Origin of the sequence: Salinicola rhizosphaerae (assembly GCF_014652715.1) — a bacterium.
GTDB classification, from domain to species: domain Bacteria; phylum Pseudomonadota; class Gammaproteobacteria; order Pseudomonadales; family Halomonadaceae; genus Salinicola; species Salinicola rhizosphaerae.
On the sequence record NZ_BMZI01000007.1, the window covers coordinates 192,386 to 242,830 of the forward strand.

The window sequence follows — 50,445 nt, forward strand, 5'->3', positions numbered from 1 at the left end:
CGCATTGATCGCCCACTCACCGCGCTGGCGAATGCCGGTGTAGGTCTGCCACTGGATGAACGCCTCGGCGTTGCGCAGCACGGCGGCGACGAGGTCCGCCAGGGTTTCGGTACCATCGACACCATTGCGGCCCTTGAGAATCGCGGAGAGCGCCGGTGTGTCGGGTGCATCGCCCTGTTCTCCAGCGTCCACCCACGCCTGGTACGCTGTCGCCTCGTTCTGCTGCTGACTCCAGCTCAAGCGCTCGGTATTCGGGTACTCGCGCAAGAGCGGCTTGGCGGCGGCTTCGTAATCGGCGTTGAGCGTAGCGAGCGCCTGGGCTTGAGCCGAGGCGAATCGATCGGCGTTAGTTGGCGCCGGGGTATGCTGCATCGTGCCCATCAGATATCAACCTCCCGAACTTGTTTCGAAGCCGTCCACTCGTCGATCCTTACCTTAAAATCCTGGTCTGTCTCATCATCGGCTTTTTCAGGGGGGGTGGGGGTGTAGAAACCGATCACCGCTGCTGTGACTACTCCATCTGCCATTGCAGCGCGCTGCACTGGGCAAACTGGTAGTTCGGGTGACTCGAATTCTGTAAAGACGCCGTCCTCGGTTCCAAAGTCAAATGTGTCGCTCACGCCTCCCATTGATACAGTCAAAATATTACCCGAGGCGCTGTATGACGCAGTGAGAGAGGACTCTTGAGGTTCTATAATCAGCTTCATACATACCTCCCAAACGCGAAATAATTGGCCGACACAACTTGCGATGAGCGAGAACTAGCAGCCGTCCATGATAGACTTGTTCCGGTAGCATTTGTGTTCAATGGCACTACTGACAAATCCATCAAATAACCCGAACCACTGTAAACGTTAGTCGGGATTACCTGTGGCGATGAGGCGAATGTCATCGGAAATGTGATAGATTCTGAAAGCGAGCGATATCCTCCAGACACAGCATCACCACGGTTGATATCAATAGTCTTGCTGATCGCCCCCACCGCAATGGCATCACCAGATGGCAGCTTCAGGAAAGAACCACTTCCATTTGAACCCCACTCTGGATCAGATAGCCAAGGGCCATGCCCGCTATCGTAGTTGAGCGTCCTGACTTTCGAATAGCTACCACCAGTTGATCGCACCCGTTGATAACCGGTCGTCGATCCTCGGTAATGCTCAAGATAGACAACTCCACTAGAGTTCGGTGGATTGCTAAAATCAGCGGCGTTAACAGCGTAGAATCCATTCCCCAAGTTCGGGTCATCTGGATCATTGATGTAGTTGGCGCTGGTAAGGCCAGTGCCAAAACCACCGATGCCACTTCGGGTGGCACCATCGAAGCCTATGCCAGCGCGAACGTTGTCGGCACTACCCAACCGCCCTCCATTGATGGCGGCCTCTATCGTCTCGTAAATCGCCAGCTCACCGAGCTGCCCATCTTTCGTGACCTCGGACAGCGCGAGGATTCGACCGATCCACTGGCCCGCGAGCTGATAGGCCTCGTTGAGCGTTTCCTGCAACTGCTGCTGATCGACCGTGCCGTCGTTTGCCATTGTTCCTCCGGGCAATAAAAAGCCGCCTCGGTGGGCGGCGTGGTGAATCGGGTTCAGACGCGAGAAGACGACAGCCTCAGATAGCGTTCTCTGATCCTTGCCTCGTTTTCATCTTCGAAATAATCGCTGTTGAAGCCCGATGACGCTTGGATAGCGACAGTTTTTGTTCCGCTCCACCCATCGATCCTCATTGGCATGACGATGTAATCCTCCTCTTCGATCGTTATGCCAGTGCCACGAAAGTCAAAGATACGGCCGTAGGCCCTATCCCAGCGGTATTTTTCAACCCCGCCCACCGTTATCCGAAGACTAAGGCTGGCCCTGACATAATCTCCATCAGGACTCTGCGCGTGCAGAAAGTATTTGAATGCCGTGGTCACATCGACAGCATTCCCCCTCGGATTGATATCAGCCGAGACAATCGACACCCACTCGTTGTCGCCGTTATCTGACGGGAGGCTGATCTCATCCGGAGAGACATTCGACGCATTGATCGTCACCGCCCCCTCTTTGATGTTGAGGGTATCGATTGCCCCGCTTTTGATCATTGCATTCACAATGAACGCATCATCGGCGAAAATCTTACCGCCATCGATCAGCGTGGTGCCGGTGCGCGTCCAGTTGCTCATCTGGTCGTAAGCATCGTCACCAGCGTTGGCCCGCGAGCGGATCGTATCGAGCGACGTGCCGTTGACCGAGACACTGCCCGCCAGGCTGCCGCCGGAGAGCGTGCCGGATCCGCTCAGGTCGCTGAGGTTGACTCTGTCCTTACTGGCAAACACGCCGGCCCCGGTGACGTTGGCCAGCCTCACGGTCAGCGTGTCGGCATCGAGGAACTGGGTCTTGATCTTGCCGCCCGAGATGATCGTCTCGCCGGAGTCGCTGACCAGTTTGTTGAAATTCACGGTGCCGATGAGGGCCTCGGGAATCACGACGCGCCCGTCTTCGACAACGAACGCCAGCACCATCTCGCCCGAAACCTCGTTGTAGATGTAGAAGCGGTCGGCAACCGCACCGATCTCGGCGACCTCGCCGTTCGACATCATCCCGAGAACGGCTTTTTTCCCGTTGACGTCGACGGTTCGGATCGCAGCGGACGTGAAGCTGTTCGTGTCCGGGTCCCACAGCGCGTAGAGGTTGTCCTCGACAGTGGCCTGCCCGACCGCGAGCGTCGTGACCTGCTGTGCCAAGCCTGCTCGCACGATCTGCTCGACGCGCAGTGTCGATGCTGATGCCTCGCCGCCGGCTTTCAGGAGCAGCATTTTCAGCGTCAGCTCGTCATCGACGTGCTGCAACTCACCGATGCTCGTCGTGTTAGCGTCGAGCTCGGCGCGGAATGGCGCGACCGCCTCGTCCGCCGCCTCGATAGCCGCGGGCTTGAGGCCCTCGACAACGACGCCGTAGAGCTGGCCCTCAGCCTCGATGTCGTCCTGGATCGCGTCGAAGATCTCGGTAAAGTCGCTCGTCGTTTCGACTTCCTGGAAGAACAGATCGCTGTGCCCGTAGGCATTGATGCTGTCGATCCAGTAGTAATACGTCGTGCCGTACGCGCGCCCGGTATGGACGAGGCTGGCGCCGGTGCTGAGTAGCTGTGCAGTGCCGCGTACCTGGTTGGCGTCGAGCATCGTCGGCGAGTAGTAAAACCGGAACGATACCGGGGTGCCGGTCCAGTCCAGTTGCGGGATCAGCGTTACCTCGTTGTTCGTGACCTGAACGATGACGCGGTCAGGCATCGGCGGCGCGTTGACGCTGAACGTCACAGTGGCGGCGCCGGACTGTCCAAAGCTACCCCGCGTTCGCACCTCGGCGACGTACTGCCCTGCCGGCAAGCCGCCGATGGTGCACGTCGTCGAGTTGGGCGGCACTTCGATCGCTTGCATGGCCTGGCCGTCCGAACGCAGCACGACGCTGTAGCTCTGCGCGCCGCTGACGGCAGACCAGTCGAGCCGCCCCTGCACGGTCTCCCCGATCGACTCCAGGGTGTAGGTCAGACCGGAGGGCGCGGCGATGCCCCCCGTCGGCAGCAAGATAAAGCCCAGCGGGTTGTAGGGCTCTCCCACGGCGTCATCGTAGATTTCAGGGTCTTCAGCCTGCAACGTGACTTTGCAGCCGCTGTCGCCGTGAAAGTCCCAATCGACGACGCGGAATTCGCCGTCGATGTTGAGCGACGGCAGATAGACGCGCACGACCCGACCTGGGCGACAAGCGTAACCACGGAAGTTGAGCGGGATCGAAAGCGAGCCGCCCGCGCGCTTGCGGCGCAATGCGATGTTGGCGAGGCGCTGTGCCTGGTACGGCGAGAACACATATTGCAGGTCGAGGGTGTCCTCGATCGGGCCGCCGTCCTGCTCGATCCACTCGGCAACGCTGACCGCTGGGTAGTCGGTCTCGGTCCAGCGCTGATCGGGGTCGATGAATTTGCCAGTCATGGTGTTGACCGCGTCCGCCTGGGCGACCTCGGTCTGGCCGCTGATTGCGCCGATCACCATGTCTTCATCGATCACCAACTCATAGGGACCGTAGTAGGCGCCGGCCATCAAGCCGAACTTGCCGCCGATGCGCACGATCTGGCCGCCGCCGGCCGCCTCCATATCGGCAAGCACGCGATCCTTGCGTGTGTCGGCCTTGAAGCCGCCGCCGATGGTGTAGCGTGCCTCGCTGCTGCCGTCCGGATTGGTGACGGTCTCGTCGCTGACGTTGGCCGCGGAGATGAACATCTCCCAGATGATCTCGTCGTCAGGCACGCGCAGGCGCTCGCGCAGATACCACAGGATCACCAGCGCCCAGTTCTCGCTGTAGCCGGTGGTCTCGGTGCGCGGGTCGTAGATCTCGCGGTTGCCACGCAACACGAACAACGGCGTGGGAATACCGCTGGCGAAGTAGTCACGGTCGTAGCGCAGCGACACCCTGGCATAGCTGAGCCCCTTGCCAATCTGGTTGTCACGCCAGTCCGGTGAGTTGTCGAGCAGGCACTGGTTTGGGGTGTCCGGGTTGCGGATCAGCGCGAAGTTCGCGCGGTCGCCGGCGTCGTCGGCAGGCTCCTGGTTGAGATAGAGTTCGTCAATGGACTCGATCTCGCCCTCGCTGAGCACATAGACCATGTGCAGCCATTCGCGCTTGGTCTGGTCGCCCTCTTCCTCCTGCGCCCATGCCAGCAGCCCACCGACGGCGCAGCGGCCGAACTGGTAGTGCGCCGGCTCCTTGCTCGAGCGGATGACCTGCTTGAGCTCGGTCTGAGTGCTGGCCCCCATATCGACCTTGGGCGTCAGCGAGCTCGAGGCGTACATCGCCGCGCCGGCGGCGAACCCCGCCCACGGGTTACTGGTGGCGAAACCCACGGCGACCCCGACCGCTACTGCCGCGACTGCCTTGACCGCCTTGCCCATCCGTTACTCCTCATTCATCTCGTTGCGGGCCTCGACCCGCCAGGCGATCAGCGGCGCGGCGTTGGCTCGCGTCGCGCCCTCTTCGGTGACACACCAGATCCCTCCAGACCAAACGACGCCGACACAGCGGCCCAGCGGCGCCTCGAACAGGACGACATCACCGCGCATGGCCTGGGCGATCGGTACGCGCTGGAAGCAGGCATCCCACGCTGCCTCGAGGCTGCCGTGGGTATTGGCCAGCACGCGCTTGGCGCCGATGGCCGTCTGGTATCGCCCGCGGTATTCCGCTGCCGGATCGACACCGCAGACGGCAACGCAGCAATCAGCGGCGAACAGGCAGCAGTCGTTTTTGCCCCACGAAAAAGCCGCCTCGCGGGCGGCTTGTAGGGTTTGCTGTAGCTGGCGTGGCCAGTTAACGTGCCTCATATAAATTCCGTTGGAGATTGCTCATGACAGTTGAAGTTGATGAAAATCTGAAGCCAAGCGAAAACAGCCCTGGATGGGTTTCTGGCTGGGGTGTACTAACTCCCAGCCCCTGGAATCTGAAGGGCGTCTATGCGAATGAGGAAAAGGCCAGAGCTTCAGCGGAGTCGGGCATGAAAGTCGTCTGGGGAGACCACAAGCCCGGAACCGACGATTTCGTTTACTCCGACAGCGATCAACCGGGATAGCTGAAACTTGGGGCATCCTTTTTTGATCCCCAATAAATTGGCCAGTCTGCAAGCTGGGCCACCGCGAAGAAGAAGCGATCCCCGGGATGGCGTTGCCGGTGATTCTCATCCGTCCAGCGCTCGGTGCCCTGGCGCTGCCAGTCGGCCATCCGGTCGGTGATCGTGACGCTGATAGCGTTGCCGTCGTCGCTGCCGGCGTAGTTGAACTGCGCGGCATCCATCTTGCCGCTGAACAGGATGTCGGCGGCGTAGTCGCCGGCGTCATCGATCGCGACCAGCAGCAGGCGCCCGAACCGGCCCCGGCAGCGCTCGACCTGCGTGCCGGCGATCAGCTCGGTATCCAGCCCCGAGAGCGTCAACGTCACGTTGGCCGGCGAGCCGCTATCCAGCTGCTCTTTCGCCGACGAGACATCGCCGAACGTGCCGACGCCATCGAACGTCTCACCGTTGATGATCAGCAGCCCGGTACCGGTATGCGCTCGCACCATACCGCTCTGGAAATCCAGCTCGCAGGCGTAGGCGAGTTTCACGGTCTGGCGGCCCAGCAGCTCCACCATCGAATCGGAAAACGGGAACGCGGACATCAGAACGCCTCCCGGCAGTCGAGGGTGCCGCCGGCGATCAGCGGCTCGACGGACTGCGCCTGCTCGTCGCTGGCCAGCCGCATGACGGCATAGGGCCGCGTGTAGTTGATCTCAGTACCGTCCGACGGCGGCGTGCGCAACCAAGGCGAGACCTGAATCGTCGCGTTGCCCTGAGTGTTACTGGTGACATCCAGCAGCACCTCGAGGAGCTGATCGTTGACGGTGATGTAGTCCCCCGCCCGCAGCACCAGCGTGCTTTTCTTCCAGCCGCGAGTCGGCAGCGTGCCGGAGGCATTGCCGTTGCCATTGACTCGGGCGGTACCGGCATCCTGCGCCCGCGCGCGCCGCCACGGGTAGAGCTTGAACGTGCCGGCCATCCCCTGCAGCTGCCCGATGAAGGTCGTCAGCTTGCGCTCGTCCGCTTCGAACAGATTGCGAAACTGCAACGAGCACTGGAAGTAGGCGCCCGGGTAGGTCCGGATCTGCTGAGACTTGCTGAACGTCGACGTAAAGGCGCGGTTATTGAACACCCGGCCCCAGTCCATCTTGTACGGTACCAAGCCTTCGGGCCATTCGATCATGGGTGTCTCCTCAAACCTTCAGCATCCGGCGACCCGGCCCGTTACTTTTGAAGTCTTCCAACACGCGGCGATAGCCCATCTCGGCGCCCTGCTCGGCGGCTCGCCGGATGGCGGCGGGATCGGTGGCGCCGCGCGCATCGACGTTGACGATAGGAGCAGGTAGTGAGCCATTGCCTGCACCGCCCTGCTCCATGCCGGACTGCACGTTATCGAGGGTGCGATCCAGCTTGGCGCTGGTGTCGGACGTTGTGACGCGCTCACCCTTCTGCAGATACCAACTGCCGTCCGCCGGTACCGAGTCGATGCCGTCGTGGGCCATGCCGACGTTCTGAATCATGCTCGCCTGCGCCACCTGAGCTGCAGCGGCTGTAGCCCCGGCTATCGGCGCCAGTGCTGGACCCACATAAGGAATTCCGACGACGGCGTCGTAGGCTTTGGAGTACGATGACGGTGCGTTGATGAGCGCCTGGGCGACGGCGGCGGCTTTGGAGACAGCGAACAGCGCGCGGTAGGCGCCGGACTGTTCACCCACGAATGCCGCCGTGAGCCCGGCCAGATCCCCGAATACGCTTTCCGCCGCGGCGAGCTGGGCAACCTGCCGCGCCTGCTCGATGCGGGCGAGCTCGTCTTCGTGCTCCTGCTTGAGGTCTCGTTCCTGGGCATCCCACTGCTCGGTGAGGTCCGCCCGCTCGCTGCGGTAGTTGTCGAGCATCTCGAGTTGGGTGGCATACCAGTCCTCGAGCTCCGCCTGGGCCTCGTCGATCTTGCCCAGCTCACCGAAGGCGCCGCCGATGGAGGCGTCGAGCCCCTGGTACTCCGGGGCGTCGGTGAACCCGGCATCGGCGATCCTGGCCACGGCATCGGCGTACTCGTCCTGCGAGACCTTGGCCGCCTCGAGGATGTCGAGGCGTTTGAGTAGCGTGTCGTTGAGCTTCTCTTCCGGCGTGCGCAGTTCTTCGACCAGCGACCGATAGTCCTCCAGCGCCTGCTGCTGGTCGTCGTAGGCTGCGACGGTCTCCAGCGCTGCGCGTGCCTGGGCCAGCTGCGCCTCGGTGGCGCCCTCGGCTGCGAGCTTGAACAGCGTCTGCTGGTCGGTCGTCAGGCCAACCATCTCGGCTTGCTGTTTCAGCGACGCGATCTGATCGCGAATGGCTTTGGTGGGGTCGTCGGTGTTGCTGCCGGCACCCATGCCGCCAGTGACTTTCGACGGCGGCTTGAACAGCCACTGGTCCAGTGTCTTGATCGGGACACCATCCTGCTCGGCCCAGAACGCCGCGAGCTTGGCATCGACGTCGTCGAGGTAGTCGTCGATGGCCGTGCTCGGCAGCGGCTGGCTGGCGATGTCCTCGAGCTCGCCGCGATACTGCTCGAGCGTGTCGCGCATGTCGGCGGCGCGCTGGCGCACGCCCTCGACGAATTCCGAGTTCCCCATGCTGGAGTCGATGAGATCCAGATCCGTGAATCCGGGGATCGCGTTCATGCCGCGAATCAAATTGTTGATGCCGGCAATCGCGGTATCGATGAACCAGCTGAGGGATTCCCACGCATCCTGTGCGAAATCGGCCACGGCTAGGTTCGCCGAGGCCATGGCGACCTTGACCTCGGCATCGATCACGCGGAACTGCTGGAAGCCATCCAGCAGCGGCCCCAGCGCCTCGACGGAGGTTCGCAGGGCGCTGGTCATCGCGCCCTGGAAATCCCCCGCGCCACCCGCCGCATCGACGAGCCGATCGTTCAGCGTGCTGAGGTAGGGCGCCAACTCGGCGGCGAGCAGGTTGGAAAGCGATGTCAGAATCTGCTGGGTGCGGTCGAACTCGTTCGCAAAATCGGCCAGCTTGGCGATATCCAGCGCATCGAGAACGATGCCCATCTGGTCGGCCTGCTCGCCGAGCGACTGGATCGCGGCGCCGCCGTCGCGGAGAAGCGGAATCAGGGCCGTCGTCTCGTCGGCCATCGACTCCATGTAGAACGTCATATCCTGCTGAGACAGCCCAGCTCGCTCGAGCGAGTCGTAGTAGAGCTGGAGCGCCTGGGGGCCGGAGAGGTTGCGGAACTGCTCCGCCGTGACGCCGATCTGCGGGGCGATGTTCTCGAAGAAATCGGCCATCTCGCCGCTGCCGGTGCTGAGAAACTCGCCGACGCGGTCGTTGGTGTCTTTGAGAATATCGGCGAGCTTATCCTGCTCGACACCGACGGTCGATGTCGCATAGCTCCAGCGCTGGAACTCCTCGACCGAGGTATTCGCAAGATTCGACTGATTCTGCAGCTCACGGGCGTTATCTGCCGCATGTTTCGTGAATGCGACGACGGCAGTCGCTGCCCCAGCCGCAGCTGTACCGACGCCAACGATAGCCGTACTTGCGGTCTTGACCGACTTTGCGATGTCGCTCATGTCGCCCTTTGCAGCTCGCTTGGCCTTTTCCAGCGGGCCGGTGAACGAGCCGATGCGCGCGACAAGATCGAGCGTCAGTTGACCGAGTGAGCGCGTTGCCATCATTTCTCCAGGCGTAAAAAAACCGCCCGAAGGCGGTTGAAGGTTCTAGCTACGAAAAGTGCTCGCAGTGATAAATGCTGGTTATTTAAAGACTCCTGACTTCACATCGTTGTCCGATTCTGTCATTGCATATCGCCAGACAGTGTCATTTTCATTGAAAATAACGTTCAACTTTTTCAACGTGCCGGAGTTCGAGGTGCCAAATAGCCCCACGAATGGAATGAAATTCACAGCGTCAGCGGACATCTCGGAGTAGACATACGTCCATTCCTCTCTGCCGTCTTCCCGGAAGCTTTTGTCGGTCGGACTACCGAGCATACTGAGAAGGTCTGCTTGGGTTGTCTCGTTCTCATGAATTTTGGTTGCTACGGAGGCTTCTGTTTCATCTCCGAGCTTCTGATTCCCGTAGGAAGCGCAGCCTGCCAAAAGACTAGCCATAGCAATAGCGATTAGTGCCGTTCTCATTAATATTCCCTGCAGTGATCCCACAAGAAACATTACCATTTGTTACGTTCATGCAACTATGGCCGATCTCCTACACGATCAATGCCACGTCGCCATGGCCTGCTCGAGCGATTCCGCCGGGCGCTCGGCATGGGGCATAAGGTCCCACAGCGTCAGCGGCTCGTGGCCCTCTTTTCGGTAGCGGTTGGCGTAGATCGCGGTGAGCTGAGCAACGGCGCGCTCGATTCGCTCGCCGGCGTTGAGCGAGCCGTGTTTGTTGCGGTACGCGGCCCACTGGCGCACCTCGGCGAACGTCAGCCGCTGGCGCGCTTCTTCGACCGACGAGCCACCGATGCCGTTGAGGACGAGTTCGTGGAAGAGCTCGGACTCGCCGTCGAGCTCGTCCGGTTCTTTCCCAGGCCGGTGACCTCGCTGATCACCCGGACCAGCTCCATCGTTAGGGCGCCATTCAGCGCACCCCGCTCGGGGTCGGCCTCGCCGGTGATGTCCGCCACGCTGAATACCGGATTGCCCTCGGCATCACAGATGCAGGCGGCAATTCGGCTGGCGACGACATCCCCACCGCCGCGCACGGCGGCGATATCGCTGACCGCCGAGTGGTAGGACATCGGCCGCACGAACGTGGTCGCGGTGAATTCGTCATCGCCCTGCTTCCAGGTGATGGTTTTCTCGACCGGGGCGCCGGTGAAGGCGCCCGCGGTTTTCAGGTTATCGACCGTCAGTTTCATGGCTCGCGATTACTCCCCGGTGCCAGTGTCAGCGGCTGGTTTCTTCGGCGTCCACTTGCCGTCGCCGCTGCGTTGGATGGTGATCTGGGAGCTGACGAGCGCGTTGGTGGCGAAGTCCATCGGGAAGTCGCTGACGTAGCCGTCGAACTGGAACCACGTGCGCGACGTGGGCAGCGTCACATCACTGCCGGAGACAGTTGGCGCTTCCTCGCCGTCGGACCAGCCGACGAAGAACGTGACGTTTTCGTCGGTGCTGGAGTTGGCCATGTCGAATAGCTGGACGTGCGCCGCCTCCTGCGGGTCGGCGTTGACGGTGATCGATGCCGATCCGGGCGTGCCGAGACCCTTCTTGTACTTGCGCGACACGGTCTCTTCGAGATCGGTGTCGTCGATCTGGTCGCGCGGGTTGCCGGCGGGGTTGAACGCCGTGGCGCCGGGAATGCGCACGATAGCGCTACCGGCGAGCATGAAAACCTGTGTGCCCTGGGTCAGAATGGACATCCTGCTATCTCCTGCCCCGGTGGGGCGTTGGTGCAATGAAAAGGCCCGCTCTGATTCGCATCAGGCGGGCCTCAAGGGGTTTGGATCAGCCGAACACGGCCAGAATCGGTATAAGGTTGACGGTGACTTCAATCGCCCAGCGCTGAGTTTGGATGCGGATTGTCATATGTGATTCCTGGTGGTTTATCCCACTAGGGAACCACCCAGCCTCAGCGCGGCACCCACCAGTCGACGTCAAACGAGCGGTGCTGCAGCCCGGTCTCGCCGTCGATGTCTTCGTCACCCCAGCGGGTGATGACGGCATGCCGCTCGATCACGTCGCGCAGGGCAACGAGACCGGCGCGACACTCGTCGACCGAGTCGGCGTAGATGTCGAGCTGGATCGTAGCGCTGTCGATATCCGGCGCGTCGGCGAGATACGATTCCGGCTCGCCGGTGATGAGCTGCCAGGTCGCGTACGGCTTGGCCCCGCCGGCGGGCGCCTGGCTGAACGGGAATACCCGTGTCGGGCTCTCACCGAACACCGCGCGCACGCCTGCATCCGCGGCGACAATCGGGAATATCGGGACGGTCTGCATCAGCTACTCGCTTTCTTCGCGGCCCGCTTGATGGCGCGGTCGACGGCCTTGCCGTATTGGGTGACGAACTCGGCCGTGGCGGCCTCGATGCTGCTGGAGAGCGCGGTGCGCATGAACGGCTGAGCCGGCATCTTGCTGGTGCCCAGCTCGAGCAGGTGCCAGTGCGGCGTGGCCCCTCCGGGGCCGGTATCCGGGTTGCCGGGTTCCAGCTTGCCGCCGCCGAGCACGCCGACGCGGAATTTCAGGTTGCCAGTACGCTTGAAGTAACGGCTCGACCATCGCACGGCGACATTGTCCGCGATCTTGCGGCCCGTCTCCGGATCATCGAGACGTGCGGCGTTTTCCTTTGCCTTGTCTCGTACTAGGTTCGCCGCCTTGCGCAGCGCGAAGCGGCCGCCCTTAAATCGGATATCGTTGGAGACCGTATCGAGCTTGGCATTCAGCGAATTGACGCCCTCGATCTCGAACGTGATTGCGTCAGCCATCGTTCACGCCCTCGCTGCAGGGCAGCGTCAGATACTCGCGCCCGGAGCGCGGGTCGGGCAGCACGCCCTCGATGTTGTAAGTCTTGCCGCGGCTGACGGCTCGCATCTGTGCGGTGACGCCCTCGCGATAGCGGATGACGATTCGCGTCGTCACCGATGACTGCTCGGCGCCGGCGGCGATGAACTCGCGCGCACTGAGCGGCTCGATGCTGGCCCAGACGGTGGCGACCGGTTGCCAGCTCTCGACCATCGCCCCGGTCTGCGGGTTCTGCGTCAGCTGCTTGGATTCCAGCCGCACCCGGTGGCGCAGTTTCCCTGCCTGCATGTCGCCTCCTCAGCGCGCCGGCGTGCCGTCGAGCAGCGTGGCCAGCTCGCCATCGTCTGCGCCGTCTTCCTCGCGAGCGATGAGGAGATCCATGATCGCGCGGTTGGATTCCGCGAGTTCAGCCATGGCGGCGGTCTGGCCGTCGAGGGCGGCGACGAGTTTTTCGATGTCGGTCATGAATCACCCCACGGCATGTCGGCGGTAGTTGAACAGCAGCATCTCGACGCCCATGGGTACCTCTGCCGGCGTGCCGGTGGTCACCACACTCTCTCGGTTCTCGTACCAGTGACCAATGAGCAGTTGGAGTGCGTGAACGATGTCGTCCGGCGTCTCTTCGTAGCCGACGGTAGCCGTGATCGTGACGCTCTCCGGCTCGGCGATGGTCAGCGGCCAGCGGTCGCCCCATCGCGGGTAGAGCCGGTGCGGGTCTTCACGGATGTCGAGACGCAGTGCGTTTTCGTCCAGCGGCTGACTGGCGCCGTCGGGCGCGATGAATTCGAGCGCGTCGATACTCTGTAGCGGGTACCACGGCAGCTCGATGGCGTGATCGAGCTGGGGGAATCCATCCAGCACTACCGTCTCGGTGCGCGGCCTGATGGCCTGCTGCGTGTGCGCCTCGGCGTAGCGGTAGGCGGCGGCGATCAGGCGCTCGAGCAGCGCATCTTCGCTGGTATCTTCCGCGTCAATGCGGCGCTGCAGTTTCACGTCGGCCAGAGTCAGCATCGGGGGCTCTCGAATTCAGAAATGGGAGCCGGCGGCGCGTGCCGCCGGCATTCGGTCAGAGGCTCTCGGCGATGCCGCGCTTGACCAGCTCGGCCGCGGTCTTCGGGTCGAACCCGGCGCGGTCGCCCGGTGCGTAGCGCTGCCACGGGTGCGTGAATTTCACGCGAGTGAGCTGCTTGCTCTTCAGGTTGTGCAGCGCGGATTCCGGCCGGATAGCCTCGTTGGCCTTCTGCGCCTGCGACTGCGCCCCGGTGGCCGGCGTGACTTCCGGATCATCGGGCTGCGGTTGCGTCTGCGCCGTGCCGGCCTTCTGCTGCTCGTTGAGATCCTGATTTTCGTCGGTGACCTTGTCGGCGGTGGAGCCGGACACGACCGGGTCGGCGGACTGGGTGTCCTTGATCTGGGCGTTGTCCTGCGGACTGGCAGTGGCCGCCGGCGTGGTGCCGTTCGACTGATTCGAGTTGGAGCGGGCCATAGTGGCCTCCCTGATTGACGAGGTTGTCGGTTACCCGGACCGGGTGGCCCGGGTCTCGCGGGTGGTGGCCGTTACCAGGTGACGCCGGTACCGAGCACAAGGCCTTCCGGGTGACGGAAACCGATGTCGTGCTCGGTGACGACGCGGATCAGCGACTGGTTACGCGCGAACGCGGAGACCAGCTGGCCGTTGCCGTCCTTGTAGGTGGCCTCGCGGCTGAAATCGATCGTCATGCCGCCGGGCTCGCCGATCACGACGTCGTTCCAGTCGGCGAAATAGATCTCCGATTCGTCGTTGTTGCCGGCGCCGCTGGTATCGAGGTTGGCGGGAATGTTGGTGGTGTGGCGGATCGGGTAGCCCTTGAGCTGGCCGTTGGCCAGTTCCGGATACACCTTGTTGCCGTTGCCATCGCGCAGCCCGAACAGCTTCATGTAGGTGCGCGGCGACAGACCCCAGCCCGGCTGGGCCAGCAGGCTGTTGCTGTTCATCAGCGCCAGCATGAGGTTGTCGAGGTAGGCGTCGATCTCCGCCAGCGTGGCGGTACCGGTCCAGGCGAGCGTGCGGCTGGCCTGACGCGCGGTCTCGGCGAAGCCGGTCGGCGTGTCGCCGGCGCCGGTGTCGCGCAGGAACGCCTTGTCTTCGCGGGTCGCCATCGAGTTGAGCATGTCGTTCAGGAACAGCTGCTCGGCGGCGAAACCGGCGCGACCGATCATCTGGTTGGAGATCGGCACCAGCGTGATCATCGTCTTGGCGTTCAGCTTCACGTCATCCAGCGTTGCGTCGGAGGCCAGCACGTCCGTGCCCTCACCGACGTAGCTGGAAGAGGCGCCGGAGCTCATGCGCGGAATCGTGACGTTGCCGTTGGGCAGCGGGATGACGCGAGCGCCCAGCGCGCGAACGATGGTCTTCGGTCGCAGCAGCTCGATCACCTCGTCGTAGAGGTTTTGCGGGATCAGCGCGCCACCGGAGCCGGTGCTGGTCTCGATCGCCATGGCAACGTCGTTATCGCCGATCTCGTCGCGGGCGAATTTGACCGCGCCGCCGACATCACCCTTGGATGCGGCGACAGACATCGCAACACGCGCAGCTTTGGCGCCCGGGTACTGCTTGAGCTCGGGTTTGATATGGACCGCCGCAGTCTGGACGCCCTGCGCGATGGGCGATTTCACCGGCTCGGCAGAGGTCGCGTTCATGCGCTCAATTTTTTCGAGACGGTCGATCTGCTGGGAAAGCGAGTCAAACTGGGTGGAGAGCTGCTCGAACTCTTCCATCTGCTCGGCAGTCAGCTCGCCGGCTTCGTTTTCCGCATTGGCCAGCGCCTGCACCTTGGCATTGACGTCGGCGCGTTGGCGGCGGAGTTCTTCGATCTTGGACATGACGTTCCTCGGGGTTTCGTCGGGGCAAAGAAAAGGCGGCCAATTGGCCGCCTCGGATACCGCTCCGCCGCGTGGCTAGAGCGTGTTCTGGAGATTCATGGCGCCGGCCCGCGCGGACACGCGAGCGCGGCGCGGGGTGTTCTGGCCGCTGTAACGGGCGGCGATGCTGTCGAGCGCCTCTTGGGCGGGGGCGACTTCGTCGATCAGACGAACTGCCAGCGCGTCCTCGGCGGAATAGATCCGCGCCTCGGTACCGGTCACGGCGGCGAGGTCGAGCCCGCGATAGCTGGCCACCGATTCGGTGAACGTCGAGTAGGCGTTGTCGAGTCGGCGGTCGATCTCGGCGATGGCCTGATCGGTGATCGGCTCATGGGGTGAGCAGTCGTTTTTGTGCGCGCCGCGGTAGTAGGTGTTGAACTTGATGCCGAACTCTTCCTCGGCCTTGCTCACTTCGTAGGTCTCGATGATGACGCCGATTGAGCCGACCATACCGGTCGGGCTGCAGACGATCCGTGAACACGCCGCGGCGAGGAAATAGCACGCCGAAAAGCTGGCGAAATTGACCAGCGCGGTGATCGGCTTGGTCGCGGTGCTGGCCTGGATGAAATCCGCCAGCTCCTTGCAGCCCATGGCCGAGCCGCCGCCGGACTGCATGTCGAGGACGATCTCCTCGACCAGCTCATGACGCAGCGCGGCGTTGATCCGGGTGCGCAGCTTCTCGTAACTCAGCACCTCCTGGCACAGAGCGTCGATCTGGCCGGCGCGCGCGGTGAGGATACCGTGAACCGGGATGATCGCCAGTCGGCCAACGACGCGCAGCCCCTGCATCTCTCGCGCCTCCGGATCGCCGCCGCCCTCCATCCGCTCGGGCAGTTCGTTCAGGCGGCCGAGTAGGCGCGGCTCGAGCACCGACCGGACGGACTGAACGAGATCCGGCGTGGCGTAGAGCGGCGTATTAAACGCCAGCGAGGCGAGATGCGGGTAGTTGATCAGGTGCGACATAGGATTCCCTCGATGTCCTGCATTTGCTCCGGCGTGGCGTTCAGCGAGCGCTGCGTCTGCTGGGAGTCGTTCATGTTGAGCGGCGTCAGGTAGCGATCGCCGCCGGCGATGGGCGGCATGTTCTCGAGCCGACGCACGTCGTTGACCGAGAGCCAACCCCACTGTCGGCCCATGGCATAGGACTCGTAGCGCGACTTCTGGTCGCCGCGCAGCAGCCCCGAGACGTTGAACTCGATGTAGAGGTCGGCTCGCTCGGAGGCCAGCAACAGGTCGCGGCGCATCGCGGCCTCCCAGCGTTTCAGCCAGGGCAGCAGCGTGTAGATGACGAACCCGAGCGACATGGACTCGATGCCCGAGCCCCACGACGTCGACTTGTCGTTGAGCTGCACCATATGGAGCGGGATTTTGTAGAGCCGGCAGATCTCCTCGACCGAGAATTTCCGGCTCTCGAGAAGCTGGGCTTTCTCGTTGTCCATGGAGAGCTGCTTGTAGCTCATGCCTTCCTGAAGCAGCGCGACCGAGAAGGCATTGCGCAGCCCTCCGTGACGCTCGGTGAACTTGTTCAGTAAACGATCGACGCCTTCCTGGCTCTTGATGGCCTCGACCTCGCGCGGCCGTTCGATGACGCCGGACATGGTGGCGCCCCGCTCGAACACCGCGGCGGCGTGTTCCTCGGTCGACATCGCCAGGCCGATGGAGTCGGCGTTGCTGGCGATCGGCGAGATGCCGAGATAGCCGTCGGTGGAGAACGATTTGACGTGATGCATCTGGCGCATCGACACCACCTCGTTGATATCGACGAGGTGGTAATACGGCAGCCCGTCGCTGCCCTTCAGTACCTGCACCTTCTTCGGGTTGATCGGAATCAACTCGATGGGAAAGCCGGCGCCGTCGCGCTCGATCAGCGAGTAGTGATTGCCCTCCAGCCCAAGCGCGCCTTGGCCCTGCTCAAAATATTCGAACGAGGAATCTTTCTGATTGGGCTGGCTGTGCAGCAGGTCGTAGACCGGGTGGCCGGTGGCGCGCTCACGGCCGCCATCCGATGTGCGGCGGTAGAGCTCGCACGGTAGCTGGGCGACAGACTCGGCCAGTAGCGTCACGCAGGCGCGCAGCGCACCGACCCGCAGGGCGTTGCCGCTGTTGACGCCGGCGCCGGCTGACGTTCGGGTGCGGCTCATTCCGCTGATCCAGCTCGTCCAGTCACTGGACTGCTTTTGCGTGGGCTGGCGCGCGCTCTGAAACATGCCGGGTAGGAACATCAGGCCCCCTCCCCGGCAGTCACGTTGCCGCGGCGTGCGGCCGTCCGGGCTGCCAGCGCCGACCAGCTCAGGCAGAGCACGCCGGCCACAATGAAACCGGCCGGCGGCGCCAGCAGCCAGGCGCCGAACGACACCAGCGCGGCGCCGACGAGGCCGATCAGGAAAATCAGGATGGATGTCAGCATGTCACGTCCGAGGTGTCGTAAATGGATTCTTCGGGCTCGTCGTTCTCGGTGAGCACCGCACGACCGAGCGCCATGAGGATGGCGATCGGGCCGTCGATCTTGTTCTCCGGCTTTTCCTTGCGCGGGTAGATGTTGTCCTTCGCGTCCGCCTTGGCGACGACGTTGGATGCCATCCACGTGAGCACGGGGTCGCAGCTGTGACGCCAGCGCCCGCCGGTGATCGCCGCCTCCATCTCGCGCATCGCGGGACTCATGTTCTGCACCGTGTTGCGGTACTCGACGATGTCGGCCCCATCGCTCATGAGCTGGTGCGCAAGCTGCGTGGCGCGCCAGGGGTCATAAGCGATCTCGTTGATCTGGAACCGCCCGGCGAGATCCTTGATGTCTTCGCGGATGACATCGAAGTCGAGCTCTTCGCCATCGGTGACGATCAGGTCGCCGGAGTTGACCCAGCTCTCGTAGGCCGCGCGGTTGTTGCTGGCTCGCTCGATGGCCCCCTCGGGCAGGTAGCTGCGAACGAAAGCGGTCCAGCGCGTCTTCAAGCGACCGTTCTTGTCCTCTATCTCGTCCCGGAACAGCAGCGCGATCGCGGCGATATCGGTCTTGCTCGCCAGGTCGACGCCCATCCAGCACGCCTGCCCCTCGAACTGGTCGATAGTCAGGCTATCGTCGCCGGCGGCATGCCAGTCGGCCATGTTCAGCCAGGCCGTCCGGGCGCTGACCCAGATGTCGAGGTGCTTGGTGAGGAACGAGTTTTGACGGCTCGGGTAGCGAACGGCGTCGCGCTGCGCCTTGAGCAGAAACTCCTCGGAGACCGACACGCCGAAGTTCGGATTCGCTTTGCGCAGCACCGTCGGGTCCTGCCAGTCATCGCCTTGGTCGATGGTATAGATGATCCCAAACAGCTCATCGTTGGGCAGCGCGCCGTCCAGCATCTGCTGCACCTGGCGCCGCTTGTCGTAGCAGGGCCCGGAGATGTTGAAGCCCGCGGTGGTGATGATGAACATCAGCGGCTGATCGCGGGCGCCCATGCCGGTCGACATGGTGTCGTAGAGGTTCGGCGTCTGGTGTTCGTGATACTCGTCGACCAGGGCGCAGCTCGGCGAGGAGCCGTCACCGGGGTCACCGATCAGCGGCTCGAGGCGGCTACCGTCTTCCGGAATCGAGATATTCCGCGCCATGATCTCAATGCCGGCCGCGCTGATCAGCGCCGGGGACTTCTGCAGCATCAGGCGCGCAGGTCGGAATACCTCCCAGGCCTGCTTCTCGGTAGTGGCACCACAGTAGACCTCGGCGCCGTACTCACCGTCCGCGCAGAGCATGAAGTTCGCGACGCCAGCGGCGATCACCGACTTGCCGTTTTTTCGCCCGACCTCGACATAGGCCTCGGTAAAGCGGCGCAGCCCGCTCTTTTTTCGGAGCCACCCGTAAATCACGCAGAACAGAAACTTCTGCCACGGCTCGAGTTCGACCAGCTTGCGCTCTCGCGCCCAGCGCCCCTTTGTATGGGGCATCAACTGGATGAATACGCAGACGTTCTCGGCAGCGTCTTTGTCGAACCGGTACCGAAACGCTCGCCCCTTCGAGGCCTTCAGATCATCGAGGTGTCGCTGACACGCCTGCTGCACTTCCTTGCAGGCCGGAATGCGGCCAGCCACGACGTCCCGGGCGTACTTGTTCGCGGCGTTGACGTTGGGGTAGCTGGCCATTCGGGATCATCGCTTTTTGCCCACCAGTGCGGCGAAGGGGTTGGCGGCGTCTTTGGCGCCGGGCACGGCGAGGCGCGCGCGGCTGGCAGGATCCAGACCGAGCGCGCTGCCGAACGTGTTCATCTGTTTGAGCGACTCATTCGCGACAGTGCAGGCCGGGTTCTTCACCACGCCGCCCATGGGGCTGTCGACTGTCAGGCCATGCTTGGCGATGTCCTGCTCGGCAAGGCGCCATCGGTTATAGGCGGCGCAGTAGGCCTCGAGGTTGGCGAGATCCGAGTCGGTCAAAATCTTGGAGCTCACCAGCCAGGGCCCGACCCGCTCCCACATCTCGACCCCGATCTCGGGCATCCAGTCAGGTGGCGGCGGCACCTCGGTGAGTGAGTTGGCGACCGGCTCATCGTGGTTGATGGCACGCTTACCGGCATTGCCCTGCACGGCCTTGAGGTGGCTCGGCTTGGGCTTGCGACCTCTTGTCATTTGCGAGCTCCTATCGCCGAACCTGATTTTTCAATTTCGCGGGTATAAAAAACGAATGGAGGCTGCGGTGTCCGGGGTCGAAAGGCTCTGGAGTTTCGACCTCCCCCTCCCCTCAGCGCACCATTCTGGTGCATTCGTGAGAATCGATCTCATCCTCGCCCGCCCTGCGCCTCCCGCGCCGTCTTCGCCTTGTGACATGGCGAACAGATCGCCTCGAGGTTGCTGTCGTCATCGGTACCGCCAGACTCGAGGTTGACGATGTGGTCGACTTCGGTCGCGGGCGTCACTCGGCCGGCGCGCAGGCATGCTTGGCACAGGCCTTTGTCACGCTGAAGGACGCGATCGCGGATCCGACGCCACGGCCGGCCGCCGCGTCCGCTTTGACCTCGGCGGCGCTGCGTCCAGCCAGTTGCCTTGTCGGCGTGCTCGTCACAGTAGCCGTGACGCTCGGTCGTCGTGTGGCGGCAGCCAGGAGATCGGCATGGGCGACGGACCTTACCGGGCATGGCTTTACCTTTCAGTGACATTCGCTCATCGTTTAGACGAGACGGAATAAGGAGAAAGCAGATGGGCCGAATCGATAACATTTCTTCAGCTGTGCCGCTGCCTGTCTATCGACTGGCTGACGGCGTAATCTATCGTTTTGCAATTAAGGCACTGAATCCGAAAGGCGAACTCGTCCTGGATTACTACATTGAAAATGAAGCTCAGGCAGTCCGGGTATGCGAGTTGATAACTCGTCAGGGTTTCGCCGATGGGACCGAGCTTGAGAAGGTCAGCATCATCTAGCACACACCTCCTCGAGCATGCCGCGCATCTCGAGCGCCCAATCCGTCAGCCGCCGCTCGCGATCGGCCAGCGTCCAGTAGGTCGCGTCATCGAGCGGCGCCATGCTGGCGGACTCAACCACCGGCAGCGCTGGCATCGGCGGCACCGTGCACTCAGGACTGATCGGTGTCGGTGCTGTCGTCGCGCATCCGGGGATCGCCGAACAGCTCAGGGCGAACACCAGCGCGGCGCTGGGCCATCTGTTCACGCTCGACCTCCCGTGCCTGTACCTGATCCGCGCGCTGGCGGGCGTCGATTCTTCGTTCGGTCGCGCGAGCCTGGTCAACGCCCTGCGCTCGCGCCTTGGCTTTGTCGAGCTCGTCACGCGCCGCGTCACGCTGTCCGCGCATGACGAGCGCCAGCGAGGTCAGCAGCCCAACCACCACGGCCACGCCGGCGGCGACCCACCCATACAAGCGGCTCACTGGATCCGGCTCCGGATGTACTCTTCGATTGCCTTCTGAGGGATCAGCCGCGCACCCACGCCAGCAAAGCCGACCAACGTGGCCAGCGCCGTGAACGCCCACTCGGGAAGCAGGTTCTGGTAATGAGCCAGTACTGGCTGCAGCGAGTAAAGCAGCGCCGCGAGGATGCCGAGCCGCACCGACCACAGCTTGTGCGCCTTGGGCGCTTCCGGCACCAGTCTCATCGCTCACGCCCCGTCTTGAGTTGCAATTGGCCCGTCCAGCCATCGTCGGTCGTCATGTTCGTGGTGGCCCGGCACGCCGCCAGCCGCGCATCCGCGACGCCGATCCGGTAGCGCAAGTCGCTCAGACGGTCCCGCGCGATGTTGCGCTCGGCTTCGTACCTTCCCGCCTTGCTCTGCTCCTCGACCAGCGCGTACCAGAGGCCGTAACCGATGGCCTGCTGGCTATCCTGCCACTCGGCCAGTCGCCGGTCGGTCGCGCTCGCCTGCAGCTGGGACATCACCGCCCACGCCACCGCCACCGCGGCAACCAGCAGATGCGAGCGGCTGTCGCGCGAGAGCCTGCCAATCCATCGGATCATTTCCGCCTCAGTGCCGACGCGATGTCGGCGATATTGTCGAGCAGCCTATCGACGCGCTTCTCGAAGCCGTGCACGCCGATGTAGCCCAGAAACGCAGCGAAAAACCGCCCGGTGTCAGGCTCGAACCCGAAATGCTGGATGAACGGCAGTGAGGTCCACGCGAGGAACCCCACCATCAGCGTCTCGATCCAGCGTTTGCAGATCCGAGCGCCGCCGGAGGTCAGCACTCGCAGCGAAGACATCACCATCGCGCAAAGCGCCGCCGACTGGGCGGGTTCCTGCACGAGCGCGGTGACCGCCAGCCAGAGCTCAGTGATTTGATCCGGCATCTCGATCCCCGGTGGTTGTCGCGGCTACCCTCGTCGTCGAGACGCCCGGTGAATGAGAATCCAGGCAGGGATCATCGAGAGATTGAGCAGCAACCGGCCGATGGCCGTGCGATCGCTCAATGCGATATCCATCGCCACATCGGCCCCGCGGAATGCCAGCAGGCCGGCAGCGGTCGCGATGACGATGTGGATTGCCAGACGCACCCATCCATCCTCGACGCGGTTCAGCGCGATGAAGCACTGGATGATCAGGCCCAGGGCGATCACGAAATTGGCCAGTGCCATGGCGATCGGAATCATGCAGCCACCTCCGCTTGCCAGACGTCGCGTGCGTTGCCCTCGCGCTGTCCGAGCGTCAGCTGCACCTGCACGCGCTGGGCCGCCTCGTCTTTAGTGATGCGGCCGTCAGTGTCAGCATCGAGGCCAGAGTTTTGCCGATACGCCGTCGTGCCATCGGTGAACATCACCGCACCACCAGGGCGAGAGACGAACGCAGGCATCAGAATCGCGAGATACATGTCAGAGAGCGTGTTGATCTTCAGCTTGTAGGGCTCGAAGTAACGCTCGACATAATCGAGCTGCTCGACGGCAGTCATTGCCGCCAGCGCCTCGGTCGTCGTGTCCAACCCGTGAGCCGTTGAGGGCATGAACTGGATAAGGCCCGTCGCACCGCTACCGGCCATGTTGCGCTGTGCCGGGTCGAACGACCGGCCCGTCTCGAATGCCATGCACGCCATCAGGTAGCCGGCGTGATCTAGCCCCCAGCCGAACCGTGCCACGAGCTCGAACAGCCGATCGATGAACGCATCGGAGACATGAGCACCCCACGCCAGCCGAACGCGCAGCGGATAACGTCCGCTGCCGATTGTCTCGACTTCGCGCATGAACTGCATGGAGTCACTCCGAATAGAAAGCTCGCCAGCGGGCGGGAAGATCGAACGAGGTGGCCGCTCGAGTAAGTTGCCGCCATAGCTCAGGGGAACGTGGGGAGCACGCGGGGAGCGAACGATGGCGGCGAACAGGGGCAAAAACGACAGCGCCCCGACCGGTCGAAACCGATCAGGGCGCAAAAAATACAAGCTTAGCTGAATAGTACCCGGGAATGGTTACGGGTACAACATGTGGTGCTGGAGAAATTACCAGCAGTTGAAATGGCAACTACACACCCGGGGATTCAATGGAGGGTAGTAGTAGAGAAACGGCCATCATCCAGCGGATTGACAAATTTTTATTCAGCGCTTACCAAATGCTTGCAATATTTCGTTGCTCGTCCTAACGGCTTTACGCATGTCGGAGTCGGTAATAGTCTGATTCCAATCGTAATCGGATTCATGCCGTAGTTGCTTGATCTGTCCCAGCTGCCTGCCCTGCTTGCGCCATTTTCGTTGAGCTTCAAGTGCTCTTACTATGCGATCATGGGAAGTGCTGTGACCACAATCGATACCCGATTCCTGGCAGTAATCTCTAGCAACCAGAAAGGCCGCGTAGTAGGCGCGGTTGATTACGCTGCGCATGACTGGTTGATCTAACTCGCTTCGATCATTGAGATTCATAGTGCGCAGCATATTTGCGACATCAAAAAGGCGATCAGGCATCCCGCTGCATCACCTCGCGAACTCGATTGGCAGGAAAATCGCGCGCTAGGCAACTTACGATCCCAGCAAGCTGAGGACTAACTTCAGTTTCATCACAGTCTCGATCGATCAGTGCTTCATCAAGAGCTTCCAGAGCTTCTGGATCCAAATCGGCGAATACCTGAAGCACAACCTTCCCCTGCCCATCCTCGTAGGTGACGGCGTCGATATCGATCCCTACGCGGGTATTCATTAGATTAGCAGTATGCTCACGCACGAGTTTGTAGAAACCCCGCACATAAGCCCGGTACTCATCTAAGCCCACGCCGGAGCCATCCAGCACATTCACAACTGCTTCATCACTGCGCCACTGCCTCATACTTTCGGACTCTCCATTCATGGAGGCCAACCTCCGCCGAACGTCCATCAGTAGCTCAAGATCACCGCAGTTCCAAGCTACGGGCGCAATATGGTGCAATGCCCTAGCATCTGTAGACAATCCACTCATAGCTAGCTTGAGCAGCTTTAGTGCTATATCGGCATCAAAAGTAAAAAGTGCAACATTAGACATGTTGAGCAGCATGCCTGACTCGCCTGGGTAGTGAGCAATCAGTCGCTCTGCTGCTACGTCGAAAGCTGCATAGTCTCTCTCGATCTCTGCCACCAGAGCATCTCTGATCAGCGTCTGACATAGCCCAGTGCCTGACTTCGACACCATCTGAGCTAGCCTGTTCACTTGGAACTGGGTGAGATTTCCACGAGCTGATTCGAGCTCGATGGAGTAATCCATGGCATCACTGATAGCCTGAGAGATTGTCTGCGGACTGGGCATCGACTCCCCGAGCACGAAATTTCATGGACCGGCGATACTACCGGATGTTTTCAGCATGTACCAGATAGAGTAAACAGTCCAGATCGCTTTCTGGGACATGCTCACGCCGCAAAGCGCGCCTGCTCTACCACCACCGCCAGCATCACCTTGCGTGCGTTCTTTGCCGAATTGCGCATCGCCTCGGCGGTTTCGAAAATCTCGCCCACTGCTACCGGCCATCCCAGCCGCTGCAGGATGATCCGCTGGCCCTCGCACACCTCCGCCAGCGTCAGCCCCCGATGGCCCTGCTTGATCGCCTGGATGCGCTCCAGGTCGCCGCCGAGTGGTCGCGACCATTTCTGAGCATCGATCTTGTACCCGGTCAGCAACACCGCCATCCGCTGCCGTTCGTTGAGATGCCCCAGCAACGCTTTTGCCATATGCCGCCAGCGGCAGGCGTACCGGAAACGTTCGGCCGCTTCGCCTACATGATCGACGGCGCCCGTCATCTCGCCGCGGCCCTCGCCCATGTTCGCGATCGTGCTGACCTTGTGGTGGCCGAGGTTCAGGTGGCGGTAGTCGATCCGCCACTCGATCTCGACCTCGATCAGCTCATCTAGGCATCGGCGCAGCGCCTTCTCGCGAACCGCGCTGCCCTCGGGCTCACGTCGGATAACCGCCATCAGCTGATTGATCCCCATCAATTCCAGTTGCCGCATTGCTCCCCCCCCTGTTTCCTGAGTCGTTACCACTCGGTGCCGTGCACCATGGTCTCGCGCTGCTCGATGAGCGTCGGCGCCCAGCTGGCGTATTCACGCAGCACCGCTTTCGCTTCTTCGAGCCCACGGGCCAGCACCGCGCAGTAGCCCCGTCGATCGGCTTTTTCCAACCACTCACGCTGGCTGGCGGCGGTGGCCGCATGTTTGGGCGGCGTCGCCTTGAACTCCACGTAGAGCCCGAGCCAGCCGCCGCGCCCCTCCATCACCACCAGGTCGGAGACACCGGACTTCACCCCCTGGCGCTTGAGATCCGCCGCCGTCTTCTTGTTGCGCTGGCCACCGTTGGGCACGTGGTAGGTCACGGCGTAGAGCGACCCGACCGGCTCGCCCCGCTGTTGCTCACCGTAGAGCCAGCGAATCAGCGCCATCTGCTCGACGCCCTCGTGATCGATGCGAGGGGCGCGGGTGTTCCGAACCGGGCAGCGCCGTGTTGCAACTGGTTGCATCACTGCCCCCTCGCTTGCCGGCGTTCCCAGCCCGAGTAGTCCGCTACGATCCGACGCAGGATGGACTCGGCATGAATGTCCCGATCGATGTCGGCGCGGCTTTCCACGCCACAGGCCTGGCGGATGAAATCGGCCGCATCTTCAGCGTTATGCGTCCCATCCGGCAACTGCTCGAGCGTGAGGCCATGGCGATGGCGCTTACGTGCGTCGAGATAGAGCAGGAAGCGCGGATTGGCGCCCAGCATCGCTGCCCGTTGCGCTTGGCTGCTGCCGTGTCGCGTCATGCCGTCACCTCGAGAACTTCTCGAACGTCGACAGACTCAGGCTCGCCACCGTCGATGCGCATAAGGCAATTTTGGTTGTGGCAAAGCGGGCTTCCGTACACCTCCCAGTAGACGCCCGGATACGGCGCACCATCTACAATGCAGACTGCCGTACCAGTCAGGCCGATGTACGCACTATCGGTCGCATCAATCACCATCACCAAGCACCCCGGTTCGATAGGCTTCACGCCGCTTCCTCCCGCAACACTTCCGCCACGCTCTCAGGCCACTTGAGCTGTTGCACAGGCGTGCCGTCGCCGTGCTTCTTGCCGGTATCCATCATCCGGCCGCCAGCATCCCGCCCTCGATCGGTCAGAACCCAGTAGCCTTTGCCCTTGGCGTCACGCTCCTGGCGCTGGTAGCCGAGATCGCGCAGCAGCAAATTGACGGCCTTACCGCTCATGTCGAACGGCAATCCAAGATCGGTCGGGGTGAGATAGCGCTCGTTGACCGGGCTCAGGAGATGCGTCGCGCCCAGCTCCGCCAGCAGGTCGACCCCGGTGCGCTTGTGCACAGCCTGATTGACCGAAAGCAAACGCATGTTGTCGTCGAACCCGAACGCCCGGGCGGCACCGTCGAGCGCACTGGCGATAGCCGATGCCCGGGCGATGTCTGTCATGTTCTCCTGCGGTACCGGCGCGGCCGGCGCCTCATATCGGCCGTGCTGGCGGATGGCTGGCAGCACCTCCTCGAACACCCACGCTTCGAAACGCTCAGCGCTGGGCAGCTTGCTGCGCACGATCAGGCGGTAGACATCCGGCTCGCGAATGGTACGGAAGGTTTGGATGCCGCCTCCCGAAGGGGCGGTTGATTCGCCCGCTCCTTTACAGTGCTGCCTGACCGCTCGCCCCGGATCGGCATACCCCAACGCGGTGGCGACGTCTCTCGCAACAAATACGGCGTTGCCGTCCTCGTCACGGATGACACGAATACTCTGCTGGTCGAATTCGAATGGAATCAGGTTGTTCATGTCGCCTCCGCTCAATGGTTGAGTGCTGCCCGTAGACCGGCGATGCCGCCCGGCCCACGCTGCTCTGCCGCCAGCTTCGCGGCCTTTTCCTCGCTGGCGCGCATCGCCAGTTCCGCCCGACTCACGTTCTCGCGACTCTCAAGCGCGGCCCGTGTCCGGATCGGCTGCCCTGCGATAGCGCGATTCACCACGCCCTCGTAGCTCTTGAGAAACAGCCGACGGTGCTGCTCCAGCTCTGCATAGGTCGCGACGCGAAACGCGTCCTTATCGACTGTCGTCATCGCCGCCAGCACCGCCTCATGCTCGACCGGGGCACCGGTGAACGCGTTCTGCTCGATCAAACGCCAGGCCTCTTCACGGGTTGGCCAGCCCAGCGTTTCCGGGCGAACGCGACAGGCTTTCGCGAACATCATCGGAGAGTCCGGCGGCCAAGCCGTGCGGGCCTCGGCAACCGCGCGCTCTGCCTGCTCGTCCAGCGCCAGCAGCCCGGAGCGAATGTGCGCCTCGGTCAGATGTTGCAGCGCCTGCAACCACTCGCCGTCGGCATCGAACGGCACGAACTGCCCCTCGATCTCGCTACCCCACCCGGCTTCCTTCGCTCGATGCCGCCAGTGGCGTCCGTAGAGCTGATCCAGCGCAACGAATAGCGTATCGATCGACTCAGCCGTGACCGGCCCGCTGATCGGCGTCGTAGGCCGGTCCTGCCCCGCCTGCCGCACGTTCTCGCTGCTGTTGCTCGTGGATGCGGCGGGCCTCTCCAGGCGAGAGACGGCGAGCGGAATCACGTTGGTTGCCAGCTGCATGGACACCTCCGGTGGTCTGGGTCGGTTGTGGCGTCTGGCGAGCGAGGTTGCTCTGCCAGGTGGCGAGGTAGTCGGCGAGATGGCGATGCCAGACCCGATCCGAATAGACCCGGCCCGGTACCGCGAGATACTTGGTACGGAATTTCTCGAGTGCGGTAATCCCGTGCTCAACGAGTAGATCTTTGGCTGCCTGTTCAGTCATGCGAGTACCAGCGAGCAGCTTGGAGACGGTGGGCCACTCCGGCTCCCAGCTTTCGGTCATCGGGTGGCTAGCGGTCGGTAACGGCTGGCCATCGTCGTCGAGGCTCTGAGCTCGATCGAACACATCGCCTGCACCAGGGAGAGAGGGGTTACCCTCAACTGAACCCCTCACCCCTGAACCCCTCTCTTCACGGTTTTCCGAATACCCCTCTTCGGGATCTCGAACAGGGTTCGCCCCGTTTTCCGAATACCCCTCTTCGGGATTTCGACTACCCCCCTCCGGTTTCTCGAAGGGGGTCGCCATGAAGATCCTGCGCTCGATGATCTGCTTGCCGTTGCGGATCTGCTCGATACGAACCCAGCCCTTCTTGGCCAGAGAACTGATGATCTCGGAGACACGATTGGGGGAAAGCTGGAAGAACTCCGCCAGCTTCTTGTTCGACTTGTAGCAGCCGCGAGTCGCGCTCTGGAGGCTGTCGATCTCCACCAGCATGACTTTCTCCTGCATGGATAGGCCGCGGTTCAGCCACACGTCCGCAGGGATCCAGACGCCACGAAAGGCACGTTCTTCGCTCATCAGTGCACCTGTCCCTTGTCGCTCGCTGACCAAGCTTCCGTGCGCGACTGCTGCATAGCCTCTGCAAGCACCTCGCCAAGCTCAGTAACGAGATCAGCGGCCATGGATTCGTGGGAACGCCCCTGCTTCTCCAAGCACATCTTCCTTAGCGCGCCGATTTGCTCTTGCAGCAGGTCCACAGCTTCGCTGGCGGATGCCACGAGGACGGTTTCTCCGCATCTGGCGCACTGGTCGCCGTTACGCTCACCTTCGTCGCAGGGCCAGCATGTCGGGCAGTAAACGAGCGGGCGATAGTCGTAAGCGCTCATGCCCTCACCTGCCCCATGGCGTCCGCGTCATGCTGGCTCAGGTATTCGCACCCCAGCTGGACTGCGATGAAGCGCTTTGTCTCGCGGCGGTGATACTCGAGCGTCCGCGCCGCACGCTGTTTGGCCTCGGCATCGAACGGCTCAGCGCGCGCCACCAGCACCGCGCAGGCGGCGTGATAACGGGCGCCAGCCTTGGCGATACGAACGCGGCGCGTGCTTTCGTCGATCAGCGTCTCGCCCGCCAGCGTCCGGCGGTTCTTGTCCTGCCGCGTCGCCTCATCGTTGAGATCGGCGGTGGACCAGTTGCTGTAGTCCGGCAATGTGGTCGTCATGATGTGCTCCCCCGAGACGTTCCCGGGATCAGCGAGCGGCCAATCTCCGGGCAATAGAGGGCCATGCCGCCAGCGGTTACAGTGGGAGTTCTCACACAACCGACTGAAGGACCGGCGACATGGCCACAACTGATGAACTGCTGAAATCCGTGCTTGTGATGCAGACCGAAATACTGGGGCGACTCGCCGCGATTGAGCGTGAGGTGGGCGTCGACCAGAGTTACGCCGGGGACATGCGAGACAACGCCATCGCGGACCTGGAATACATCGCCGACTCCGACTTCGGCGCCGCAATCTGGAAAGACCTCCAGCCCACGCTGCGTAAGATCGCCGCCTTCGAGGACCATTAACGCTCCTCCAGGATTTCGGTCAGGTCCTGCGTGCGAGTCGCCTTGATGTGTTTCTCGATGCGTCGCGCCCATGCCTGGCCGAGCATCTCGTCAGTGAGAAAGCGGTGATGGTTCATCCGCATGTTCATCTCGACCCATCGACGGCTATCCGCCAGCGACAGCACCAAGTGCGCTTTAGCGCCGGTGAAGGTGGCGCCCCGCTCCATGCCCGCAAACACCCGGTCGAGCTCCTCGCCTCGGCCGGCGCGGCTCGCGCGAATGACGAATCGAATACGTTTGATCAAGCTCATCTCGTGCTCCCCCAAACCCCTGTATGGATTGCCACCCCCGTCAGTGGGCAGCTTCACTGCTCTCGCATTTCGTAGAATGGGAACCATCAGATGAGGACTGCGGCACCAACTCCGGCCACATCAGATGCCAGTCGGTCGGGCGAAGCTGCTTGCGTGTCGCCTCTCCACCGCTGGCACGCTCAACAAGCGCGGCAGTCTCAACCGAGGCCGTCTTATGGCCATATCCAATCAACCGGAGATAGGCGCGGGTGGTGCCCGTGGCGGTAATCTGCTGATCGCTGGCCTGCTTCAACCAGCGCAACAGGCTATCGATGCGTGTCTTCATCGGTGGCTCCAATGGATATCGGCACCAATGATTACCCATGGGTAATGTTTAAATCAATACCCACAGGGAATTTACCTGTGAGTAACGGGCACGGAATATTCCCTCATGGACATCTATGAGATTCGTCGCAGGAATCTGCAGGCACTGGTCAATGAGCGATTCGGTGGCAAGAAAGCCCGCCTCGCCGACGCGATAGACAGGCAGTCGAGCTATATCTCCCGTTGCCTCTCCTCTGGTTCGCATCGCAAGCGAATCGGTGAGGAGTTCGCGCGCCACACGGAAGCTTCGCTTGGTCTCGTTAAGGGATGGCTCGATGAAGAGCATCTCGACAAGCAGGCAGTCGAGGAGACGCCAATCGAGACATATGGCAAGCCCACCAGCGACAACGAATTGACCTTCACGGGAAATATGGACCCGTGGGACAGGTCGACGCCGATTGCGGATGACGAGGTGGAGCTCCCGCTGTTTCGTGAGGTTGCCCTATCCGGTGGAGGTGGCAGGACACAAGTAGTCGAGAACAATGGGGCGGCATTGCGTTTCAAGCGCAGCACGCTTAGGAGTGCAGGTGTGTCGAGAGAAAGCGCAGCGTGCGCCTTCGTTGAGGGTCATAGCATGGAGCCCATTCTGCCAGACGGGGCTTCGGTCGGCGTGAATACCGCCGATCGGCAGATTAAAGACGGCAAGATGTACGCCATCGACCACGAAGGGCTGCTTCGAGTGAAGTTTCTCTACCGATTGCCAGGAGGCGGGCTGCGCATCCGAAGCGCCAATCCTGACAAAGCCGAGCATCCTGACGAGGATCTTGACGAAAACTGGCCGGAGAAGGTGAACATTATCGGCAAAGTGTTTTGGTATAGCGTGCTGCTGCACTGAATAGGCTTGATGGCCACCGCTAATCGAGTTTGATGGCGCCCCCACCCTCCACCCCCTCACCCTTCAACCTATTCAACCCGCCGATCAAGGCGGGTTCTTGATGAATGATCTCAGTTCGCGCTTATCCTTGCGTTATGTTATGACAGAATAACAATGCAACAACACAACGAAACACAAGGGGAGCATCATGTCCGAAGGCGTTATCGTTCTATTGGTGACGCTCGGCCTGATCGTGTCAGGTTGGGTGGCAGCGCTAATCTATCTACGGAAATGCAAACGCAAGGAGCTGGAACTAGAAGAATTCCGCCAATCCGTCGAGCATCTATGGCAATACGAAGGCATTCACGACGCGACCGAGCGATCAGAGGCACTGGTCAAGCAGGCAGAGGAAACAGCTCTCCAAGCCCAGCAGCGCGCTGACGAGATCGAATCCAAGGCCCGGCGAGCCGCAGAGCGGCTGCGCCAAGAGGCCGACAACGAAAAACAGCGCATCCTGAACGAAGGGCGCGCGCAAGGCAAAGCCGCCAAGGAGAAAGCCGACTCAGTGATCGCGAAGGCCGACCAGGAGGCACGCCAAATCCTCGAAGACGCACGACGCCAAGCGGAAGAGACTGCCGGTAACGCCCTCAAGGCAGTGGAGAATGCCAAGCTCTACGAACAAACCGCCAAGGCCATGCGCAACATCATCGAGGGCTACCACGACGATTACATCATCCCCAACGCCAGTTTGCTTGATGACCTGGCCGAAGACTTCTCTCACAAGGATGCCGGGGAAAAACTTAAGCAAGCGCGTAAGCACAGTCGCGACATGGCAAAAAATGGTCGTGCTGGCGACTGCGACTACAAAGAAGCGGTGCGCCGGGAATATGCCATACATTTCGCCGTCGACGCCTTCAATGGCAAGGTCGATTCCGTCCTTTCTAAAGTTAAGCACGATAACTATGGCAAGTTGCGGCAGGCCGTTCTAGATGCTTTCGCCGTGGTAAACCACAACGGTATGCCGTTCAAGAATGCCCGCATCACCGACCTCTACCTCCAGGCTCGTTTAGAGGAGCTCAAGTGGGCGGTTGCCGCCATGGAACTGCGGCGGGCCGAGCAGGAAGAACAGCGCGCCATCCGCGAGCAGATGCGAGAAGAAGAAAAAGCCCGCCGCGATATTGAGAAAGCACTCAAGCAAGCTGAAAAGGAAGAGCGCATGCTGGCGAAGGCCATGGCAGAGGCTCGTAAGCAACTGGAGGAAGCCAATGAAGAGGAGCGAGCCCAGTTCCAGTCGCGGCTGAGCGAACTTGAGCAACAGCTTGAAGATGCTGAATCACGGGGCCAGCGTGCGCTCTCCATGGCGCAACAGACCAAACGCGGTCATGTATACATTATCTCCAACATCGGCTCGTTCGGGGAGAGCGTGCTCAAAATCGGCATGACCCGGCGGTTGGAGCCGCTTGACCGCGTCAAAGAACTGGGGGATGCCAGTGTCCCCTTCTCCTTCGACGTACACGCCATGATCTACTCGGAAGACGCACCCGCGCTAGAGCACAAACTGCACCGTCAGTTCGCAGCACGTCAGGTAAACCGGGTCAATCCGCGCAAGGAATTCTTCAACGTCCCTTTGACCGAAATACGCGAAGCGGTCGAAGAAGAAGCGCTCGAAGTTCACTGGACGATGGCGGCAGAGGCTTGGGAGTATCGTGAATCCCAATCCCTGTTGGAACGCGATCTGCAAGCCGTTTCCTGATATCTGCGACCGAAGGCATGCCAACCCGCCCATGTGGCGGGTTTTTTTGTGCCCACCTGAAAAATAATTACCCAGGGGTATTGACCGAATAATTACCCATGGGTAATTATTACCCCACGACAACAGAACACCGTGGGTAACGACATGAACCAGGTCACGCAGGACCACCAGACAATCGAGGCATTCGGCTTCCGCTGCCGGATCGGCAAGCGAGCCGATGGCCTCCCCACCGCCAAGCAGGCGTTCGTCATCGCCGGTATCGCCTCCGGTATGACTCAGAAAGAGATTGCCCGTGCTCGCGGCATCTCGCCGGCCACCGTCAAAAGCACGATCGAGGGGATCTTCTTCACCCTTCACGCCCAGCGCGCAACTGAGGTGGTCGCGAAGGCGATGCGGCGCACATGGATCGCCCCGCTGCTGCTCGCCATCACCGTCAGCGCCATCTCCCCCGACGTCCACATGCAGCGCCTGCGCTCCAGCGGCGGCCGCCAGACGATCAGCATCACCAAGCTGAGCCGTCGACAGGAGAGCCACGACATCGCGGGGATCGCGGCATGAGCCTTGACGCCGCCACCTTCTGCTATCCGGCCCGCCAGATTGCCGCCGTCTACGACGAGCACATCTGCACTGCCGGTGAGCCTGACGTCGAAACCGAATATCTCGCCCGAGAACGCGAACACGGCACTCCGAGCAGCGGCTACCGACCTGCGCTCTACGTGCCCGGCAAGAATCGCCGAATCGTAATCATCGATAAGTGCTTCGGCATGGAGGGCCATGCACGCGCATGGATTGCCGACCAGATCCGATTGATCGCCGTCCGCCGCAAGTTCGAGAAGGAGACAGCCCGATGCGCCAACTGATCACCAGCCCACTCGCCGGCGTGGCCGCAGCGATCGTCACCGCCGCCGTGCTCGTCAACGCCTCGCTGCCCGGCCCCAGCGCCTACGAGGTCGAGCTGATGCAGCAGGACCGCTACTGCGAAAGCGTCGCGACCTGGAACGCCGAAACCGCCCGCGGCGTGTCACCGGAACGCCGCTACGGCCATCCGGATTACGACGGCATCGCCGACACTGCCTGCGCCCCGGTGCTCTCACCGGTCGACACCGGCGCCTACGCCAACAACTGAACGACGCAGCCGCCAGCGGATGGCGGCCTGTATCCGAGAGCGCCTGCAAGCGCGGACGCTTCGGGATGCAGTAGCTCTTTAACAACTCGGACCCCACGCAGTGCCAGCGGTGCGTAATCCGCTGGCCATCGGGAAGGGCTTGGCCGCCACATGGCTGCTGAAACCCAAGCGCTTGAGGGGCGACGTCTCCCCTGACTGGACGCGCCGAAAAGCAGATACGGGGCATTGGTCGAAGATCGCCGAGCCCTTCCCGATGCGGTGAATGCGCAGGCTGATGCGCAGGACAACCGTGAAGACGGCACGACGCACTAGCCCGGTTCGCTGAGGCGGATAAACAAATTCGGGATCAACTGGAGGCAGCGCACGGCTTCATGGCCCACCAACGCCGGAGATCAGCACCGGCCACCGCATCACTCAGCACAGGGCGACAGCCAAGCCCGCGCAAGTGCCCCGGACGCTGTAACCGGGATCTACCCAGTATCGGGGAGCGCTTTCCCGCCGCCGTGCTCCGCCCCGACGCGGCAGCGACGAGAGCCCTCCCCGATGCTGCGGCATCAATCACTTCCCTGCGTACCTTCGCCCGGCCCCGCGCCGGGCGCTTTTTCACGGAGGCCCCATGCACCGATCAACCCACGCCATCGAGCGAGATATCGCCACCCGGCGCCAGATCATCGCCGATCAACAGCAACAGCTCGCCGCACTCGACTACGAGCTCAGCACCGCCCGCGCACTCGAGCTGGCCGGACGCCGGCGGCAGGGACATATCACCGACGTGCTGGCCCGATATGAATCAGGCGAGCATATCGTTTGCAGTCCGCGAGCCTGGTGGTGCCGAAATGGTCAACTGCTCGGCCGCGCCAGTGGCGCGGAAATGGCGGCCATGTACTCGCTTCGCGAACAGGGCGTGATCGAAGCCGTCCGCCCCGCCAGCTAGCCGCAACTATCAAGATTTCCTTACCCGTTCATCCGCCAGCACAACGGCGAGCGCCTCCCATCGGGCGCTCGCCGTTGTGTTGCCCGAATCAGGAGACGCGCTTATGTGGTTCAAAAACCTTCACCTCTACCGCGTGCACGACGCCGTGACGCTCGGACTCGATGATTTCGAATTCGCTCTCGAACAGTTTGCCTTTCGACCGGTCTCGGATCGCGAAATGCGCCGCGTTGGCTGGACAACTCCAGCCAGCAAACGTAGCACAGTCCACGCTCACGAGATCCAAGGCCACCGCCTGATTGCCATGATGCGTCAGGAGCGCCTGCTCCCCGCCGCCGTGGTCAACGAAGAGGTCAACGAGCGCGCCGAGGCATACGAACAGTCCGAAGGCCAGCCGCTCTCCCGCCGGGAACGCCAGTTGCTCAAGGAGCAGGTGCTCGAGGAGCTGCTACCTCAGGCATTCACCCGCTCTCAGCGTGTCGAGCTCTGGTGGGACACCGCCCGCAACCTGATCGGCATCAACGCCTCCAGCCGAAAGCGCGCCGAGGAAGTGCTCGATCTGCTCCGCCAGTCGCTGGGCTCGCTCAAGGTCACACCGCTGGCCACGAAGACGCCGCCAGCACGCGGCATGACCCAGTGGCTCAGCGATCCCGGCAGCCGCCCCGCCAGTCTGTTGCTGGGTGATCGCGTCGAGCTGCGCGCCGCGGAGGATGACGGCGTGATCGGCGCCCGCTCGGTCGACCTCGACAGCGAAGAGATGCAGAGCCTGCTCGAAGGTGGCCGCCAGGTCTCCCGCCTGAGCCTGGGCAGCGAAGGCCAACTGCGCGCCGTCCTGCATGACGACCTCGCGCTCAAGTCGCTGCAGTTCGACGACGCCCTGCTCGATGAGGCCAGCCAGACCGACGACGGCGACGACCCGGTGGTGAGACTCGAAACCGACTTCGCCCTGATGACCGCCGCCCTCGGCACCTTCACCGAGCAGCTGATCGAGTGGCTGGGTGGCGAAGCCGATCCGAGCGCACCGACGGAGATGACGCCATGAAAGACGACGCACTGAACCGCTTGAGCGTGAGGCGAGGCTCAGAACTGCCCTGGGCAAAGCTGGATGAGGCGAAGGTCGCCGAGATCAACGCCATCGTCGAGCACCGCAACGCACTCAAGCGCGAGCTGAGAGAGATCACTAACGCCAAACTCGCGGCGCGCTACGGGGTGCATCTACGCACCATCGACCACGTCACCACCGGGGAAAACTGGGGGCACGTGTCATGCCGTACGTAACCGTAGAAGCCGAGGTCGAACTCAGCGATTTCGATACCGAAGACCTGGTTCGAGAACTGACATCCAGAGGCAAAGAAGCTGAAGGTGCAGGGCAACAAGCAAACCTGATCGAGTCGACCTGGGACCCCATCGAGGGCAAGAGCTTCAGCCAGCTTCTCGATGCGGTCTACGAGGCGCGGATTCTCGGCAAAGACGCGCGGGCGCTTGAGCTGATCGATCGCCTGATCTACTCCGCCAGCGGCCAGATCGTGTGAGGTGCTGCCTATGAATATCACCGTTTACACCGGACCCGCCTGCCCGCGCTGCGAAGCCACCAAGCGCGCGCTCGACAAGGCGGGCATCGAGTACAGCACATGGGACACGGGCGAATCAGATCGCGAGCGTTTCCGCGCCGCTGGCCACCGGTCCTTGCCGGTGGTGGTCGTCACCAACGACCACGGCGAGACGGTCATCGAGTGGTCGGGATTCCGCCCGGACATCATCAACGCCCTGGAGGTGTCGTCATGAGCCAGAAGCACACATTGATAGCCACTCTCGCCGGCGCGATCGGATTCGGCGAGGGCTGGAAGCGCAAGCCGGCGAAGCCCGAAGTCGACGCCGCGCCGATCCGCCCCTACCGCGCCGAGCGCCCACCGGTCGATGGCCGATCCCGCAAAGCCGCCGCCGAGGAACGCCGCGCACGGCGCCAGGCCAAACGCGCCGAGAACGCCCGCCGCCAGCAGCATGGCGAGGTTCGGCGTAAACGCGGCATCGAGGACTGAGGAGGTCGCCATGGCTACTCACGCCATCCACATCGAGCACCCGTCGACCGGCCACCCGGTGACCTACCGCGATCTCGCTATCGAGTGCGGGATGCACGAGAACACGATCCGCAAGCGCTACGCGGACGGCAAGCGCGGCGCCGCTCTGACGATGCCGGTCAGCGAAGACCGCCGGCGCCAGGGCATTGCCGCCAGCAGCAAGACGCTCACCCGCCAGCAACTGATCCGCCAGCGTGCCGAGTTTCTCGCCTCGCCCGCCGGCCGGCTGACAACGCATCTGTTTCGGGATTACGGGAGAGCAGGATGACGAATCTAAATCTCGGCCTCGGCCATGAGCTGGTGGTGGATAACTTCGCCGGTGGCGGTGGCGCGAGCGAGGGCATCGAGCAAGCGCTGGGGCGGCCGGTGGACCTGGCAATCAATCACGACGCCGCGGCGATCGCCACCCACACCGCCAACCACCCGTGCAGCGCCCACGCTGTCGCCGATGTCTGGGATATCAATCCAGATGAGGCGACCAACGGCCAGCCCGTCGGGCTCTGCTGGTTCTCGCCGGACTGCCGGCATCACTCGAAAGCCAAAGGCGGGCGCCCGGTGTCGAAGTCGGTGCGCGGACTGGCATGGGTTGCGGCGCGCTGGGCGGCTCGCGTGAAGCCGCGCGTCATCATTCTGGAGAACGTCGAGGAGTTTCTCGACTGGGGGCCGCTGATCAAGAACGCCAAGGGTCAGCTGGTACCGGACCCGGCGCGCAAGGGTCAGACGTTCCGGGGATTCGTTCGGGCGCTGAAACGACACGGCTACGACGTCGACTGGCGCATCCTGAGAGCCTGCGACTACGGCACACCGACGATCCGCAAGCGGCTATTCCTGATCGCTCGCCGCGACGGCCTGCCGATCAACTGGCCGAAGCCGACGCACGGTGATCCGAAGTCCCCGGCGGTTCAGCGCGGCAAGCTGCCGGCCTACCGCACCGCCGCCGAGTGCATCGACTGGTCGATCCCTTGCCCCTCGATTTTCGGGCGCAAGCGTAAGCTGGCCGAGAACACGATGAAACGCATCGCCAAGGGCGTCATGCGCTACGTCGTTCAAGCTGAACAGCCCTTCATCGTGACCTGCAACCACGGCGGACCAGCATTTCGTGGCCAGAGTCTGTTGGAGCCCATGAAGACAGTCACCGCTGCCTACGACGCCCACGGCATCGTGGTGCCCCACATCACCAAGTTCCGCAGTGGTGCCGTTGGCCACCGCCTCGACGAGCCGATGCACACGATCACGGCCAACGCTAATGTCTCACGGCCCGGCGTGAATCCCGGCGGCTGCGCCCCGATCGGCGTCGTTTCGGCATTTCTCGCGAAACACTTCACCGGCGTTATCGGCGACAGCCTGACCAATCCGGTACCGACGATCACCGCCACCGATCACAACGCCCTGGTCGCCGCCAGCATGGTCAGTCTCAAGGGCAGCGAGCGCGGCGGCCGAGACATCGCCGAGCCGATGCCGACGGTTTGCGCAGGCGGTACGCACGCGGCGGCCGTTGCAGCTTTCCTGGCGCCCTACTATGGCAGCGGGTCCGGTGAGACCGGCCGCGATCTCAACGCCCCAGCGCCGACGATCACGACGAAGGACCGCTTCCAGTTGGTCACTGTGACGATCGACGGAGAGCAGTACGTCATCACCGATATCGGCATGCGCATGCTGCAGCCGCACGAGCTCGCCGCCGCACAGGGTTTCCCCGATCACTACCGGTTCGGCGACGTCGACGGCAAGTCGGTGCCGAAGCACACCCAGGTGCGGCTGATCGGCAACAGCGTCTGCCCGCCGCTGGCACGCGCTCTGGTCGAAGCGAACTTCACCCACGAACGCAAGTTCATGCCGGCGCCCGCCGTCACGGTCGCGGCGTGAGGAGAGACTTATGGCCGTTTCCCAGCTGGAAAAGCTGATGCAGGACACCGACGAGCGCATCTACCTGGTCCCCGCCGATGGCGAGCACGGCTTGTGCCTCGCCTGGTGCAACGACCCGGCACCGTCGCCCGGCATGGACCCAGCCGAATCAGTTGAGTACGTGCGCGCCGATGTCCACCGGAGAGAGATCCAGGCGCTGAAACAGGTCGAGCGCCTCGCTCGGGCATTCGCCAACGCGAAGGGCCGACACAACTCACAAATCGCGATGTGCCGGCTGCTCGAGCACTTCGGTAAGCCCGCGGTCTGGCCACATGTCGAGGGTGCCGATGGCTAAATCGAAGGCGCTCCATTGGCAGGAGCCAGCCACCGAGGTATGCCCGCAGTGCAACGGCAGCGGCGAGTGGGTCGGCATGTTCTCGAGCGGCCCCTGCGCCAACTGCGACGGCACCGGACTGGTCGGCAGCGACGGCGAGCCGCTGTCGACCGACGACCTGCTGCCAATGATGCGCCGCCAGCGCGATCGCGCCGTTCAGCAATTCCGCCAGCTACTGCAAACACCCGGGGTCCGAGAGGCGCTCGCCGAGCATCGCGAGCGACTGGCTCAAAAGGAGCGCGACGAGCATGCCGCGCTTCGTAAGGGACTGAGAGGAGGTTGAGATGGCACTGATGTTATCGCGTGACGAGCTGAAGGAGCTCACGGGAACCGATCGGCGGGCCCATCAACGCATGCATCTCGACGCAATGGGGATCCCCTACTGCGTCAACGCGTCCGGCTGGCCGGTAGTGCTGCGCAGCGCCGCGATGAAAGTGCTGGGTGGCGAGGCCGCGAATGACGCAGGCGCGCAGGAGGCAACGATTGATATGGAATTTCTCAACTCATGAAGGACATGCCGAAGCGCTGGGCCCATAAGCATGGCGCGTACTACTACCGTCCGCGCGACCACGAACGCGAGCTCTTCGATGACAAGAGCTGGTATCGCCTCGGCAAGACCTACGCGGAAGCGCTGCGGCGTTTCGCCGACATTCAGGAGCTCGAGCTGAGCGACAAATTGAGCAGCCTGATCGATCGCTACCAGACTGAGGTGCTCTCCAACCGTAGCCAGAGCACCCAGGATGGCTACGCGGTGGCACTCAGACGCCTGCGTGCCGGACTCGGGCACAATCCAGTGGCGTCGATTACGCCCCGCGCGACCTACCGCTACATGGATGCACTCTCGAAGAAGAAAGGCATGCAGGTCGCGAATACCGACCTCAAGGTGCTGAACCAGGTGCTCGATGCGGGGATCCGCTGGGGCGTGTTTGCTCGCCACCCTCTCCGCGGCGCTGTGAGGCCCTACGGGAAGCGCGACGGCCTGTCACCCGGCGAGCAGCGCTACGTCGAAGACTGGGAACTCGCCGCGTGGAAAACGGTTGCCTCCCGCCAGCAACTCGCGTTCGCCGCGATTGTCATGTTGACCGGGATCCGCAAGGGCGACTGCCTGCGGCTGATGGATGCCCATGTGGGGCCGGAGACACTTACCGTGCACGTCAGCAAGAACGGCCGAAACGTGGTATTCGAGCTGACGCCAGCGTTGCGTGCAGCAATCGAGGAAGCCCAGGCCTGCAAGCCCGCCCCCTCGCTCTACCTCATTCCGAATCGAGACGGCCGATGCCACGTGAGCGAAGCTGGTCACTCGAAACCCTGGGACAAAAGCTGGCGACGATCGATGGCGAGAGCCATAGAACAGACAGAACTCGAGCAAGGATTCACCCGCCACGATCTCCGCGGCAAGGTCGGATCTGATGCTGAGGATGAGTACCGCGCACAGGAGCTGCTGGATCACACCAGTGTGAGTATCACCCGCCAGCACTATCGTCGGAAAAAACGCACCATCAGACCGGTGAAATGACCCATTTGGCTGTCTCACAAATCATCTGAGAAAGCGGCAGATCAGTGGCTTACGAAGCAAAACCTGCCGGAGTCGTGAGACAGCTTGAAAAGCCTAACCAATTGGATTTACTATTGAAACCCCTTCGCGGGTGTAGCTCAATGGTAGAGCAGAAGCTTCCCAAGCTTAAGACGAGGGTTCGATTCCCTTCACCCGCTCCAGATGTCATGAAGTCCCGCCCCGCCCGATATTTGCAGCCAAACTGGCTTCCGCTCGACGACGTTATTGCCATGCAAGCCAGTGACGATGATTCGAGGTGGCTGTCAAAAAATGACTGCCAAAGAATTAGAGAAAGCCCGGGCACTTTCCGCAGCGCCCGGGCTTTCAATCAGCGATTGCCCACCTTGCTGAAAGGTTGCGTCAAGCGCAGATCCTTGGCTCGTAGTCCCTTACCGATATCCCACTTCCATCCTTGAAACTAGACGCTATATGATCTCATAAGCATTGTCTAATAATTAGGCATTAAAAATTTAATGCTCGCTGGGCACTAGCGACCAGTCGTAAGCGGCAAGACCTTGTCGCGTCGCCAAGGTTGGAATTAAAGACCGGTCAGCCAGGTAACGAGGCAAAACAGAGGGACACGACTCATACCCAGAGTGATATAAATATTTAACCGAGCGGTTATTTAAACAACGATATCTTTCAAAAAAAATCCCCGAACAGAGTCGGGGAACCAAGGATCTACAACGAGACGTGAGAATAACTGGAATCGCTGTTGAAGAAAATTGGTGAGTTTGCGCGACACGCTGTAAGCCATGTCTTACAAAAACTGGCTGCGGGCGTGTCAACATCAACTGACATAGTCTCCAACACAATGACTTTCGTCAGACAGAGCTAGCATGGTTTCCAATCCATCCAACCGCTCCACTTGGAGACCGGCGACATCCCGAGGCTCTGCCAATCGCAAGTTGACACCGATTCGACGTGTTCCTCCGGCCATTACCGATTCCGCACGCCAATGAGTGACGCAGCCACAACGGCCGCAGAAGTGGAAAGCGAGATCCGTCCCGCGACGGTAGGTACGGGTTTCGCCCGTGACCGTGATGTTCACTCTCTCTAGACCATAACCCCAGATTGCCCCATAGCGGCGACAGATCGTGCAGTTGCAGACCGTTGCCTGGGTCAATTCGCCGGTAAAGCACCACCGCACGCCACTGCAATGACAAATTCCCTCGATCTGCTTCATTTTTGCCTCCGACTTGGCTCAATCAGCCGCTACCGCGGTGCGGAACCGATGGATTCTTACCCGAAACGGCATGAAGCCTGATCCTGATCGTGTCGCGAAAGCGGAATGCGCTGCAGGCTGCCAGCTGCCGTATGAATATTTTACGGGTAAATACCGATATTGCGCGGCAACTGCCCGGCCACAGGCCGCATCGCACTACGCTAATCCAAGTCTCCCGTCCTGAATCGAACGCGGTTTCACTGCCGGACGCGGTTTCACTCGAGCGCCATCCCGTAAACCCGATCGAGAGCACCCGATGAATTCCACCCACCTGGAACATGCCGTGATCGGTCTCGCCGTGCAATGTTTGCTCTGGCCGCTGCTGGGCAAATGGATATCAGGGTCGTTGATCGTCGCCGTTTTTCTGGGCCGGGAGATAGCACAGCATGAATACGCAGGCGGAGGGGCAGCTCGAGTCGGCTATTTTTACGGCCTTCTCCATCACTGGTCGGTGGACTCGACGCTTGACGTGGCGGCCCCAGCCCTCGCTTGCGCCACGCTGGCGTGGGTGGCGTCTCGACGACAGCGAAGCCGCACTCGCGCGAGGCCGCGAATCCCGATGATCGACAGACTGATCGATCGAAAGACGCGTTAGTCCGAACAGCCGGCTTACCGATGGTGCTACTGGATCATGATGTCGCGACGCTCGAGCCAGGCGTGGAAGCCCCAGGTCCAGAGGCAGGCAAGAGTCGAGCGCCAGCGGATTAACGCGTCCCGGTCGTTCCCGTGGTTCCCGTGGTACCCGTGGTTCCTGTCGTGCCTGAATCCCCGTCATTACCCACCGTGACTGCCAGCGCTGTCACTGCCGCCGCGGCAAAACCGACGCCTATCGCCGTTGCAGCTGAAATACCGGCCGCAGTCCCCGCGCCCGCCGCGCTTCCCGCCGTGACACCGCCAGCTGTCGAGGACTCCTGCGCCGCTGCCGGCAGACTCCACATGGCGAGCATGATGACAAGCCCCAGTTTCTTCATATCGTCTCCTGCCGTCAGATGACGGACATGCCGTGGACAGAGCGCGTTCGACTGAACGGCGCTAGCACTAGAGGATCCCTGTACAGGGCGGTCGAAGAAAAAGGGTCTGCTCGGAAGAGCAGACCAATACAGGGAAGCCGGTGATTCACTTCTCGTGCAGGTTAGAAAGCCAGATCCATTAAAACAATCGACCGACATCCATTTGATCCAAATCGGCAGGCGTTATGCTCGAAAAAGAAAAAGGGAAAAATATTGGCAGCATTGTTCCTTTATAGTTACCTAAAGAATCCAGAAGTAACAATATTTCGATTAAGTAATCTTAAGATAGGCTCAATGAAATTTTTCACTTAACATAAACGAACATACCGGGCGTGCAGACCAGCAAGTCATAGCCGAGATGATTATTTTATTCACCCAATAAAACGAAAATCATTCGCAGGACAACTCCATGAGAACCGAGGATGTCAGAAAGGCAGAAGTCATGTTCGACGACGACACTCACCATAGCGTCGAGGCACTATCGAAGACGATCGGCTACTCACCCGCCCATCTGAGAAGAGTCTTCAAGCGACAGTTTGGCGTCTCGCCGGCGAAGTACCGCAGTACGCGCAGGCTGGAGCAGGCGGCACTGCTGCTTCGCTATACGAGTGACAAAGTCTCGGCCATTGCCAGTCAGACATCTCACGGCAGCCCTGCCATATTCACTCGCGCATTTTGTGGTCACTACCACATGTCACCATCGGCCTATCGTAGAGCGCACGCGTCAGGCGACGGCCGCCAGCCTGCGAGTTCCATCACCGTGAACATCGGATACGAATTGCCGCGGACCTTCCTGGTCACGCGAGCCTATGGTTCGGAGATCTTGCCGGAGGTAGCGAAGGGCTGGCACTACTTCTGTCAGCGCAGCCGAATGACACGAGAGGCACACGCGCATGCGCGCCCTGCCATACTATTTCGGGATCACCCGGTGACGACGCCTCGTGAAAGACTGCGCGTAGAATACGGCTACCTGATTGCGCATCCGGAAGATCATTTACGCATTCCATCGCACTTCGATTATCGCCATAAGCCGGCGACACTCATCGCTTCTTTAATCGTCCATCAGGAATCAAGGATTGTGCCTTATCTCGAGTGGATGATTGCCCGTGGCATTCAACGAAGCGGGCTTTCCATTACAGGCGAACCCGCCGCCGCCATTTGGCTGGAAGGATTACCAGGCATGTCTCAGGCGGTCATAAAACTCTCTATTCCCTGCCGCCAGTCAATATGAACTTGACCCCGAATTGACAAAATTTATCACCGACCACATATCACTTTCTGTTGATAATTCCCGGTATTAATTAATAGCGATATCTTCGATCTTATACCACCGAAGTAGCATCGTTTCCCTGGCGGCGCCATCATCGCAAGGGAGCTGGCCGCCTCACCAATGGAAGTTGCGAGAAGCACCACGGACAAGCCAGTCGAGAACGCATTGTCGGCGACTTGAAACGCCGTGAGAAGGTCGGTGAGGATGTCATTCAGGAACCAAGCGAAATACCGGGCGGCCGATCGGGAACCCTGATTCAGGATTCCCGATCTCCCCCTCTGGGGCCTCGACATTAACGTATCGCGAAAGCGGTGCTCAAACGTCGTGAAGCCAGAAATCGCGAATGGAAGCGATGCCTTGCGCGCCTACACCACGCGCCTGATTGGCGTGATGTCGGGTCATGCCACCCAATGCATAGACGGGCATCGCCGCCGTCTCCACCATTTGCTGGAAGTCATGCCAGCCGATCGTCACGGCGTCCGGGTGCGAGGGAGTCGGCGCCAGGGGCGACAGCGTCACGAAGTCACAGTCAATATCTCCGGCCTGAGTCAGCTGCGCCGCGTCATGAGTCGAAGCACCCAGCCACTTGGCGGCCGGAATGGGGCGCTGCTTCAACGCCATCAAGCGCGCGCTGGTCAGATGAATGCCGTCGGCGTCGACACGTTCCAACCAGCTCGGATCGGCATTGAGCAGCAACTTGGCACCGTGGCGCCGGCAAAGCGCGAGCGCTGCCTCCGCCCGCGCTTGATAGGCGTCAGCATCAAGCTCCTTGGCGCGCAGCTGAACCAGGCGAATGCGATCCTTCTCGAGAGCCCGCTCTAGGTGCTGCAGAAAGCGCGTATCGTCGGCTTCTTCCGCCGTGATGAGATACTCCTGCGGTAGCGCAACCGCCCGCAGGATTGGTAAGTTGGCGGCCGGGAACGGGTAGTTCGGCAGGTCATCGACTTCGACCCAACGGACCGGCTGACCTTCTCGGCCGTAAGGATCACCTTCGTACGCTGTCACCTGCCACACATCCAGAAGGATATGTTTGTCGGCGTATTCGTGATGCACGCGAATCAGCGGTTGGGCGCGCTTCAGCTGTATGCCGAGCTCCTCGATGAGCTCACGTTTCAGCGCCTCTAGCCCGGTTTCGTAAGGCGCGAGCTTGCCACCGGGAAACTCCCAGAGCCCGCCCTGATCGGCGGTCGCCGGTCGCCTGGCGATCAGCACTCGCCCGTCCTCGCGCATCACGGCGGCTGCCGCTACGTGAACCCGTCTTTTGATCATCTCGCTAAGTCTCTCGTACTGCTTACGCGTTAAAGGTGCTGGTTGCCATGAGCCGACTACGTTGAAGTGGCCACGACATCGACAGGTCTCATCATCTTATCGAAGCTGACTCGTCGTATTTCTGCTTTTCCACTGTCGCTCAAGTGCCGAGCGGCCGCTGGAACCGGCTCTGTCTCGACGCCGGCCAGGACACTCGCGAACCTAGCTACGATAGTCCGCGTTGATCGATACGTAATCGTGGGACAGGTCCGATGTCCAGACCGTCGCACTGGCATCGCCTCGACCCAGCTCGATCCGAATGGTGATCTCTTCCCGGGCCATGACGCGAGCCCCCGCCTCTTCGGTATAGCTTTCGGCACGACCGCCCTGCTCCACCAGGCGAACCTCACCGAGATCGATCACCACGCGATCGACGTCCAGGCTGTCGACCGGTGCGCGACCGACGGCGGCCAGAATGCGCCCCCAGTTGGCGTCCGATGCGTACAGCGCGGTTTTCACCAGCGGCGAATGAGCCACGGTAAACGCCACCGCGCGAGCCTCCTCGACCGTCCTTGCCTGCTCGACCTGCAGTGTGACGAATTTGGTCGCCCCCTCGCCATCACGAATGATCGCCTGCGCCAGCTCCGTCAGCACGCCAGTCAGGGCATGCCGGAAACGTTGTTCATCTTCCCCGGCGGTGATTGTCGGCCCCTTGCCAGTCGCGATCAGCGTGCAGGCATCATTGGTCGAGGTATCCGAATCCACGGTGATCGCGTTGAACGACACCGATACCGCCTCTCGCAGCCATTGCTGCAGGGTATCCGGCGCGATGTCGGCGTCACACGCGACAAAGCCCAGCATCGTCGCCATGTTGGGCTGGATCATGCCGGAGCCTTTGCTGATGCCGTTGATAGTGACAACGCCACCGCTGAGCTCGACCTGCGTCGTCGCACCCTTGATCCGTGTATCGGTGGTCATGATGCCTTCAGCGGCCGCTTCCCATTGATCTTCGGCTAGCGCCGCCAGCGCCTCGGGCAGGCCTGCGGCGATCTTCTCGACCGGTAATGGCTCGCCGATCACACCAGTGGAGAAGGGCATTACCTGCTGCGAGTCGATACCGGCAAGGTCGGCAAGTGCTGTACAGCAGCTCTCTGCGTCTTGACGGCCTCGCGCGCCGGTGCCGGCATTGGCATTTCCGGTATTGATCAGCAGATAACGCGGCGCCGTCTGGCCCAGATGATCCCGCGCGACGTGAACCGGGGCGGCGCAGAACGCATTACGCGTGAAGGTCGCGGCAACGCTCGCGCCATTCGGCACTTCAATAACGACAAGATCGCGCCGTCCCGGCTTCTTGACACCGGCCTTGGCAGTGCCGAGTCGGACACCGGCGATCGCCGGCATCAGGGGGAAATTCTCAGGCCCTACAGCCATTCGACACTCTCCTCGCGGCCGCCACGATGTAGCGGTATGTGGTTCTCGGTCGGCTCAAGTGAAAGCCGCCGCATCAGTTCAGTTTGCCGTGGCACTGTTTGTACTTCTTGCCCGAACCACAGGGGCAGGGATCGTTGCGACCGACCTTGGGACCTTCGCGACGCACCGGCTGCGATTCGTCATCGGCCTCCTCGCTCTCGTCCCCGGCAATCGCGCCTGCCGTCTGCTCGGCTGCAGCCACCGCTTCCTCGTGCACGGACTGGCTCGCAGCCTTCTCGCGCTCGAGCGCTTCGCGGCGCTGTCGTTCCAGATCATCGACCTCTTCCTGCCGCCGCACCTGGACATGGCTCAAGATGCGCGTCACATCGTGCTTGATGTTGTAGAGCAAGGACTGGAACAGTTCGAACGCCTCGCGCTTGTACTCCTGCTTCGGGTTCTTCTGCGCATAGCCGCGAAGATGGATACCCCGGCGCAGGTGGTCCATCGACTGCAGATGCTCTTTCCAACGGGTATCGAGCACCTGCAGCATGACCTGCTTCTCGAACCGACGCATCGTCTCGGCGCCGATCGTCTCGACCTTGGCGGTGTATTGACCGCGATGCTGATCGAGTAGCCGCTGGCGCAGCATCTCTTCGTTGAAGCTCTGGTCCTCTTCTGCCCATTGCACCAGAGGCAGATCGAGATTGAATTCCTGCTTCAGCTGATCCTGCAGGCCGGCAAGTTCCCACTGCTCGGGGAGACTCTGCGGCGGCACGTACTCGGAGATCGTCTGCTCGAGCACTTCGTCCCGGATACCGACGATGTTCTCGGACAGATCTTCGGCGGTGAGGATCTCGTCGCGCTGATCGTAAACCACTCGGCGCTGGTCGTTGGCGACGTCGTCGTACTCGAGCAGCTGCTTGCGGATATCGAAGTTGCGGCCCTCGACCTTCTTCTGCGCACGCTCCACGGCGTTCGAGACCATCTTGTGCTCGATCGCCTCGCCCTTTTCGAGCCCCAGCGCACCCATCAATCGCTGTACCCGGTCGGAACCGAACAGACGCATCAGGTTGTCTTCAAGCGACAGGAAGAAACGGGTAGAGCCTGGGTCGCCCTGACGGCCGGCGCGCCCTCGCAGCTGGTTATCGATACGTCGTGACTCGTGGCGCTCGGAGCCGATGACATGCAGGCCGCCAGCCTCGAGGACGGCGTCATGACGTTGCTTCCATTCGGCCTTGACCTCAGCGATCTGCTCTTCGGTCGGCTCGCTGAGCTTGGCGACGTCAGTTTCCCAACTGCCGCCCAGCATGATGTCGGTACCGCGACCGGCCATGTTGGTCGCAATGGTCACGGCACCCGGGCGCCCGGCCTGAGCGATGATCTCGGCTTCGCTGTCATGCTGCTTGGCGTTGAGGACGTTGTGCGGGATCTTCTGCACTTGCATCAGCTTGGAGAGATATTCCGAGGTTTCGATCGACGCCGTCCCCACCAGCACCGGGCGTTCGGCCTCGCGCTGAGTCTTGACGTCCTCGATGATCGCCTCGAACTTCTCCTCCGCGCTCATGTAGACCAGATCGTTGAGGTCCTGGCGGGCCAACGGACGGTTGGTGGGAATCACCAGCACATCGAGGCCGTAGATATGGTTGAACTCGAAGGCCTCGGTATCCGCCGTGCCGGTCATGCCGGACAGCTTCTCATAGAGACGGAAGTAGTTCTGGAAGGTCGTCGAGGCCAGCGTCTGACTCTCGCGCTGAATGTTGACCCCCTCCTTGGCCTCGACGGCCTGATGCAGCCCTTCGGACCAGCGGCGACCCGGCATGGTGCGGCCGGTATGCTCGTCGACGATGACGACATTGCCGTCGGAAACGATGTAGTCGACATCGCGCTGATAGAGACAGCGTGCGCGCAGCGCCGAGTGAATGTGCTGGAGAAGTCCGAGATTCTGCACCGCGTAGAGCGAATCCTCGCCCTGGATCAGTCCGGCCTCGCGCATCAGCTGCTCGACCTTCTGATGCCCCTCTTCCGTCAGCTCCACCTGCTTCTGCTTCTCGTCGACGAGGAAATCGCCGGTCGCCGGATCTTCTTCGTCGCTGCACTGCTCGAGCTGCTTGGAGAGCGTCAGGATCGTTCGATAGAGTTCGACATTCTCTTCTACCGGACCCGAAATGATCAGCGGCGTGCGCGCCTCGTCGATCAGGATCGAGTCCACCTCGTCGATAATGGCGAAAAAGAGCGGGCGCTGAACCTTGTCGGCAAGCGAGAACGCCATGTTGTCGCGAAGGTAGTCGAAGCCGTACTCGTTGTTGGTCCCGTAGGTGATATCGCACGCATACGCCTCGCGCTTCTCGGGATTGGGCTGCCCCGAGGCGATGACGCCCACACTCAGACCGAGGAACTCGTAGAGTGGGCGCATCCAGTTGGCATCACGGCTGGCCAGGTAGTCGTTGACCGTGACCACGTGAACGCCCTTGCCGACCAGCGCATTGAAGTAAACGGCCAGCGTACCTACCAGCGTCTTCCCTTCGCCGGTCTTCATCTCGGCGATACGCCCTTCGTGGAGGGACATGCCGCCGACCAACTGCACGTCGAAGTGGCGCATGCCCAGCACGCGCTTGCTCGCCTCACGAACGACGGCAAAAGCCTCGGGCAACAGCGCTTCGTGCTTCTCGCCCTTTGCCAGACGTTGACGGAACTCCTCCGTCTTGGCGGTCAACGCGGCGTCGTCAAGCGCCTCGAATTCGGGCTCGAGCGCGTTGATCGCCTCGACCTGCTTGCGCATGCGCTTGACGTCACGGTCATTCTTCGAACCGACCAGTTTGCGTACCAATACGTTCAACATGAGAAATTGTCCTGCTGGATTCCTGACGCGGCTAGACGTCTCGCGCCTGCCGACGGTGATCGAGATACAAGAGAATCAGGCAGGAACTGGTGGCCCGCGCCGGGAGATCGCGTCCAACGCGATATTGGGGAGCCAGGCAGGAGCCGGCGGCAACCGAAAGACGATGCGCGCCCAGCCGATGAAAAGCCGTCGGCGTGGCGTGGTCGCCGCCACCCGAGCGGCGCGGCGAGACTCGGCCCGGATCGCTTCCGGCGCCATCAGGTAGACTTGCGTGAAGCGCTCGGCCAGACGCAGCGCTTCGGCGTGAACCAATCCGGCGGGCAGCAGGCATCCGACCAGCACACTGGCCAACCACCAGTGGGCGCGCTGTCTCGGACGCCAGATGGCGCCGCGATGACCGGGCTGCGATTGGGCCGAACTCATGCTGTCGACGAACTCCGCGTCGTGATAGGTTTAGCGGGTCACTCCCCACTGCGTGCAAGCCGATGAGTATAAAGGCTAAGCGTTTTCGCGCCCAGCCCGTTTCCCGACTCCTCGATCGACCCGGTGGTGTCGGCAACATCATGCGCATGGCCACGTTGATCGAGACGGCGCAACGCCATCTGCGTCAGCAAGTGCCCCCGGACGTGGCCGAGCATCTATTCGTCGGAGGTTATCGAGAGGGCACGTTAACGGTCATCACCGACCGCGCCGCGTGGCTGACTTGGCTTCGCTACGAGCAGCCGCGCCTGCTGAAGCAGCTCCAACAGCTGCAGGGATTCGAAGCCGTGCTCAAGCTCTCGCTCAAGGTACGCCCCATTCGTCCCACGAAGATTGCACCACGCCAGGTGCGTCAACTGTCCCCCGCCGGCGCCGAAGCCATCTCGCAGTGCGCCGCGGCGCTGGACGATTCGCCGCTCAAGCGTTCACTCTCGCGGCTTGCCTCGCACGCGGCACCCTCGAAGGACGAATGAGCCCGCCTACCGACGATGACGGCCTTACATGACAAACCATGATTAGCAGCAGGGCAACGCCGGAGGCGTTATCGGGATCGGTCTCGTGGCCAGCCGGCAAGTTCCGGAACGAGCCCCCGAGACGAGCGGCTGCAAAAACAACGCCGCCGACCCTGCGGTCGGCG

The 50,445-nt window shown here is 61.9% G+C and carries 72 protein-coding genes and 1 tRNA gene; 23 read left to right on the forward strand and 50 right to left on the reverse strand.

The window, feature by feature from the left end; translation table 11 throughout:
- From IE125_RS16000 to IE125_RS16020, 5 genes are all read right to left on the reverse strand, one after another.
- A partial coding sequence (locus IE125_RS16000; RefSeq protein ID WP_229809167.1) for a hypothetical protein occupies positions 1-381 on the reverse strand: 381 nt, incomplete at its 3' end.
- Positions 381-707, reverse strand: coding sequence for a hypothetical protein (locus tag IE125_RS16005; protein ID WP_189445675.1), 327 nt, complete (start codon positions 705-707; stop codon positions 381-383). The genes IE125_RS16000 and IE125_RS16005, both read right to left, overlap by 1 nt.
- On the reverse strand, positions 704-1,534 hold the full coding sequence (locus tag IE125_RS16010) for a hypothetical protein (RefSeq protein WP_189445676.1): 831 nt from the start codon (positions 1,532-1,534) through the stop codon (positions 704-706). The genes IE125_RS16005 and IE125_RS16010 overlap by 4 nt, the downstream gene beginning before the upstream one ends.
- Before the next feature lie 53 nt (positions 1,535-1,587).
- Positions 1,588-4,920 (reverse strand): phage tail tip protein J-related protein, encoded by a 3,333-nt coding sequence (locus IE125_RS16015; protein ID WP_189445677.1) that lies wholly within the window; start codon positions 4,918-4,920, stop codon positions 1,588-1,590.
- A gap of 3 nt (positions 4,921-4,923) precedes the next feature.
- Complete coding sequence (locus tag IE125_RS16020) at positions 4,924-5,346, reverse strand: DUF6950 family protein (protein WP_189445678.1); 423 nt, start codon at positions 5,344-5,346, stop codon at positions 4,924-4,926.
- 23 nt (positions 5,347-5,369) lie between these two features.
- Here IE125_RS16020 and IE125_RS16025 point away from each other — a divergent pair, with 23 nt between their 5' ends.
- Positions 5,370-5,591 carry a hypothetical protein gene (locus IE125_RS16025; RefSeq protein WP_189445679.1) on the forward strand — a complete coding sequence of 74 codons (222 nt, stop codon included), beginning with the start codon at positions 5,370-5,372 and terminating at the stop codon, positions 5,589-5,591.
- Here IE125_RS16025 and IE125_RS16030 read toward each other — a convergent pair.
- From IE125_RS16030 to IE125_RS16125, 20 genes are all read right to left on the reverse strand, one after another.
- The gene (locus IE125_RS16030) at positions 5,579-6,175 is read right to left on the reverse strand and encodes a hypothetical protein (protein WP_229809168.1); all 597 of its coding nucleotides are present in this window, start codon (positions 6,173-6,175) and stop codon (positions 5,579-5,581) included. The two genes, IE125_RS16025 and IE125_RS16030, sit on opposite strands and share 13 nt — an antisense overlap.
- Positions 6,175-6,756 (reverse strand): hypothetical protein, encoded by a 582-nt coding sequence (locus tag IE125_RS16035; RefSeq protein ID WP_189445680.1) that lies wholly within the window; start codon positions 6,754-6,756, stop codon positions 6,175-6,177. Before IE125_RS16035 ends, IE125_RS16030 begins: the two co-directional genes overlap by 1 nt.
- Positions 6,757-6,766: 10 nt before the next feature.
- The gene (locus IE125_RS16040; protein WP_189445681.1) at positions 6,767-9,250 is read right to left on the reverse strand and encodes a hypothetical protein; all 2,484 of its coding nucleotides are present in this window, start codon (positions 9,248-9,250) and stop codon (positions 6,767-6,769) included.
- Between the two features lie 81 nt (positions 9,251-9,331).
- Positions 9,332-9,715 carry an SEN1984 family lipoprotein gene (locus IE125_RS16045; RefSeq protein WP_189445682.1) on the reverse strand — a complete coding sequence of 128 codons (384 nt, stop codon included), beginning with the start codon at positions 9,713-9,715 and terminating at the stop codon, positions 9,332-9,334.
- A 78-nt stretch (positions 9,716-9,793) separates the two neighbouring features.
- The gene (locus tag IE125_RS16050) at positions 9,794-9,997 is read right to left on the reverse strand and encodes a phage tail assembly protein T (RefSeq protein ID WP_229809169.1); all 204 of its coding nucleotides are present in this window, start codon (positions 9,995-9,997) and stop codon (positions 9,794-9,796) included.
- Between the two features lie 11 nt (positions 9,998-10,008).
- The gene (locus IE125_RS16055; RefSeq protein WP_189445683.1) at positions 10,009-10,443 is read right to left on the reverse strand and encodes a phage tail assembly chaperone family protein, TAC; all 435 of its coding nucleotides are present in this window, start codon (positions 10,441-10,443) and stop codon (positions 10,009-10,011) included.
- A gap of 9 nt (positions 10,444-10,452) precedes the next feature.
- On the reverse strand, positions 10,453-10,944 hold the full coding sequence (locus IE125_RS16060) for a phage tail tube protein (RefSeq protein ID WP_189445684.1): 492 nt from the start codon (positions 10,942-10,944) through the stop codon (positions 10,453-10,455).
- A 209-nt stretch (positions 10,945-11,153) separates the two neighbouring features.
- Positions 11,154-11,522 carry a tail completion protein gp17 gene (gene gp17, locus IE125_RS16065; protein ID WP_189445685.1) on the reverse strand — a complete coding sequence of 123 codons (369 nt, stop codon included), beginning with the start codon at positions 11,520-11,522 and terminating at the stop codon, positions 11,154-11,156.
- Positions 11,522-12,007: an HK97-gp10 family putative phage morphogenesis protein gene (locus IE125_RS16070; RefSeq protein ID WP_189445686.1), complete on the reverse strand. Its 486-nt coding sequence runs from the start codon at positions 12,005-12,007 to the stop codon at positions 11,522-11,524. The genes gp17 and IE125_RS16070 overlap by 1 nt, the downstream gene beginning before the upstream one ends.
- Positions 12,000-12,332 carry a phage head closure protein gene (locus IE125_RS16075; RefSeq protein ID WP_189445687.1) on the reverse strand — a complete coding sequence of 111 codons (333 nt, stop codon included), beginning with the start codon at positions 12,330-12,332 and terminating at the stop codon, positions 12,000-12,002. Before IE125_RS16075 ends, IE125_RS16070 begins: the two co-directional genes overlap by 8 nt.
- Before the next feature lie 9 nt (positions 12,333-12,341).
- Entirely contained in the window at positions 12,342-12,509 is a 168-nt protein-coding gene (locus tag IE125_RS16080; protein ID WP_189445688.1) for a hypothetical protein, read from the reverse strand.
- A 3-nt stretch (positions 12,510-12,512) separates the two neighbouring features.
- Positions 12,513-13,055 carry a head-tail connector protein gene (locus IE125_RS16085; RefSeq protein WP_189445689.1) on the reverse strand — a complete coding sequence of 181 codons (543 nt, stop codon included), beginning with the start codon at positions 13,053-13,055 and terminating at the stop codon, positions 12,513-12,515.
- A gap of 55 nt (positions 13,056-13,110) precedes the next feature.
- The gene (locus IE125_RS16090) at positions 13,111-13,530 is read right to left on the reverse strand and encodes a hypothetical protein (protein ID WP_189445690.1); all 420 of its coding nucleotides are present in this window, start codon (positions 13,528-13,530) and stop codon (positions 13,111-13,113) included.
- Positions 13,531-13,601: 71 nt separating this feature from the next.
- Positions 13,602-14,906, reverse strand: a complete 1,305-nt coding sequence (locus IE125_RS16095) for a phage major capsid protein (RefSeq protein WP_189445691.1) — start codon at positions 14,904-14,906, stop codon at positions 13,602-13,604.
- 75 nt (positions 14,907-14,981) lie between these two features.
- Positions 14,982-15,908, reverse strand: coding sequence for a S49 family peptidase (locus tag IE125_RS16100; protein WP_189445692.1), 927 nt, complete (start codon positions 15,906-15,908; stop codon positions 14,982-14,984).
- Complete coding sequence (locus tag IE125_RS16105; protein WP_229809170.1) at positions 15,896-17,086, reverse strand: phage portal protein; 1,191 nt, start codon at positions 17,084-17,086, stop codon at positions 15,896-15,898. Before IE125_RS16105 ends, IE125_RS16100 begins: the two co-directional genes overlap by 13 nt.
- Before the next feature lie 80 nt (positions 17,087-17,166).
- Entirely contained in the window at positions 17,167-17,352 is a 186-nt protein-coding gene (locus tag IE125_RS16110) for a hypothetical protein (protein WP_189445694.1), read from the reverse strand.
- Positions 17,346-19,061 carry a terminase large subunit gene (locus IE125_RS16115; RefSeq protein ID WP_189445695.1) on the reverse strand — a complete coding sequence of 572 codons (1,716 nt, stop codon included), beginning with the start codon at positions 19,059-19,061 and terminating at the stop codon, positions 17,346-17,348. The genes IE125_RS16110 and IE125_RS16115 overlap by 7 nt, the downstream gene beginning before the upstream one ends.
- A 6-nt stretch (positions 19,062-19,067) precedes the next feature.
- Positions 19,068-19,541, reverse strand: coding sequence for a phage terminase small subunit P27 family (locus IE125_RS16120; protein WP_189445696.1), 474 nt, complete (start codon positions 19,539-19,541; stop codon positions 19,068-19,070).
- A gap of 149 nt (positions 19,542-19,690) precedes the next feature.
- A complete protein-coding gene (locus IE125_RS16125) occupies positions 19,691-20,128 on the reverse strand; it encodes an HNH endonuclease (RefSeq protein WP_308430156.1) in 438 nt (145 codons plus the stop codon).
- On the opposite strand from IE125_RS16125, the gene IE125_RS16130 reads away from it, so the two are divergent.
- Complete coding sequence (locus IE125_RS16130) at positions 20,109-20,330, forward strand: hypothetical protein (RefSeq protein ID WP_189445697.1); 222 nt, start codon at positions 20,109-20,111, stop codon at positions 20,328-20,330. The genes IE125_RS16125 and IE125_RS16130 overlap by 20 nt on opposite strands.
- Here the strand turns inward: IE125_RS16130 and IE125_RS16135 are convergent.
- The 17 genes from IE125_RS16135 to IE125_RS16215 form a co-directional block, all read right to left on the reverse strand.
- Positions 20,323-20,466 carry a hypothetical protein gene (locus tag IE125_RS16135; protein WP_189445698.1) on the reverse strand — a complete coding sequence of 48 codons (144 nt, stop codon included), beginning with the start codon at positions 20,464-20,466 and terminating at the stop codon, positions 20,323-20,325. The two genes, IE125_RS16130 and IE125_RS16135, sit on opposite strands and share 8 nt — an antisense overlap.
- A 16-nt stretch (positions 20,467-20,482) precedes the next feature.
- Positions 20,483-20,794, reverse strand: coding sequence for a hypothetical protein (locus tag IE125_RS16140; protein WP_189445699.1), 312 nt, complete (start codon positions 20,792-20,794; stop codon positions 20,483-20,485).
- The gene (locus IE125_RS16145) at positions 20,791-21,018 is read right to left on the reverse strand and encodes a DUF7940 domain-containing protein (protein WP_189445700.1); all 228 of its coding nucleotides are present in this window, start codon (positions 21,016-21,018) and stop codon (positions 20,791-20,793) included. Before IE125_RS16145 ends, IE125_RS16140 begins: the two co-directional genes overlap by 4 nt.
- The gene (locus IE125_RS16150) at positions 21,015-21,377 is read right to left on the reverse strand and encodes a hypothetical protein (RefSeq protein WP_189445701.1); all 363 of its coding nucleotides are present in this window, start codon (positions 21,375-21,377) and stop codon (positions 21,015-21,017) included. The genes IE125_RS16145 and IE125_RS16150 overlap by 4 nt, the downstream gene beginning before the upstream one ends.
- Entirely contained in the window at positions 21,374-21,706 is a 333-nt protein-coding gene (locus IE125_RS16155; protein WP_189445702.1) for a phage holin family protein, read from the reverse strand. Before IE125_RS16155 ends, IE125_RS16150 begins: the two co-directional genes overlap by 4 nt.
- Before the next feature lie 24 nt (positions 21,707-21,730).
- On the reverse strand, positions 21,731-22,006 hold the full coding sequence (locus IE125_RS16160; protein ID WP_189445703.1) for a hypothetical protein: 276 nt from the start codon (positions 22,004-22,006) through the stop codon (positions 21,731-21,733).
- A complete protein-coding gene (locus tag IE125_RS16165) occupies positions 22,003-22,599 on the reverse strand; it encodes a hypothetical protein (protein ID WP_229809171.1) in 597 nt (198 codons plus the stop codon). The genes IE125_RS16160 and IE125_RS16165 overlap by 4 nt, the downstream gene beginning before the upstream one ends.
- Positions 22,600-22,938: 339 nt before the next feature.
- The gene (locus IE125_RS16170) at positions 22,939-23,301 is read right to left on the reverse strand and encodes a HEPN domain-containing protein (protein WP_189445704.1); all 363 of its coding nucleotides are present in this window, start codon (positions 23,299-23,301) and stop codon (positions 22,939-22,941) included.
- Positions 23,294-24,070, reverse strand: a complete 777-nt coding sequence (locus IE125_RS16175; protein ID WP_189445705.1) for a hypothetical protein — start codon at positions 24,068-24,070, stop codon at positions 23,294-23,296. Before IE125_RS16175 ends, IE125_RS16170 begins: the two co-directional genes overlap by 8 nt.
- A gap of 143 nt (positions 24,071-24,213) precedes the next feature.
- On the reverse strand, positions 24,214-24,810 hold the full coding sequence (locus tag IE125_RS16180; protein ID WP_189445706.1) for a hypothetical protein: 597 nt from the start codon (positions 24,808-24,810) through the stop codon (positions 24,214-24,216).
- A 26-nt stretch (positions 24,811-24,836) separates the two neighbouring features.
- Positions 24,837-25,316 carry a VRR-NUC domain-containing protein gene (locus IE125_RS16185; protein WP_189445707.1) on the reverse strand — a complete coding sequence of 160 codons (480 nt, stop codon included), beginning with the start codon at positions 25,314-25,316 and terminating at the stop codon, positions 24,837-24,839.
- Positions 25,316-25,600, reverse strand: coding sequence for a hypothetical protein (locus IE125_RS16190; protein ID WP_189445708.1), 285 nt, complete (start codon positions 25,598-25,600; stop codon positions 25,316-25,318). Before IE125_RS16190 ends, IE125_RS16185 begins: the two co-directional genes overlap by 1 nt.
- A gap of 223 nt (positions 25,601-25,823) precedes the next feature.
- Positions 25,824-26,609: a BRO-N domain-containing protein gene (locus tag IE125_RS16195; protein ID WP_189445709.1), complete on the reverse strand. Its 786-nt coding sequence runs from the start codon at positions 26,607-26,609 to the stop codon at positions 25,824-25,826.
- 11 nt (positions 26,610-26,620) lie between these two features.
- Entirely contained in the window at positions 26,621-27,328 is a 708-nt protein-coding gene (locus IE125_RS16200; protein WP_189445710.1) for a hypothetical protein, read from the reverse strand.
- Positions 27,270-28,190: a helix-turn-helix domain-containing protein gene (locus IE125_RS16205; RefSeq protein ID WP_189445711.1), complete on the reverse strand. Its 921-nt coding sequence runs from the start codon at positions 28,188-28,190 to the stop codon at positions 27,270-27,272. The genes IE125_RS16200 and IE125_RS16205 overlap by 59 nt, the downstream gene beginning before the upstream one ends.
- The gene (locus tag IE125_RS16210; RefSeq protein WP_189445712.1) at positions 28,190-28,498 is read right to left on the reverse strand and encodes a hypothetical protein; all 309 of its coding nucleotides are present in this window, start codon (positions 28,496-28,498) and stop codon (positions 28,190-28,192) included. Before IE125_RS16210 ends, IE125_RS16205 begins: the two co-directional genes overlap by 1 nt.
- Positions 28,495-28,830, reverse strand: a complete 336-nt coding sequence (locus tag IE125_RS16215) for a hypothetical protein (RefSeq protein WP_189445713.1) — start codon at positions 28,828-28,830, stop codon at positions 28,495-28,497. Before IE125_RS16215 ends, IE125_RS16210 begins: the two co-directional genes overlap by 4 nt.
- A 119-nt stretch (positions 28,831-28,949) precedes the next feature.
- On the opposite strand from IE125_RS16215, the gene IE125_RS16220 reads away from it, so the two are divergent.
- The gene (locus IE125_RS16220; RefSeq protein ID WP_189445714.1) at positions 28,950-29,180 is read left to right on the forward strand and encodes a hypothetical protein; all 231 of its coding nucleotides are present in this window, start codon (positions 28,950-28,952) and stop codon (positions 29,178-29,180) included.
- Here the strand turns inward: IE125_RS16220 and IE125_RS16225 are convergent.
- Together IE125_RS16225 and IE125_RS16230 are read right to left on the reverse strand one after the other, a co-directional pair.
- A complete protein-coding gene (locus IE125_RS16225; RefSeq protein ID WP_189445715.1) occupies positions 29,177-29,470 on the reverse strand; it encodes a hypothetical protein in 294 nt (97 codons plus the stop codon). The two genes, IE125_RS16220 and IE125_RS16225, sit on opposite strands and share 4 nt — an antisense overlap.
- Before the next feature lie 40 nt (positions 29,471-29,510).
- A complete protein-coding gene (locus IE125_RS16230) occupies positions 29,511-29,795 on the reverse strand; it encodes a helix-turn-helix domain-containing protein (RefSeq protein ID WP_189445716.1) in 285 nt (94 codons plus the stop codon).
- A gap of 105 nt (positions 29,796-29,900) precedes the next feature.
- Between IE125_RS16230 and IE125_RS16235 the strand changes: the two genes are divergently transcribed.
- The 18 genes from IE125_RS16235 to IE125_RS16320 all read left to right on the forward strand — a co-directional run bounded on the left by IE125_RS16235 (position 29,901) and on the right by IE125_RS16320 (position 40,487).
- Positions 29,901-30,668, forward strand: coding sequence for a S24 family peptidase (locus IE125_RS16235; protein ID WP_189445717.1), 768 nt, complete (start codon positions 29,901-29,903; stop codon positions 30,666-30,668).
- A gap of 187 nt (positions 30,669-30,855) precedes the next feature.
- Positions 30,856-32,400, forward strand: a complete 1,545-nt coding sequence (locus IE125_RS16240) for a GIY-YIG nuclease family protein (protein WP_189445718.1) — start codon at positions 30,856-30,858, stop codon at positions 32,398-32,400.
- 144 nt (positions 32,401-32,544) lie between these two features.
- Positions 32,545-32,958, forward strand: a complete 414-nt coding sequence (locus IE125_RS16245; RefSeq protein ID WP_189445719.1) for a LuxR C-terminal-related transcriptional regulator — start codon at positions 32,545-32,547, stop codon at positions 32,956-32,958.
- Positions 32,955-33,260 (forward strand): hypothetical protein, encoded by a 306-nt coding sequence (locus IE125_RS16250; RefSeq protein ID WP_189445720.1) that lies wholly within the window; start codon positions 32,955-32,957, stop codon positions 33,258-33,260. Before IE125_RS16245 ends, IE125_RS16250 begins: the two co-directional genes overlap by 4 nt.
- Positions 33,248-33,526 carry a hypothetical protein gene (locus IE125_RS16255; RefSeq protein ID WP_189445721.1) on the forward strand — a complete coding sequence of 93 codons (279 nt, stop codon included), beginning with the start codon at positions 33,248-33,250 and terminating at the stop codon, positions 33,524-33,526. Before IE125_RS16250 ends, IE125_RS16255 begins: the two co-directional genes overlap by 13 nt.
- Positions 33,527-34,142: 616 nt before the next feature.
- On the forward strand, positions 34,143-34,460 hold the full coding sequence (locus tag IE125_RS16260; protein WP_189445722.1) for a hypothetical protein: 318 nt from the start codon (positions 34,143-34,145) through the stop codon (positions 34,458-34,460).
- Between the two features lie 103 nt (positions 34,461-34,563).
- Positions 34,564-35,499: a recombination-associated protein RdgC gene (locus tag IE125_RS16265; RefSeq protein WP_189445723.1), complete on the forward strand. Its 936-nt coding sequence runs from the start codon at positions 34,564-34,566 to the stop codon at positions 35,497-35,499.
- Positions 35,496-35,735 (forward strand): hypothetical protein, encoded by a 240-nt coding sequence (locus tag IE125_RS16270; protein WP_189445724.1) that lies wholly within the window; start codon positions 35,496-35,498, stop codon positions 35,733-35,735. Before IE125_RS16265 ends, IE125_RS16270 begins: the two co-directional genes overlap by 4 nt.
- Positions 35,723-35,989, forward strand: coding sequence for a hypothetical protein (locus IE125_RS16275; RefSeq protein WP_189445725.1), 267 nt, complete (start codon positions 35,723-35,725; stop codon positions 35,987-35,989). Before IE125_RS16270 ends, IE125_RS16275 begins: the two co-directional genes overlap by 13 nt.
- Positions 35,990-35,999: 10 nt before the next feature.
- Positions 36,000-36,242, forward strand: a complete 243-nt coding sequence (locus IE125_RS16280; protein ID WP_189445726.1) for a glutaredoxin domain-containing protein — start codon at positions 36,000-36,002, stop codon at positions 36,240-36,242.
- Positions 36,239-36,496, forward strand: coding sequence for a hypothetical protein (locus IE125_RS16285; protein WP_189445727.1), 258 nt, complete (start codon positions 36,239-36,241; stop codon positions 36,494-36,496). Before IE125_RS16280 ends, IE125_RS16285 begins: the two co-directional genes overlap by 4 nt.
- 10 nt (positions 36,497-36,506) lie before the next feature.
- Positions 36,507-36,803 carry a hypothetical protein gene (locus tag IE125_RS16290; protein ID WP_189445728.1) on the forward strand — a complete coding sequence of 99 codons (297 nt, stop codon included), beginning with the start codon at positions 36,507-36,509 and terminating at the stop codon, positions 36,801-36,803.
- Positions 36,800-38,398: a DNA cytosine methyltransferase gene (locus IE125_RS16295; protein ID WP_189445729.1), complete on the forward strand. Its 1,599-nt coding sequence runs from the start codon at positions 36,800-36,802 to the stop codon at positions 38,396-38,398. The genes IE125_RS16290 and IE125_RS16295 overlap by 4 nt, the downstream gene beginning before the upstream one ends.
- A 10-nt stretch (positions 38,399-38,408) precedes the next feature.
- Positions 38,409-38,732, forward strand: a complete 324-nt coding sequence (locus IE125_RS16300; RefSeq protein WP_189445730.1) for a hypothetical protein — start codon at positions 38,409-38,411, stop codon at positions 38,730-38,732.
- The gene (locus IE125_RS16305) at positions 38,725-39,054 is read left to right on the forward strand and encodes a hypothetical protein (protein WP_189445731.1); all 330 of its coding nucleotides are present in this window, start codon (positions 38,725-38,727) and stop codon (positions 39,052-39,054) included. The genes IE125_RS16300 and IE125_RS16305 overlap by 8 nt, the downstream gene beginning before the upstream one ends.
- A gap of 1 nt (position 39,055) precedes the next feature.
- Positions 39,056-39,280 carry a DUF4224 domain-containing protein gene (locus IE125_RS16310; protein WP_189445732.1) on the forward strand — a complete coding sequence of 75 codons (225 nt, stop codon included), beginning with the start codon at positions 39,056-39,058 and terminating at the stop codon, positions 39,278-39,280.
- Positions 39,277-40,287: a site-specific integrase gene (locus IE125_RS16315; protein ID WP_189445733.1), complete on the forward strand. Its 1,011-nt coding sequence runs from the start codon at positions 39,277-39,279 to the stop codon at positions 40,285-40,287. The genes IE125_RS16310 and IE125_RS16315 overlap by 4 nt, the downstream gene beginning before the upstream one ends.
- A 126-nt stretch (positions 40,288-40,413) precedes the next feature.
- Positions 40,414-40,487 (forward strand) — tRNA-Gly (locus IE125_RS16320).
- 629 nt (positions 40,488-41,116) lie between these two features.
- Here IE125_RS16320 and IE125_RS19495 read toward each other — a convergent pair.
- Complete coding sequence (locus IE125_RS19495; RefSeq protein ID WP_189445734.1) at positions 41,117-41,512, reverse strand: GFA family protein; 396 nt, start codon at positions 41,510-41,512, stop codon at positions 41,117-41,119.
- Positions 41,513-42,255: 743 nt separating this feature from the next.
- The gene (locus IE125_RS16330; protein WP_189445735.1) at positions 42,256-42,522 is read right to left on the reverse strand and encodes a hypothetical protein; all 267 of its coding nucleotides are present in this window, start codon (positions 42,520-42,522) and stop codon (positions 42,256-42,258) included.
- A gap of 448 nt (positions 42,523-42,970) precedes the next feature.
- Here IE125_RS16330 and IE125_RS16335 point away from each other — a divergent pair, with 448 nt between their 5' ends.
- A complete protein-coding gene (locus IE125_RS16335) occupies positions 42,971-43,792 on the forward strand; it encodes a helix-turn-helix transcriptional regulator (RefSeq protein ID WP_189445736.1) in 822 nt (273 codons plus the stop codon).
- A gap of 354 nt (positions 43,793-44,146) precedes the next feature.
- On the opposite strand, the gene IE125_RS16340 is transcribed toward IE125_RS16335, so the two are convergent.
- The 4 genes from IE125_RS16340 to IE125_RS16355 form a co-directional block, all read right to left on the reverse strand.
- Positions 44,147-45,100, reverse strand: a complete 954-nt coding sequence (locus IE125_RS16340) for a Nudix family hydrolase (protein ID WP_189445737.1) — start codon at positions 45,098-45,100, stop codon at positions 44,147-44,149.
- A gap of 201 nt (positions 45,101-45,301) precedes the next feature.
- The gene (gene argJ, locus IE125_RS16345) at positions 45,302-46,510 is read right to left on the reverse strand and encodes a bifunctional glutamate N-acetyltransferase/amino-acid acetyltransferase ArgJ (RefSeq protein ID WP_189445738.1); all 1,209 of its coding nucleotides are present in this window, start codon (positions 46,508-46,510) and stop codon (positions 45,302-45,304) included.
- Positions 46,511-46,583: 73 nt separating this feature from the next.
- Positions 46,584-49,328, reverse strand: a complete 2,745-nt coding sequence (gene secA, locus IE125_RS16350) for a preprotein translocase subunit SecA (protein ID WP_189445739.1) — start codon at positions 49,326-49,328, stop codon at positions 46,584-46,586.
- Between the two features lie 75 nt (positions 49,329-49,403).
- The gene (locus IE125_RS16355; protein WP_189445740.1) at positions 49,404-49,751 is read right to left on the reverse strand and encodes a hypothetical protein; all 348 of its coding nucleotides are present in this window, start codon (positions 49,749-49,751) and stop codon (positions 49,404-49,406) included.
- Between the two features lie 62 nt (positions 49,752-49,813).
- Here IE125_RS16355 and IE125_RS16360 point away from each other — a divergent pair, with 62 nt between their 5' ends.
- Positions 49,814-50,281: a DUF721 domain-containing protein gene (locus IE125_RS16360; protein WP_189445741.1), complete on the forward strand. Its 468-nt coding sequence runs from the start codon at positions 49,814-49,816 to the stop codon at positions 50,279-50,281.
- Positions 50,282-50,445: the final 164 nt, after the last annotated feature.

Excerpts from the sequence above, each read along its gene's own strand:
- IE125_RS16090 (WP_189445690.1), bottom strand. The coding sequence starts at position 13,530 with ATGGCCCGCTCCAACTCGAATCAGTCGAACGGCACCACGCCGGCGGCC.
- IE125_RS16015 (WP_189445677.1), bottom strand. The coding sequence starts at position 4,920 with ATGGGCAAGGCGGTCAAGGCAGTCGCGGCAGTAGCGGTCGGGGTCGCC.
- IE125_RS16155 (WP_189445702.1), bottom strand. The coding sequence starts at position 21,706 with ATGCCGGATCAAATCACTGAGCTCTGGCTGGCGGTCACCGCGCTCGTG.
- IE125_RS16265 (WP_189445723.1), top strand. The coding sequence starts at position 34,564 with ATGTGGTTCAAAAACCTTCACCTCTACCGCGTGCACGACGCCGTGACG.
- IE125_RS16085 (WP_189445689.1), bottom strand. The coding sequence starts at position 13,055 with ATGCTGACTCTGGCCGACGTGAAACTGCAGCGCCGCATTGACGCGGAA.
- IE125_RS16255 (WP_189445721.1), top strand. The coding sequence starts at position 33,248 with ATGCGCCAACTGATCACCAGCCCACTCGCCGGCGTGGCCGCAGCGATC.
- IE125_RS16220 (WP_189445714.1), top strand. The coding sequence starts at position 28,950 with ATGGCCACAACTGATGAACTGCTGAAATCCGTGCTTGTGATGCAGACC.
- IE125_RS16035 (WP_189445680.1), bottom strand. The coding sequence starts at position 6,756 with ATGATCGAATGGCCCGAAGGCTTGGTACCGTACAAGATGGACTGGGGC.
- IE125_RS16205 (WP_189445711.1), bottom strand. The coding sequence starts at position 28,190 with ATGAGCGAAGAACGTGCCTTTCGTGGCGTCTGGATCCCTGCGGACGTG.
- IE125_RS16340 (WP_189445737.1), bottom strand. The coding sequence starts at position 45,100 with ATGATCAAAAGACGGGTTCACGTAGCGGCAGCCGCCGTGATGCGCGAG.
- IE125_RS16130 (WP_189445697.1), top strand. The coding sequence starts at position 20,109 with ATGGGCCGAATCGATAACATTTCTTCAGCTGTGCCGCTGCCTGTCTAT.
- IE125_RS16045 (WP_189445682.1), bottom strand. The coding sequence starts at position 9,715 with ATGAGAACGGCACTAATCGCTATTGCTATGGCTAGTCTTTTGGCAGGC.
- IE125_RS16080 (WP_189445688.1), bottom strand. The coding sequence starts at position 12,509 with ATGACCGACATCGAAAAACTCGTCGCCGCCCTCGACGGCCAGACCGCC.
- IE125_RS16030 (WP_229809168.1), bottom strand. The coding sequence starts at position 6,175 with ATGTCCGCGTTCCCGTTTTCCGATTCGATGGTGGAGCTGCTGGGCCGC.
- IE125_RS16115 (WP_189445695.1), bottom strand. The coding sequence starts at position 19,061 with ATGGCCAGCTACCCCAACGTCAACGCCGCGAACAAGTACGCCCGGGAC.
- IE125_RS16055 (WP_189445683.1), bottom strand. The coding sequence starts at position 10,443 with ATGAAACTGACGGTCGATAACCTGAAAACCGCGGGCGCCTTCACCGGC.
- IE125_RS16305 (WP_189445731.1), top strand. The coding sequence starts at position 38,725 with ATGGCTAAATCGAAGGCGCTCCATTGGCAGGAGCCAGCCACCGAGGTA.
- IE125_RS16240 (WP_189445718.1), top strand. The coding sequence starts at position 30,856 with ATGTCCGAAGGCGTTATCGTTCTATTGGTGACGCTCGGCCTGATCGTG.
- IE125_RS16195 (WP_189445709.1), bottom strand. The coding sequence starts at position 26,609 with ATGAACAACCTGATTCCATTCGAATTCGACCAGCAGAGTATTCGTGTC.
- IE125_RS16105 (WP_229809170.1), bottom strand. The coding sequence starts at position 17,086 with ATGAGCCGCACCCGAACGTCAGCCGGCGCCGGCGTCAACAGCGGCAAC.
- IE125_RS16330 (WP_189445735.1), bottom strand. The coding sequence starts at position 42,522 with ATGAAGAAACTGGGGCTTGTCATCATGCTCGCCATGTGGAGTCTGCCG.
- IE125_RS16005 (WP_189445675.1), bottom strand. The coding sequence starts at position 707 with ATGAAGCTGATTATAGAACCTCAAGAGTCCTCTCTCACTGCGTCATAC.
- IE125_RS16270 (WP_189445724.1), top strand. The coding sequence starts at position 35,496 with ATGAAAGACGACGCACTGAACCGCTTGAGCGTGAGGCGAGGCTCAGAA.
- IE125_RS16225 (WP_189445715.1), bottom strand. The coding sequence starts at position 29,470 with ATGAGCTTGATCAAACGTATTCGATTCGTCATTCGCGCGAGCCGCGCC.
- secA (WP_189445739.1), bottom strand. The coding sequence starts at position 49,328 with ATGTTGAACGTATTGGTACGCAAACTGGTCGGTTCGAAGAATGACCGT.
- IE125_RS16060 (WP_189445684.1), bottom strand. The coding sequence starts at position 10,944 with ATGTCCATTCTGACCCAGGGCACACAGGTTTTCATGCTCGCCGGTAGC.
- IE125_RS19495 (WP_189445734.1), bottom strand. The coding sequence starts at position 41,512 with ATGAAGCAGATCGAGGGAATTTGTCATTGCAGTGGCGTGCGGTGGTGC.
- IE125_RS16185 (WP_189445707.1), bottom strand. The coding sequence starts at position 25,316 with ATGCAACCAGTTGCAACACGGCGCTGCCCGGTTCGGAACACCCGCGCC.
- IE125_RS16020 (WP_189445678.1), bottom strand. The coding sequence starts at position 5,346 with ATGAGGCACGTTAACTGGCCACGCCAGCTACAGCAAACCCTACAAGCC.
- IE125_RS16025 (WP_189445679.1), top strand. The coding sequence starts at position 5,370 with ATGACAGTTGAAGTTGATGAAAATCTGAAGCCAAGCGAAAACAGCCCT.
- IE125_RS16285 (WP_189445727.1), top strand. The coding sequence starts at position 36,239 with ATGAGCCAGAAGCACACATTGATAGCCACTCTCGCCGGCGCGATCGGA.
- IE125_RS16100 (WP_189445692.1), bottom strand. The coding sequence starts at position 15,908 with ATGTCGCACCTGATCAACTACCCGCATCTCGCCTCGCTGGCGTTTAAT.
- IE125_RS16335 (WP_189445736.1), top strand. The coding sequence starts at position 42,971 with ATGAGAACCGAGGATGTCAGAAAGGCAGAAGTCATGTTCGACGACGAC.
- IE125_RS16075 (WP_189445687.1), bottom strand. The coding sequence starts at position 12,332 with ATGCAGGCAGGGAAACTGCGCCACCGGGTGCGGCTGGAATCCAAGCAG.
- IE125_RS16290 (WP_189445728.1), top strand. The coding sequence starts at position 36,507 with ATGGCTACTCACGCCATCCACATCGAGCACCCGTCGACCGGCCACCCG.
- IE125_RS16180 (WP_189445706.1), bottom strand. The coding sequence starts at position 24,810 with ATGCGGCAACTGGAATTGATGGGGATCAATCAGCTGATGGCGGTTATC.
- IE125_RS16355 (WP_189445740.1), bottom strand. The coding sequence starts at position 49,751 with ATGAGTTCGGCCCAATCGCAGCCCGGTCATCGCGGCGCCATCTGGCGT.
- IE125_RS16145 (WP_189445700.1), bottom strand. The coding sequence starts at position 21,018 with ATGAGACTGGTGCCGGAAGCGCCCAAGGCGCACAAGCTGTGGTCGGTG.
- IE125_RS16235 (WP_189445717.1), top strand. The coding sequence starts at position 29,901 with ATGGACATCTATGAGATTCGTCGCAGGAATCTGCAGGCACTGGTCAAT.
- IE125_RS16300 (WP_189445730.1), top strand. The coding sequence starts at position 38,409 with ATGGCCGTTTCCCAGCTGGAAAAGCTGATGCAGGACACCGACGAGCGC.
- IE125_RS16315 (WP_189445733.1), top strand. The coding sequence starts at position 39,277 with ATGAAGGACATGCCGAAGCGCTGGGCCCATAAGCATGGCGCGTACTAC.
- IE125_RS16120 (WP_189445696.1), bottom strand. The coding sequence starts at position 19,541 with ATGACAAGAGGTCGCAAGCCCAAGCCGAGCCACCTCAAGGCCGTGCAG.
- IE125_RS16310 (WP_189445732.1), top strand. The coding sequence starts at position 39,056 with ATGGCACTGATGTTATCGCGTGACGAGCTGAAGGAGCTCACGGGAACC.
- IE125_RS16125 (WP_308430156.1), bottom strand. The coding sequence starts at position 20,128 with ATGTTATCGATTCGGCCCATCTGCTTTCTCCTTATTCCGTCTCGTCTA.
- IE125_RS16260 (WP_189445722.1), top strand. The coding sequence starts at position 34,143 with ATGCACCGATCAACCCACGCCATCGAGCGAGATATCGCCACCCGGCGC.
- IE125_RS16275 (WP_189445725.1), top strand. The coding sequence starts at position 35,723 with ATGCCGTACGTAACCGTAGAAGCCGAGGTCGAACTCAGCGATTTCGAT.
- IE125_RS16360 (WP_189445741.1), top strand. The coding sequence starts at position 49,814 with ATGAGTATAAAGGCTAAGCGTTTTCGCGCCCAGCCCGTTTCCCGACTC.
- IE125_RS16295 (WP_189445729.1), top strand. The coding sequence starts at position 36,800 with ATGACGAATCTAAATCTCGGCCTCGGCCATGAGCTGGTGGTGGATAAC.
- IE125_RS16040 (WP_189445681.1), bottom strand. The coding sequence starts at position 9,250 with ATGGCAACGCGCTCACTCGGTCAACTGACGCTCGATCTTGTCGCGCGC.
- IE125_RS16095 (WP_189445691.1), bottom strand. The coding sequence starts at position 14,906 with ATGTCCAAGATCGAAGAACTCCGCCGCCAACGCGCCGACGTCAATGCC.
- IE125_RS16280 (WP_189445726.1), top strand. The coding sequence starts at position 36,000 with ATGAATATCACCGTTTACACCGGACCCGCCTGCCCGCGCTGCGAAGCC.
- IE125_RS16230 (WP_189445716.1), bottom strand. The coding sequence starts at position 29,795 with ATGAAGACACGCATCGATAGCCTGTTGCGCTGGTTGAAGCAGGCCAGC.
- IE125_RS16210 (WP_189445712.1), bottom strand. The coding sequence starts at position 28,498 with ATGAGCGCTTACGACTATCGCCCGCTCGTTTACTGCCCGACATGCTGG.
- IE125_RS16110 (WP_189445694.1), bottom strand. The coding sequence starts at position 17,352 with ATGCTGACATCCATCCTGATTTTCCTGATCGGCCTCGTCGGCGCCGCG.
- IE125_RS16245 (WP_189445719.1), top strand. The coding sequence starts at position 32,545 with ATGAACCAGGTCACGCAGGACCACCAGACAATCGAGGCATTCGGCTTC.
- IE125_RS16250 (WP_189445720.1), top strand. The coding sequence starts at position 32,955 with ATGAGCCTTGACGCCGCCACCTTCTGCTATCCGGCCCGCCAGATTGCC.
- IE125_RS16160 (WP_189445703.1), bottom strand. The coding sequence starts at position 22,006 with ATGATTCCGATCGCCATGGCACTGGCCAATTTCGTGATCGCCCTGGGC.
- gp17 (WP_189445685.1), bottom strand. The coding sequence starts at position 11,522 with ATGCAGACCGTCCCGATATTCCCGATTGTCGCCGCGGATGCAGGCGTG.
- IE125_RS16135 (WP_189445698.1), bottom strand. The coding sequence starts at position 20,466 with ATGCCAGCGCTGCCGGTGGTTGAGTCCGCCAGCATGGCGCCGCTCGAT.
- IE125_RS16150 (WP_189445701.1), bottom strand. The coding sequence starts at position 21,377 with ATGATCCGATGGATTGGCAGGCTCTCGCGCGACAGCCGCTCGCATCTG.
- IE125_RS16215 (WP_189445713.1), bottom strand. The coding sequence starts at position 28,830 with ATGACGACCACATTGCCGGACTACAGCAACTGGTCCACCGCCGATCTC.
- argJ (WP_189445738.1), bottom strand. The coding sequence starts at position 46,510 with ATGGCTGTAGGGCCTGAGAATTTCCCCCTGATGCCGGCGATCGCCGGT.
- IE125_RS16190 (WP_189445708.1), bottom strand. The coding sequence starts at position 25,600 with ATGACGCGACACGGCAGCAGCCAAGCGCAACGGGCAGCGATGCTGGGC.
- IE125_RS16170 (WP_189445704.1), bottom strand. The coding sequence starts at position 23,301 with ATGCCTGATCGCCTTTTTGATGTCGCAAATATGCTGCGCACTATGAAT.
- IE125_RS16070 (WP_189445686.1), bottom strand. The coding sequence starts at position 12,007 with ATGGCTGACGCAATCACGTTCGAGATCGAGGGCGTCAATTCGCTGAAT.
- IE125_RS16165 (WP_229809171.1), bottom strand. The coding sequence starts at position 22,599 with ATGCAGTTCATGCGCGAAGTCGAGACAATCGGCAGCGGACGTTATCCG.
- IE125_RS16010 (WP_189445676.1), bottom strand. The coding sequence starts at position 1,534 with ATGGCAAACGACGGCACGGTCGATCAGCAGCAGTTGCAGGAAACGCTC.
- IE125_RS16175 (WP_189445705.1), bottom strand. The coding sequence starts at position 24,070 with ATGGATTACTCCATCGAGCTCGAATCAGCTCGTGGAAATCTCACCCAG.